Annotated in this window: 55 protein-coding genes (1 of these 55 running past the window's edge); 33 read left to right on the top strand and 22 right to left on the bottom strand. The window is 55.3% G+C overall.

The genetic code is table 11. The features are described 5' to 3' along the window. The 3 genes from brnQ to EKM85_RS06435 all read left to right on the top strand — a co-directional run. On the top strand, positions 1-386 hold the 3' end of the coding sequence (gene brnQ, locus EKM85_RS06445) for a branched-chain amino acid transport system II carrier protein (RefSeq protein WP_125585449.1). 1,006 nt of this gene lie to the left of the window's left edge; the window shows 386 of its 1,392 coding nt (coding positions 1,007-1,392); the start codon falls outside the window, past its left edge; it ends in the stop codon at positions 384-386. Between the two features lie 153 nt (positions 387-539). Beyond that, positions 540-722 carry a YvrJ family protein gene (locus EKM85_RS06440; RefSeq protein WP_125585448.1) on the top strand — a complete coding sequence of 61 codons (183 nt, stop codon included), beginning with the start codon at positions 540-542 and terminating at the stop codon, positions 720-722. Then, positions 703-1,284 (top strand): GH25 family lysozyme, encoded by a 582-nt coding sequence (locus tag EKM85_RS06435; protein WP_125585447.1) that lies wholly within the window; start codon positions 703-705, stop codon positions 1,282-1,284. Before EKM85_RS06440 ends, EKM85_RS06435 begins: the two co-directional genes overlap by 20 nt. A gap of 159 nt (positions 1,285-1,443) precedes the next feature. Here the strand turns inward: EKM85_RS06435 and EKM85_RS06430 are convergent, their stop codons facing one another. Beyond that, positions 1,444-2,286 (bottom strand): metallophosphoesterase family protein, encoded by an 843-nt coding sequence (locus tag EKM85_RS06430; protein WP_125585446.1) that lies wholly within the window; start codon positions 2,284-2,286, stop codon positions 1,444-1,446. A gap of 123 nt (positions 2,287-2,409) precedes the next feature. On the opposite strand from EKM85_RS06430, the gene EKM85_RS06425 reads away from it, so the two are divergent. Next, positions 2,410-3,183, top strand: a complete 774-nt coding sequence (locus EKM85_RS06425) for an alpha/beta hydrolase fold domain-containing protein (RefSeq protein ID WP_125585445.1) — start codon at positions 2,410-2,412, stop codon at positions 3,181-3,183. 187 nt (positions 3,184-3,370) lie between these two features. Beyond that, positions 3,371-4,483, top strand: a complete 1,113-nt coding sequence (locus EKM85_RS06420) for a peptidoglycan-binding protein (RefSeq protein WP_125585444.1) — start codon at positions 3,371-3,373, stop codon at positions 4,481-4,483. 84 nt (positions 4,484-4,567) lie between these two features. Here the strand turns inward: EKM85_RS06420 and EKM85_RS06415 are convergent, their stop codons facing one another. The 6 genes from EKM85_RS06415 to EKM85_RS06390 form a co-directional block, all read right to left on the bottom strand. Then, the gene (locus EKM85_RS06415; RefSeq protein WP_125585443.1) at positions 4,568-6,199 is read right to left on the bottom strand and encodes a PH domain-containing protein; all 1,632 of its coding nucleotides are present in this window, start codon (positions 6,197-6,199) and stop codon (positions 4,568-4,570) included. Next, complete coding sequence (locus EKM85_RS06410; protein ID WP_125585442.1) at positions 6,189-6,665, bottom strand: PH domain-containing protein; 477 nt, start codon at positions 6,663-6,665, stop codon at positions 6,189-6,191. Before EKM85_RS06410 ends, EKM85_RS06415 begins: the two co-directional genes overlap by 11 nt. A 138-nt stretch (positions 6,666-6,803) precedes the next feature. Next, on the bottom strand, positions 6,804-7,721 hold the full coding sequence (gene cysK, locus EKM85_RS06405; protein ID WP_125585441.1) for a cysteine synthase A: 918 nt from the start codon (positions 7,719-7,721) through the stop codon (positions 6,804-6,806). Next, entirely contained in the window at positions 7,718-8,533 is an 816-nt protein-coding gene (locus EKM85_RS06400; protein ID WP_125585440.1) for a homoserine O-acetyltransferase/O-succinyltransferase family protein, read from the bottom strand. Before EKM85_RS06400 ends, cysK begins: the two co-directional genes overlap by 4 nt. Before the next feature lie 185 nt (positions 8,534-8,718). After that, positions 8,719-10,938 (bottom strand): copper-translocating P-type ATPase, encoded by a 2,220-nt coding sequence (locus tag EKM85_RS06395; protein WP_379882219.1) that lies wholly within the window; start codon positions 10,936-10,938, stop codon positions 8,719-8,721. Positions 10,939-10,950: 12 nt separating this feature from the next. Beyond that, positions 10,951-11,409 (bottom strand): CopY/TcrY family copper transport repressor, encoded by a 459-nt coding sequence (locus EKM85_RS06390; RefSeq protein ID WP_125585439.1) that lies wholly within the window; start codon positions 11,407-11,409, stop codon positions 10,951-10,953. 333 nt (positions 11,410-11,742) lie between these two features. Here EKM85_RS06390 and fba point away from each other — a divergent pair, with 333 nt between their 5' ends. Continuing rightward, entirely contained in the window at positions 11,743-12,627 is an 885-nt protein-coding gene (gene fba, locus EKM85_RS06385; protein WP_125585438.1) for a class II fructose-1,6-bisphosphate aldolase, read from the top strand. 157 nt (positions 12,628-12,784) lie between these two features. Here the strand turns inward: fba and EKM85_RS06380 are convergent, their stop codons facing one another. The 3 genes from EKM85_RS06380 to EKM85_RS06370 form a co-directional block, all read right to left on the bottom strand. After that, positions 12,785-13,009: a hypothetical protein gene (locus EKM85_RS06380; protein WP_125585437.1), complete on the bottom strand. Its 225-nt coding sequence runs from the start codon at positions 13,007-13,009 to the stop codon at positions 12,785-12,787. Between the two features lie 36 nt (positions 13,010-13,045). Then, positions 13,046-13,264, bottom strand: coding sequence for a hypothetical protein (locus tag EKM85_RS06375; protein WP_125585436.1), 219 nt, complete (start codon positions 13,262-13,264; stop codon positions 13,046-13,048). A gap of 89 nt (positions 13,265-13,353) precedes the next feature. Further along, the gene (locus tag EKM85_RS06370) at positions 13,354-13,905 is read right to left on the bottom strand and encodes a sigma-70 RNA polymerase sigma factor region 4 domain-containing protein (RefSeq protein WP_125585435.1); all 552 of its coding nucleotides are present in this window, start codon (positions 13,903-13,905) and stop codon (positions 13,354-13,356) included. Positions 13,906-14,267: 362 nt separating this feature from the next. Between EKM85_RS06370 and EKM85_RS06365 the strand changes: the two genes are divergently transcribed. Then, positions 14,268-15,077 carry a hypothetical protein gene (locus EKM85_RS06365; protein WP_125585434.1) on the top strand — a complete coding sequence of 270 codons (810 nt, stop codon included), beginning with the start codon at positions 14,268-14,270 and terminating at the stop codon, positions 15,075-15,077. A gap of 162 nt (positions 15,078-15,239) precedes the next feature. Here EKM85_RS06365 and glf read toward each other — a convergent pair whose 3' ends face one another. Then, complete coding sequence (glf, locus tag EKM85_RS06360) at positions 15,240-16,367, bottom strand: UDP-galactopyranose mutase (protein WP_125585433.1); 1,128 nt, start codon at positions 16,365-16,367, stop codon at positions 15,240-15,242. A 303-nt stretch (positions 16,368-16,670) separates the two neighbouring features. Between glf and EKM85_RS06355 the strand changes: the two genes are divergently transcribed. Continuing rightward, positions 16,671-18,182 carry a hypothetical protein gene (locus tag EKM85_RS06355; RefSeq protein ID WP_125585432.1) on the top strand — a complete coding sequence of 504 codons (1,512 nt, stop codon included), beginning with the start codon at positions 16,671-16,673 and terminating at the stop codon, positions 18,180-18,182. Between the two features lie 337 nt (positions 18,183-18,519). Here EKM85_RS06355 and EKM85_RS11645 read toward each other — a convergent pair whose 3' ends face one another. Both EKM85_RS11645 and EKM85_RS06350 read right to left on the bottom strand, forming a co-directional pair. Continuing rightward, positions 18,520-18,648: a hypothetical protein gene (locus EKM85_RS11645; RefSeq protein WP_263853297.1), complete on the bottom strand. Its 129-nt coding sequence runs from the start codon at positions 18,646-18,648 to the stop codon at positions 18,520-18,522. 95 nt (positions 18,649-18,743) lie between these two features. Next, positions 18,744-19,256 carry a hypothetical protein gene (locus EKM85_RS06350; RefSeq protein WP_164510695.1) on the bottom strand — a complete coding sequence of 171 codons (513 nt, stop codon included), beginning with the start codon at positions 19,254-19,256 and terminating at the stop codon, positions 18,744-18,746. A 1,393-nt stretch (positions 19,257-20,649) separates the two neighbouring features. On the opposite strand from EKM85_RS06350, the gene EKM85_RS06340 reads away from it, so the two are divergent. Further along, positions 20,650-21,237 carry a mucin-binding protein gene (locus tag EKM85_RS06340; RefSeq protein WP_125585429.1) on the top strand — a complete coding sequence of 196 codons (588 nt, stop codon included), beginning with the start codon at positions 20,650-20,652 and terminating at the stop codon, positions 21,235-21,237. Between the two features lie 907 nt (positions 21,238-22,144). On the opposite strand, the gene EKM85_RS06330 is transcribed toward EKM85_RS06340, so the two are convergent. Together EKM85_RS06330 and EKM85_RS06325 are read right to left on the bottom strand one after the other, a co-directional pair. Continuing rightward, a complete protein-coding gene (locus EKM85_RS06330; protein ID WP_125585427.1) occupies positions 22,145-27,808 on the bottom strand; it encodes a mucin-binding protein in 5,664 nt (1,887 codons plus the stop codon). 364 nt (positions 27,809-28,172) lie between these two features. Next, positions 28,173-29,543, bottom strand: a complete 1,371-nt coding sequence (locus EKM85_RS06325) for a TPM domain-containing protein (protein WP_125585426.1) — start codon at positions 29,541-29,543, stop codon at positions 28,173-28,175. A 286-nt stretch (positions 29,544-29,829) separates the two neighbouring features. On the opposite strand from EKM85_RS06325, the gene EKM85_RS11465 reads away from it, so the two are divergent. Next, positions 29,830-30,255: a MarR family winged helix-turn-helix transcriptional regulator gene (locus EKM85_RS11465; RefSeq protein WP_164510693.1), complete on the top strand. Its 426-nt coding sequence runs from the start codon at positions 29,830-29,832 to the stop codon at positions 30,253-30,255. 28 nt (positions 30,256-30,283) lie between these two features. After that, on the top strand, positions 30,284-30,868 hold the full coding sequence (locus EKM85_RS06315; RefSeq protein WP_125585424.1) for a hypothetical protein: 585 nt from the start codon (positions 30,284-30,286) through the stop codon (positions 30,866-30,868). 92 nt (positions 30,869-30,960) lie between these two features. Here the strand turns inward: EKM85_RS06315 and nagA are convergent, their stop codons facing one another. Both nagA and EKM85_RS06305 read right to left on the bottom strand, forming a co-directional pair. After that, on the bottom strand, positions 30,961-32,124 hold the full coding sequence (nagA, locus tag EKM85_RS06310) for an N-acetylglucosamine-6-phosphate deacetylase (RefSeq protein WP_125585423.1): 1,164 nt from the start codon (positions 32,122-32,124) through the stop codon (positions 30,961-30,963). A gap of 405 nt (positions 32,125-32,529) precedes the next feature. Further along, positions 32,530-33,354 (bottom strand): Cof-type HAD-IIB family hydrolase, encoded by an 825-nt coding sequence (locus EKM85_RS06305; RefSeq protein ID WP_125585422.1) that lies wholly within the window; start codon positions 33,352-33,354, stop codon positions 32,530-32,532. A 676-nt stretch (positions 33,355-34,030) separates the two neighbouring features. Here EKM85_RS06305 and EKM85_RS06300 point away from each other — a divergent pair. From EKM85_RS06300 to EKM85_RS06200, 21 genes are all read left to right on the top strand, one after another. Beyond that, the gene (locus tag EKM85_RS06300; RefSeq protein WP_191987293.1) at positions 34,031-37,846 is read left to right on the top strand and encodes a SpaA isopeptide-forming pilin-related protein; all 3,816 of its coding nucleotides are present in this window, start codon (positions 34,031-34,033) and stop codon (positions 37,844-37,846) included. A gap of 1 nt (position 37,847) precedes the next feature. Continuing rightward, the gene (locus EKM85_RS06295) at positions 37,848-38,090 is read left to right on the top strand and encodes a hypothetical protein (RefSeq protein WP_125585465.1); all 243 of its coding nucleotides are present in this window, start codon (positions 37,848-37,850) and stop codon (positions 38,088-38,090) included. A gap of 42 nt (positions 38,091-38,132) precedes the next feature. Next, on the top strand, positions 38,133-38,456 hold the full coding sequence (locus EKM85_RS06290) for a DUF961 family protein (RefSeq protein WP_125585420.1): 324 nt from the start codon (positions 38,133-38,135) through the stop codon (positions 38,454-38,456). Positions 38,457-38,473: 17 nt separating this feature from the next. Then, positions 38,474-38,845 (top strand): YdcP family protein, encoded by a 372-nt coding sequence (locus EKM85_RS06285; RefSeq protein ID WP_056969484.1) that lies wholly within the window; start codon positions 38,474-38,476, stop codon positions 38,843-38,845. 74 nt (positions 38,846-38,919) lie between these two features. Further along, a complete protein-coding gene (locus EKM85_RS06280; RefSeq protein ID WP_125585419.1) occupies positions 38,920-39,183 on the top strand; it encodes a hypothetical protein in 264 nt (87 codons plus the stop codon). Positions 39,184-39,197: 14 nt separating this feature from the next. Further along, positions 39,198-39,449 carry a hypothetical protein gene (locus EKM85_RS06275; RefSeq protein ID WP_125585418.1) on the top strand — a complete coding sequence of 84 codons (252 nt, stop codon included), beginning with the start codon at positions 39,198-39,200 and terminating at the stop codon, positions 39,447-39,449. After that, a complete protein-coding gene (locus EKM85_RS06270; RefSeq protein WP_125585417.1) occupies positions 39,450-39,779 on the top strand; it encodes a hypothetical protein in 330 nt (109 codons plus the stop codon). It begins immediately after the preceding gene. A 12-nt stretch (positions 39,780-39,791) separates the two neighbouring features. Then, positions 39,792-40,334 (top strand): hypothetical protein, encoded by a 543-nt coding sequence (locus EKM85_RS06265; RefSeq protein ID WP_054714523.1) that lies wholly within the window; start codon positions 39,792-39,794, stop codon positions 40,332-40,334. Next, on the top strand, positions 40,327-41,724 hold the full coding sequence (locus EKM85_RS06260; RefSeq protein ID WP_125585416.1) for an FtsK/SpoIIIE domain-containing protein: 1,398 nt from the start codon (positions 40,327-40,329) through the stop codon (positions 41,722-41,724). The genes EKM85_RS06265 and EKM85_RS06260 overlap by 8 nt, the downstream gene beginning before the upstream one ends. Next, entirely contained in the window at positions 41,714-41,989 is a 276-nt protein-coding gene (locus EKM85_RS06255) for a hypothetical protein (protein WP_054714520.1), read from the top strand. The genes EKM85_RS06260 and EKM85_RS06255 overlap by 11 nt, the downstream gene beginning before the upstream one ends. Next, positions 41,986-42,246: a hypothetical protein gene (locus tag EKM85_RS06250; protein WP_056962980.1), complete on the top strand. Its 261-nt coding sequence runs from the start codon at positions 41,986-41,988 to the stop codon at positions 42,244-42,246. The genes EKM85_RS06255 and EKM85_RS06250 overlap by 4 nt, the downstream gene beginning before the upstream one ends. A 301-nt stretch (positions 42,247-42,547) precedes the next feature. After that, positions 42,548-43,738 carry an XRE family transcriptional regulator gene (locus EKM85_RS06245; RefSeq protein WP_054714513.1) on the top strand — a complete coding sequence of 397 codons (1,191 nt, stop codon included), beginning with the start codon at positions 42,548-42,550 and terminating at the stop codon, positions 43,736-43,738. Beyond that, positions 43,728-44,054 carry a hypothetical protein gene (locus tag EKM85_RS06240; RefSeq protein ID WP_054714510.1) on the top strand — a complete coding sequence of 109 codons (327 nt, stop codon included), beginning with the start codon at positions 43,728-43,730 and terminating at the stop codon, positions 44,052-44,054. Before EKM85_RS06245 ends, EKM85_RS06240 begins: the two co-directional genes overlap by 11 nt. Positions 44,055-44,141: 87 nt before the next feature. Next, a complete protein-coding gene (locus EKM85_RS06235) occupies positions 44,142-44,363 on the top strand; it encodes a hypothetical protein (RefSeq protein ID WP_003606383.1) in 222 nt (73 codons plus the stop codon). Between the two features lies 1 nt (position 44,364). Continuing rightward, entirely contained in the window at positions 44,365-44,868 is a 504-nt protein-coding gene (locus tag EKM85_RS06230) for an antirestriction protein ArdA (protein ID WP_125585415.1), read from the top strand. Positions 44,869-44,929: 61 nt separating this feature from the next. Further along, positions 44,930-45,322, top strand: coding sequence for a conjugal transfer protein (locus tag EKM85_RS06225; protein WP_056962982.1), 393 nt, complete (start codon positions 44,930-44,932; stop codon positions 45,320-45,322). Continuing rightward, complete coding sequence (gene tcpF / locus EKM85_RS06220) at positions 45,306-47,771, top strand: conjugal transfer ATPase TcpF (protein WP_125585414.1); 2,466 nt, start codon at positions 45,306-45,308, stop codon at positions 47,769-47,771. Before EKM85_RS06225 ends, tcpF begins: the two co-directional genes overlap by 17 nt. Then, on the top strand, positions 47,758-49,860 hold the full coding sequence (locus EKM85_RS06215) for a CD3337/EF1877 family mobilome membrane protein (protein WP_125585413.1): 2,103 nt from the start codon (positions 47,758-47,760) through the stop codon (positions 49,858-49,860). Before tcpF ends, EKM85_RS06215 begins: the two co-directional genes overlap by 14 nt. Then, positions 49,857-50,852, top strand: coding sequence for a bifunctional lytic transglycosylase/C40 family peptidase (locus EKM85_RS06210; RefSeq protein WP_056962985.1), 996 nt, complete (start codon positions 49,857-49,859; stop codon positions 50,850-50,852). Before EKM85_RS06215 ends, EKM85_RS06210 begins: the two co-directional genes overlap by 4 nt. Positions 50,853-50,861: 9 nt before the next feature. Then, entirely contained in the window at positions 50,862-51,395 is a 534-nt protein-coding gene (locus EKM85_RS06205) for a hypothetical protein (protein ID WP_054714498.1), read from the top strand. Further along, on the top strand, positions 51,392-52,315 hold the full coding sequence (locus EKM85_RS06200; RefSeq protein WP_125585412.1) for a conjugal transfer protein: 924 nt from the start codon (positions 51,392-51,394) through the stop codon (positions 52,313-52,315). Before EKM85_RS06205 ends, EKM85_RS06200 begins: the two co-directional genes overlap by 4 nt. Before the next feature lie 345 nt (positions 52,316-52,660). On the opposite strand, the gene EKM85_RS06195 is transcribed toward EKM85_RS06200, so the two are convergent. The 5 genes from EKM85_RS06195 to EKM85_RS06175 are packed head-to-tail and all read right to left on the bottom strand — an operon-like array spanning position 52,661 to position 55,933. After that, complete coding sequence (locus EKM85_RS06195) at positions 52,661-53,119, bottom strand: hypothetical protein (RefSeq protein ID WP_125585411.1); 459 nt, start codon at positions 53,117-53,119, stop codon at positions 52,661-52,663. Then, positions 53,109-53,768 (bottom strand): ABC transporter ATP-binding protein, encoded by a 660-nt coding sequence (locus EKM85_RS06190; RefSeq protein WP_056962989.1) that lies wholly within the window; start codon positions 53,766-53,768, stop codon positions 53,109-53,111. Before EKM85_RS06190 ends, EKM85_RS06195 begins: the two co-directional genes overlap by 11 nt. Before the next feature lie 8 nt (positions 53,769-53,776). Next, positions 53,777-54,433, bottom strand: coding sequence for a hypothetical protein (locus tag EKM85_RS06185; protein ID WP_056962990.1), 657 nt, complete (start codon positions 54,431-54,433; stop codon positions 53,777-53,779). Next, positions 54,430-55,128: a hypothetical protein gene (locus EKM85_RS06180; protein ID WP_056962992.1), complete on the bottom strand. Its 699-nt coding sequence runs from the start codon at positions 55,126-55,128 to the stop codon at positions 54,430-54,432. Before EKM85_RS06180 ends, EKM85_RS06185 begins: the two co-directional genes overlap by 4 nt. Next, positions 55,121-55,933, bottom strand: a complete 813-nt coding sequence (locus EKM85_RS06175) for a hypothetical protein (RefSeq protein WP_125585409.1) — start codon at positions 55,931-55,933, stop codon at positions 55,121-55,123. The genes EKM85_RS06180 and EKM85_RS06175 overlap by 8 nt, the downstream gene beginning before the upstream one ends. Before the next feature lie 1,215 nt (positions 55,934-57,148). On the opposite strand from EKM85_RS06175, the gene EKM85_RS06170 reads away from it, so the two are divergent. Continuing rightward, a complete protein-coding gene (locus tag EKM85_RS06170; protein ID WP_125585408.1) occupies positions 57,149-57,547 on the top strand; it encodes an RNA polymerase sigma factor in 399 nt (132 codons plus the stop codon). Positions 57,548-57,671: the final 124 nt, after the last annotated feature.

The raw sequence follows: 57,671 nt of genomic DNA, 5'->3' as shown, positions 1-57,671 counted from the left end.
TTCTGACGGCGAACTTCGGCCTGGACACGATCATCCAGTGGTCGACCCCGATGCTGATGTTCCTTTACCCGCTGGCCATGGTCCTGATTGGGCTGTCCGTCAGCTCCCACCTGTTTCGGCGCAGCCCGATCGTCTACGGCTTCGTGGTCGCCTTCACCGTCGTGCCGGCCCTGCTGGACATGGTGGCGTCTCTGCCGGCGGTCGTGGCCAAAAGCGGCTTTGGCCTAGCGCTCACCCACGTTCGTGACGCCTACCTGCCGTTTGCCAGCTGGGGGCTGGGCTGGGTCGTGCCGGCCCTGATCGGCCTGGCGCTTGGCCTGACGATTTACCTGGTCCGGCAGCGGCAGGCCGCCGGTGCCCCAGACGCCGAATCCGAAATTGACTGATGCGCGGCGCCCCGGAGATTTTCCCAAAAGCGCGGGGCGGCGGCCTTGCTCAATCAAATTTATGACAATGGCATAAAAGCCAGCCCAAGTGGTTGGCTTTTTTGGTCAAAGCGCGGACAATGGCCCCAAGTCAGTGCCACCAAAAGGAGCACGATGGATACGCAAACTCTGACCTACCTGCTGGACCAGGCGGTGGGCGTGGCGATCGCCATTCTGCTGATCACCCGCATTGAGCGCCGCCTGGACACCCTGATTGAGGAAATCAATACCCTGAGTAAGGAAATCGAGGCCTTCGAGGAGAAAGGAGGCTTACCGCATGGCGAACCTAGTCGCTGACGTTTCCTCCTGGAATCCGGACACCCCGGCGTTCTTCCAAACGCTGCGCAAGGCCGGTACGAAGGCGGTGATCGTCAAACTGTCGGAAGGCACAGGCTACCGCAACCCGAAGGCCGTCGCCCAAATCAAGAACGCGTGGGCCAATGGCATGCACGCGCACGGTTACCACTACGCGCAGTTTCAAACGGTGGCGCAAGCCGAGGTGGAGGCGCGCTACTTTGCCAGCACCGCCAAGCTGCGCGGACTCAACCAGACCAGCGTCATGGCCCTGGACCTGGAGGACGCCAGCCTGAAGGGCGCGCTCACTGGGCGCGTTGCCGCCTTCCTTTCTGCACTGAAAAAGGCCGGCTACCCCAAGGTGGACCTATACACCAGCGCCAGCTGGATCTGGTATCACCGCGTCGACCTCGCCAAGCTGCCGAAGTTGAACCTGTGGATCGCGCGCTACCAGGCATCCCAGCCCGGAGTGGCCAACGTTGGCACCTGGCAGTTCACCTCGAACTTCCAGGGCTTGAAAGTCGACATGAGCTACGATTTCTTCGGTTACTATAGTCAGATTTAAACCGCAGAGGCTGAGACCCAAGCGGTTTTAGCCCAAAAGCAGGCACCCCGCCATCACGATTCGTTCTTCAAAAATCGCGGTGGCGGGGTGTTGGCGTGTCTGGGCGTTGCTGAGACACGACGAGGGCAATTACGCGCCGCGCTTGTTTGCTTAGCCGACTCAATCGTGCTTAGGGTAGAAGCGGTCCACGTCGGCTGCGTAGCCGTGCGCGGCGTTCACGCGTGCCAGCGTCGGCAGATCATGGGTCGACGTCTCCCCGGTTTCGCGCAGGTGGCGGTACAGCTCTAAGTACGGCACCCCTTGCCGGGCGGCGCGCTGGAGCTCCTTTTGAATATCGTAGGCAACCTTGCGGAACTCGACGTCCACGCGGCCGAGCCGGTCGATGTGCAGGAGCGCGTAATGCGCCCGCTGGTCCGCAAAGAAGCGGTGCCACGGCGAGTACGGCTGACCGACCGCACCAGGGTTGATCACCAGCTGACCGCTAGTAGTCGGCCGCATCAGCTGCTGGTGGGTGTGACCGTACACGGCAAGGTCCTGACTGGCCGGCACGAACTGGTCAAAATTGGCTTGCGGCTGGGCCGGGTAGAGGTTACGCCCACCGGCGCGCGTGCGCTCGTTGTGCGCCGCCCCGATGGTCAGACCGTTGACCTCACGTTCGGCGGCGATCGGATGGGCCTTCAGGGTCGCCCACTGCGCCGCGCTCACGTGCTGGCAGGCGTACTCGGTCAGCCGCGCCACGTAGACATCACCGGGATGCGCGAGGCGAAAATGGCCGGCCATGATTCCGTACATGTCCAGCTCCCAGTTGCCGTTCAGCCACACCTCGGGATGAACCGCGGTCAGCAACCGGATCAGTGCCACGTCAGCCGGGCCGGGCAAGAACAGATCACCCAAAAACCAGTGCTGCGTTGCGCCGTGCGCGTGGGCGTCGGCCAGCACCGCCTCCAGTGCGGTCTGATTGCCGTGCACGTCCGCCATCACTGCGATTGTTTCGTCTTTCATGCCCCCGCCTCCTTGCTCCTATCATACAAAATGACGCAACCCGGTCAAGCAGCGGCGGTCGGCAAAGTCAAATCCGTTGCCAGCCCCGCCGAATCCGACTAAGCTGATCCTGGAGGTGGGAGTATGCAAATTCAGACAGATGTGGTCTACGACAGCGAACACGCCCTGAAGCTGGACATTTACGGCCCGGACGGCGTTGCTCGCGGCGGCATCATTCAGATCCACGGCGGCGGGTGGTTTCGCGGCGATAAGGCCAAGGACGCCGACTGGGCGCAGCGCTGGGCCGCCCGGCAGTACGAGGTGATTGTCCCCAACTACCGCATCGCGCCCGCGTTTCACTACCCGGCGGCGCAGGCCGACATGGACACCCTAATGGCCTGGGTCAAAAAGACCCGCCTGCCTTTTGACAAGGCGCACCTGGCGGCGGTTGGCAGCTCGGCCGGCGGCAACATGGCCGTCGAGCTGGCCATCAAGTATGGCATCCCCGCAATTTCCCTGTCCGGCATTCTGGACATCGGCGACTGGCTCGCCCACCACGAAGCCGTTCAGGCGGAGGAAGGCGACACCAGCGATTTCAACCAGCGGGCCAGCGCGACCATCAACCAGGACGGTCCCAACGACCCCTTCTATAAATGGTTCATCACCAACTACATTGCCCCGGCCGACTACGCCAAAGCGACCCCCGCACCGCGCGTGACCGCCCAGACGGGGCCCTTGTACCTGGCCAACTCGCTGAATGAATTCGTTCCGACCAGTGGTCTTTTCCAAATGGGTGAGGCAATGAGTGCCGCGCAGGTGCCATTCGTTTTGCGCACCGTGGTTGGCAGCCGGCACGCGAAGGGCTACCTCGATGACGTTTTTGACGAATTAAATGTGTTTTTGAACAAAGTCCTGTGAGCCCGGACCGGCTTTCCCCGCAGCCCCATCGCTGCGGGGTTTTTCCTGTGAAAAGCGATTGAATGTTCTTGAAAGCGAACGGTTTCATTAGGGCGTGGCCTGTTTTGAAACCGATTTTAGTTATTTAGCAAACGCGTGTTGTGATATAATTCACGTGTGCAATAAAATTGTTTCAGGGAGGATTCGCATGAAGAAGTTCACTTTAATTGGCGCAACCCTGCTGGTCTCATTGGGGCTGGCTGCTTGCGGCAATAGTAATAATTCATCCAGCAGCAGCAAAAGTTCATCCAGCACCAAGACGACCAAGGTCGCCAAGGTCAAGATCAACACCGGCGCCGACGCTTCGGCCGAGGTGCCTGGCAAGGGCACTTTGGTGATGCGCCAGCTCTACGCTGCCCCTCACGGCAAGCAGTCCTTTGCCGCAGTCAACGTGACCCTGAACGGCGACACGATCGTCGGGGCCCGCATCGACGAGTTCCAGTACGTGCCAAAGAGCCCGGACTGGAAGGGCGTGCCTAACGCCGACTCCGACTTTGGCAAGGGGTCCCCTAAGGGCCAGATGCTGATCGCCAAGTTCCAAAACAGCAAGCCTTACTCCGCTTTGATGAAGAAGGAAGCCAAGGCGACCCACACCTGGCAGGAGAACCAAGACGCGATCGAGAACTTCGTCAAGGGCAAGACCATTGCTCAGGTGAAGACCGCGATCAGCGATGTGGCTTCTGCTAAGAAGGTCAGCGACGTCGTGTCCGGTGCCACTTTTGTCGACACCAAGGGCTACCTGCAAGCCATCTATGACGCTGCCACCAAGGGCATGGTCTCCACTGGGATCCAGACCACGAACAACGATGTGACTGAAGGCCAGACGCTTGCGGCGCCTCACGGCAAGCAGTCCTTCGCGATTGTGACCGTCGCCATGCAAGGCGGCAAGGTCGCAAACAGCTTCGTTGACGAGTTCCAGTACACCCCAAGCAGCAGCTTCGGCGGCGTGCCTAACTCCAACAGCGACTTCGGTAAGACCACGAAGGCCGGCACGGTGCTCGCGTCCAAGCGTGCCAACTCCGATGCCTACTCCGCGATCATGAAGAAGGAAGCCAAGGCCACTCACACCTGGGAAGAAAACTCCACGGCGATCAACGAATTTGCCAAGGGTAAGACGATCGCGCAGCTCGAAGCTGCCACCAAGCAGCTGGACGGCAAGACCAAGAAGAGTGACATCACCGATGTTGTCTCCGGGGCCACGTTTGCCGATACTGATGGTTACCTCAAGGCCATCATCGCTGCGGCAAAGCTCGCAAATTAAACCAGCATGCTAGCCTAAATAAACAGGCATCCCGCCGTGGCGAGGTGCCTGTTTTTGCGTGCATCAAGCGTTGCGCCTGCGGCCTTAGAGGGCCCAGTCGCCGGCGCCAAAATCGGCCGGCCGGTACCAGGCGCGCACCGCGTCGGCCACAGGCTGCTCAAGGTAGCTGACCTCAATGTTCTCATTGCTGTCCCCCTGGCGCACGTTGATCACGAGGTGACAAACGCGGCGCTTGGCCAGCCAAACGCTGGTGTTGACCTCCAGCGACTGGACGTTAGCGCGGCGCACGAAGTACCGCTGGCGCCGCCACCAGCCCCCTTTTTGCAGCACCAGCAGGTCAGGCGACAGGATCTTCACGCCGGCACTGCGGGCGGAGTACGTGCCTTGCAGCGCCGCAAGCAGCACCCAGGCTGCCCCGATCAGGGCCGCCGGCAGCAGCCAGGCCGGCCGCCCGAAGTAAATGCCAACGAGCCCGGCTAGCACCGCGACTAGATTGCCCAGCGCGGCGTTGCGAATGTAATACCAGTAACGACTGCGCTGCACCGTCTGCAAGGCGGGCACCTGCGCGGGGAGCCACGTGACGAACCGCCGCATCGCAGTCAGGGCTTGGTCAGCCTTCACCACCGGCATCAGGACCATGGCATCGCTTTGCTCGTCGTCCGAGGCGTTCGAGGCGATCAGTGCCTGCACCGTGGTCAGGTGAAACCATTGCCGAATGACGGTCTGCGAAAACCGGACCGCCTGCAGCTGGTGCAGCCGCGTGCTGACCTGAGTCCGCTTCAGCAGCCCGCGCGCCGCCGTCAGCGTATCGCCGCTTTGGGTCAGCGTGAACTGGTAGTATTTCTGCACTAAGCGCAGATAAGAAATGACGATCCCGATGACCAGCGCAACGATGATCACCGCCACCAGTGCCGCGACTGCCAGCTGCGCCATGTAGCGATTCACGTTCTGCTCCCAGTCTTTGGGCACGATGTCGTCAAACTTGTCCCACAGCCACAAGGCCCCGGTCAGGATCGGGATAAAGCCCAGCGACGTCAACGCGTAGAGGTTCAAATCGTGTGCGGAGATGGTGTAGCTCAGCTCGGCAGGCAGCGGCTCGGCGCCCGAGGTTACCGGCGCACTTGGCTGGGCCGAAGCGGTCGGGTCAAGCACTGCGGCCGGCTCACTTGGTTGGCCGGCAGCACCAAGCGCCCCTAGCTGGGCAGCGGCAGCGGCTTGGTCCCGAGCGGCCAGTGCCGGCGCCGGCACAGCTTGGGCCGGCACTGCCTTGGCCTGCGCCGTTTTCCGACGGGCATCGATGGCCACGCCAACGCTCGGGGCCACGGCGTACAGCTGGGCCTCCCCCTCGCTGCCGTTTTTCCCTGAGGTTTCGATGGTCAGGCTCTCCAGGTTGAACGGCTTAAGGAAAAACCACTGCTGGCGGCGCAGCGTCTGAATCTTGGCGTAGGGAATGTGCCGCGTCTTACGCACGAAGAGGCCGGACTTAATGACGACCTGCGCGTCCGCGAGCCGGTAAGTGAAGCGCAGGTAGCGCACCAGCGTCATGCCAAAGACCAGCAGCACGCCGACCGCGACCAGGACCCAGACGATCCAGCCGCCGTCGCGCCGGTCGCGAAACCCAATGACGATCAACCCGATCACGTAGACCAGCGACTTATACCCGCTCTCGGCGAACATCAGGATCAGGGCGGCTAACGGCAGACGTTCATCCTTCATCGCGCGCCTCCTGGGCCAGCTGCATGATCCGGTCGCGCAGCTGGGCCGCGACTTCCTTGGTCACCCCGGCGATCGTATCCGTGGTGGAGGCGGTCTGCACCTGGACTTCCTGCAGGCCCTGCCACTGCATCAGCGGCCCAGACTCCAGCGTCACGTTTTGGATGCGGCTGATCGGCACCGCTTTTTCCGAACGAAAAATGTAGCCGCTGCGCGAATACACGGCAGTCGGCGTGATCAGGTAGCGCCAGAAGCGGTACCGATACGGGATCAGCACCAGGTGAATGCCCGGGTGCAGGATCGTCGCGGCGCCGGCCACCGCGGCCAGCCACCATGGCCAGCCCCACAACCGCCAGGCGCTCACCAAAAAAATGGTGATCACTAGCCAAATGACGCCATCGATCAGTGCTTTGGTGCGCCAGACCGTCTTGATCTGCGCGGGTAGTTGTTCGCCTTTCATCTCGTCCATCACTCCTCTTTGCCGGTAGTATAACCCGAATTTGTTTTTAGTGGTGAGCGGGGTGACAGTTTTGTTCGTCGCCCCTGCCGGCAGCCGCAAAAAGCGGTCGCTCCCGCCCGGGGACGACCGCTTTGACATTGCTGACAGTTAAAATTCAAACAGCTCTGTTGACAGATACCGTTCGCCGTTATCCGGGGCGATGGTGACCACGTGCTTGCCTGCCCCGAGCCTTTTGGCCAGCTCAATGGCCCCGAAGATGTTCGCGCCGGCGGAGATTCCAGGCAAAAAGCCCTCTTCACGGCCGACCCGCTTGGCCATGGCGAAGGCCTGCGCCGAGGTGACCGCGATCACGTCCTGATACAAATCGGTGTCCAGGACTGCTGGCACAAACCCGGCCGAGATGCCCTGGATCTTGTGCTTACCACTGTGGCCTTCCTTGAGCACCGGACTTTCGGCAGCCTCCAGCGCGTAGATTTGCACAGCCGGATCGACCTTTCTTAGCGCCCGGGCGACGCCGGTCAGCGTGCCCCCAGTACCAACGCCGGCCACAAAGGCATCCGGTGTTTTGCCACCGAAATCGGCAATGATCTCCTGGCCGGTGGTCTGCTCATGAACGTCAGGGTTCGCCGGGTTGGTGAACTGACTCGGCATGAAGTAGCCGTGGGCCTTGGCCAGCGCCTGCGCCTGTTTGATCGCGCCAGGCATCCCCTCGGCGCCAGGGGTCAGGATGAGCGCGGTGCCGTAGCCTTGAATCAGCGCGCGGCGTTCCACGCTCATGGTCTCGGGCATCAGCACGATCATATGATAGCCCTTGGCCGCCGCGACCAGCGACAGGCCGATGCCGGTGTTACCCGAGGTGGCCTCGATAATGGTGCCGCCGGGCATAAGGGCGCCGCTCTGCTCGGCCGCCTCGATCATGGACAGGCCGATGCGGTCCTTGACGGAGCCACCGGGATTGAAGAACTCCAACTTAACGTAGACGGTCGCGGCGCCAGCCGGCACCACGTGATTCAACTTGACCATCGGCGTGCGGCCGATCAATTCCGTAATGTTGTTTGCAATCATGCGCTAACCTCCTTCGCTTCTCGCTTCGCCCAGACCCGGTCAACCCACCGGTCGAAAAAGACGTGCTGGGTCTCTTCCCACCTGAACTGCGGGCCACTCATCGTCTGCGGATCAGTAAAATAATGCGCCGGCCGAAGGTATTGCCGCTCCGGATGAGCCGTGACCTCGCGCTGGTACTCGTGCAGCAGGCCCTCCCTGCCGTACTCCAGATGCGCGAACATGAACGTCTGATTGGCTTCCGGGCGGTCGACCAGCAGCAGCTCACCGCTTGCGGTCGTCGCCTCCAGGTGCAGGCGCGCGTCCGCCTCGATCTGGCCCCGGTCCATCTCCGCGTACCGGGCGTGGGCGGCGTAGAATTCGTCGGGCAGGCCGGCCAGCAGCGGCGCAGGCGCGAGGCGCCGCTCGCGGTAGACCCCGAACAGTTTGTGCGGCAGCAGGTGCTTTTCGATCCCGTAAAAGTAGTCAAGCGCCGCCATCCCGCCCCAGCACAGGTACAGCTGAGGCACCGCACGGCCGGCCAGCGCGGCCATCAGCGCCTGCACCTCGGCGATGTAGGTCACATCGGCAAAAGCCAGCTGCTCGATGGGCGCGCCGGTGATCACAAAGCCATCCATGCGCTCGGCTGCGGCAAGGTCCAGCGGCGCCAGGATGGCGGCCACTTCGGCCGGTGCGCCGCTTGGGTAGTGCGTCTTCGGATAGTAGAAATGCAGCGCGACGGGCCGGCCCGCATGCGTGAGCACTTTGGTGAAGCGCGCATTCGTCGCGGCCTTGTCGTGCATGACGTTAAGAATCCCAATTTGTAGTGGTCTCATCGTGTCCTCCTTTCCGTAGCCCTACATTCTAACTATTTGTAAGTAAAATGCAAGTTTTGCGTGATGCCGGTGCGAGCACAGTACCGCGACCTGCCAGCGGCCAAGGCGGCAACGCTCACCGCCTCAGCATTGGGTGGCCTTAAGATAGAAAAAGCCGACGCACCCACGGGATGCGTCGACTCCGGCTAGTTTAGCTTCAGGCTCATGGCGTTCAGCGCGACGATCACGGTAGAAGCGGACATCACCAGCGCCCCCACCGCGGGGCTGAGGATAATGCCGATACCGGCCAGCACCCCGGCCGCCAGCGGGATGGCCAGAATGTTGTAGCCGGCCCCCCACCAGAGATTCTGGATCATCTTCCGCGTCGTCGCCCGGCCCAGGTTCAGGAAGGTCAGGATGTCCTGCGGCTCGCTTTTGACCAGCACGACGTCGGCCGAATCGATCGCGACGTCCGTGCCGGCCCCAATCGCGATGCCGATCTCGGCGCGCGCCAGGGCCGGGGCGTCGTTGACCCCGTCGCCGACCATCGCAACGCGGTGGCCCGCCGCTTGGTACTGCCGCACCAGCTTGGCCTTATCCGCGGGCTTCAGCTCGGCGTGCACCTTGATGTCGCCAAGTTGGTGCGCGACCACCGCAGCGGCCGCCTGGTTGTCCCCCGTCAGCATGACCGGGGTGATGCCGCGTGCCCGCAAACCGGCGATCAGCGCCTTGGCATCGGGCTTCAGCTCGTCCCCCTGTGCAATCAGCCCCAGCACCGTCTGGCCTGCGATTAAAAAGGAAAGGGAGTTGCCAGCCGCGGCCAGCTGGTCAAACACTGCCCGGTCAAAGGCAATGCCGTGTTCACTGAGGTAGTTGGCCGTCACGATGGCGTAATCCTTGCCCGCAATTTGGCCGGTCAAGCCGACGCCCTGCAGGGTCTGCACCGCAGTCGCGGTCGGGGCCGCTACCCCGCGCGCCTTGGCCGCCGCCAGGATCCCGGTCGCCAGCGGGTGGCTGGAGCTCGCCTCCAGCGCCGCAAACTGGCCAAGGACCGTCTGCTCATCCGCACCGGCAAAAACCTTCACCGCGTTGACCTTAAATATTCCCTGGGTCAGGGTGCCGGTTTTGTCCATCATCAGCGTATCGATCTTGCCGGCCGTTTCTAGCGCCTGCCGGTTGCGCACCAAGAGGCCCCGGCCCGCCGCCAGACTCGTCGAGCGGGCGACCACCAGCGGGATCGCGAGGCCCAGCGCGTGCGGGCAGGCGATGACCAGCACCGTCACCAGCCGGGTCAGGCCGGTGCTCAGCCCGGCGATCGCAGTCCACGCGAAGAACGCGATCAGCCCGACCAGCAGCGCCGCAAAAAACAGGTACCGCGACACCACGTCGGCCATCGTCTCGGCGCGCGACTTATCCGCCTGCGCGTCGGCGACCAGCTTGGCCACCTGCGCCAGGTAGCCGGATTCGCCGGTGCCGGTGACTTTGACCGTCAGCGAGCCGTTCCCGTTGACGGCGCCGCCGATGACCTGATCGCCCACCGTTTTTTCCATCGCCTTGGCCTCGCCGGTGACCAGCGCCTCGTTGACCGCGCTTGCGCCGGCGGTGATCACGCCATCAGCCGGAATCTTTTCGCCGGCCTGCACGACCACGCTGGCGCCTTCCTGCAGCTTCGCCAGCGCCACGTCAGCCGTGCTGCCGTCTGCTTGCACCACGTGCGCGGCGCCAGGCAGCAGCGCCGCCATCTTCGACATCACGTCGCCGGCGTTCATGACCGCGTTCATTTCGATCCAGTGGCCCAGCAGCATGATCACGATCAGGCTGGCCAGCTCCCAGAAGAAGTCCATGGTCATGCCAGTCGGGTCGACGAAGTGGTTCATAACGAACGCGTAGACGCTGTACAGGTAGGCAACCGAGATCCCCATGGCGATCAGCGTCATCATCGCCGGCGCCTTATCCTGCAACTCGCCTTTGGCCCCGCTCAGGAACGGCTGGCCGCCGTAGAAGAATAGGAACGTCGCCAGCGCCAGCACCAGCCAGTCTGAGCCAGGAAAAGTGAACTGGAACGGCAGGTGCAGCCCCATGAACGGCGACAGGATGAACACCGGAATCGCGGCGACCAGCGAGAGCCAGAACTTCCGCTTGAAGGCGCCCATATTCATGTGCCCCATGCCGGGCATGTCCATGTCCATGTCATCCATGTTCATGTCACTCATATCCATGCCGCTCATGCCGGCCATATCGCTCGCGCCGTTCATTGCGCCCTGCTCCTCGGTGGCGGGCATGGCGCTCATATGCATCGCATGCTTTTCTGCCATGTTGGCCATTGCCTCATGGTGCACGCCGGCTTGGTGGCGCGGCTCATGGTCCATTTTCATCTGGTGGTCATGATGCATCGGCCGCATTGCTTCTTTTGATTCGTCGCTCAAAGTCAATTCCTCCTAACACTCACAGTCGGCAGCCGGTGCAACCCCTGCCGCCGGTTCCGGCGGTAAGCAGTCGCACGGCACTGTCGTCGGCGCCGTTTTCGCCTTCTCGGTCAGCACCCGCTGCAAGGCCGCAATGTCGGCCTGAGTCAGCGGGGTCCGCTCGATCAAGTCCACCAGCGTGGCGCCTTTTTTCATCGCGCACAGGTGGTTGAACAGCTCGGCCACCGTCTCGTCCATCGCGTCGGCCTCCGCGACTGTGGCGTGATAGACAAACTTGCGCCCATCCTTGGTCGTCGCCAGCAGCCCCTTCTTGACCAGCCGGCCGAGCAGCGTCTTGATGGTCGAGTCCGACCAATCCCGCTTCCGCTGCAGCAGCGTGATCAGCTCGCCGGTTTGCACCTCGCCCTTGGTCCAGACGATCCGCATCAGGTCCCATTCGCTCGGGGTGATTTCGTCAATTTTGGCATCCATTCGGCATTCTCCTTACGTCTACGTTTGTAAACTACAATGTCAGTATAGCACGTCGTTTACATCTGTCAACGATAAATGCAGCCCTCACCTTGAGTAAATCTGAAGCTGACTCGACTCGGCCCGCCAACTGCCGATGGGAGACGTGCTCCCCATAGCTCAGCACCGGGCGTGAAAACGCCTGCAACCGGCTAATCCCTGTCAGCCGTGAAGTCCGGCCTACTCACCTCGGCCGTGCTGAAAGCTCCAATAAAACACAATCGTCATGCGTGAAAATCTATGTTACACTAGAGGCGTTAAAAATCTTGTTTTTCAAAAATAGGAGGAATTACACTTATGCCATTTGTACGCGGCACAGAATTGTTCCAAGCTGCTCGGAAGGGTCACTACGCTATCGGTGCGTTCAACACCAACAACCTCGAATGGACCCGCGCTCTGCTTCAGGGTGCCCAGGACCTCAACGTCCCGATCCTGATCCAGACCTCCATGGGGGCTGCCAAGTACATGGGCGGCTACAAGCTTTGCAAGGCTCTGATCGAGCTCGAAGCTGAGTCCATGAACATCACCGTTCCTATCGTTATCCACCTTGACCACGGTAACTACGAAGCTGCTAAGGAAGCGATTGCTGCCGGCTACAACTCCGTTATGTTCGACGGCCACGATCTGCCTTTCGAAGAGAACGTTGAGAAGACCAAGGAAATCGTCAAGTTGGCACACGCCAAGGGCATTTCCGTTGAAGCCGAAGTTGGCTCAATTGGCGGTGAAGAAGACGGTGTGATCGGTGAAGGCGAACTTGCTTCTGTTGAAGAAGCAAAGACCCTTGCCGCAACTGGCATCGACTTCCTGGCTGCCGGCATTGGTAACATTCACGGCCAATACCCAGCTAACTGGAAGGGCCTGCACTTCGATCGTCTGCAGGAAATTGCTGACGCCGTTGACCTGCCATTGGTTCTTCACGGTGGCTCAGGCATTCCTCAGGACCAAGTTGAAAAGGCGATCTCCATGGGGATCTCCAAGCTCAACATCAACACTGAATGCCAGTTGGCCTTTGCGAAGGCTACTCGCGAATACATCCTTGCTAACAAGGACCAGGAAGGCAAGGGTTACGACCCTCGCAAGCTTCTGGCCCCTGGTACCAAGGCGATCACTGACACCTTCAAAGAAATCTCCGGCTGGATGGGTACCCGTTCAGTTAAGATGGTCCCAGAAGAAGTTAAGTAATCCCTGCTCTTTGAGCAAACCGAAAGCCCCTTGCCGCGATGGCAAGGGGCTTTTTGTGTTGGCCCGCGAAGTGCGAACGACCGCAATCGTCAGTGTCACGGTTGTTAGATTTTGCGGATTCATTCGCTTACTGGGGGAAGTGATGAAAATGCGGGGCCTACTCGGTTACCGGGAACAGTTCCTCTTCAACAGTGTACAGGGTCTTGGCGCTGGCCAACTTGACGAAATATAGCTGGCCGTTGGCGCCGAACGCCTTGCTGTCAATCAGGACGCCGCTTAACTCCCGGGCGTAGTCTTCCGCCGGGCGCTCGCTCAAGCCGCCAATCTGGAAGGGGTGCTCGCGCCCGTCTTGGCCCTGAAATACCAGGTTCAGTTGATACATGCTCATTCCTCCTTTCTTATGGGATCCATGGGGTCACTACTCGTCGTCTGGAACCAGGTCCGCGGTGATCGTCAGCTGGATCCCGCCGAGCTGGTCGCCGGGAATCGCCTTGACGACCTCCTGGGCAACGCTCATCAACGCGGCATCGGTGGCACTCGGCAAGATATCGCCAAGGCCGCGCCGCAGCGCGTAATCCGGGTTGCTCGGATTCACGATCGTGAGCGTCGCACGGCGCCGTACAATTTTCTGTGCCATGAGGGTTCCTCCTTTCTGCATGATCTGCAGGGCCAACCTCGGCCCTACACATGAATAAAGCGGCGGCGGGGAAAAAGTTCACAGTGCCGTCAGCCCGCCGCGTTCGGCGCCGTCTCAAGCGCCTGGTACTTGGCGTAGATGCGCCGCAGCACGTTCGTCATGTTGGCCTGCGACAGCCCAAGCACGGCCCGGGCCGCGGCGCGCGGCCACGCTTCGTCGACCATCAGCGTAAACACCGCCGCCTCGCGTGGGCTCAGCTGCGCCCGCAGCCGCGGCAGTCTGGCCGCCCACAGCGCATCGTCCAGCCGCATGGCAATCTGTGCGGCTGGGTCGAGCTCCCCTGGCGGCTCGGCCAGCACGCTGCGTTCGTGCAGCATGGGCCGCTTGGCCTCCCGCTGTTTGATTTTCAGCAGGCCGTAGTACACGAACAGGCCGGCCAGCTTGTTGAACTTCGCCGCCGCGGCTGCCGGCTTCACCGGGTCGCGGTAGTGCTGGTAATAATGCACGTAGATCAGCATGCCCTCTTCCACCAAATCGTCGTAGTCGGGATCAAAAGGCCGCACGGACAGGCGGCGCACCGCCGCGTGCACCACGCCTTGATTGGCCAAGTACAGCTTGAATCCCGCATGACTAGTCTTCATCACCATCAGCCTCCTGCGCCTGGCGCGGAGAATTTCATTAGCGCTAATGATGAAGCGAGTATAGGGCCAGCTGCGGGCCTTGCCGAGGTCCACTGCCGCAGCTGCTGCACCGCGGCAAGACGCGAACGGGAGCGGTCAGCGGCGGCAGCGCAAGCCCGGTACACCGGGCCGCACACCGCGAAGTAGTGTTCCGGAAAATAGTTTGGCGACGCCCTCCTCAACCAGCGGGCGCCGCCTCATTTTTTTAATGTTCTGGTAAGAAAAAGGCTTTGACAAAAAATAAGTACACTTGTTATGATGCATCGCGTTTGGGGAACGAGGGTTCGAAGCGCTGAGCCAAATCACATCTGGGAGGGGTTCTAATGATCAAAATCACCAGCGCCGATGGTCCGCTACTGCAAGTGCCAGGCTTCACCCCGCGCGACTTAGAACTGATGGCCGCGCAGCTGCCTGTGTGCAATGAACTTGTCTATCGACCCACGTTGGCCTTACTCATGCCGTTCAACCACGGCCAGGGCCGCACGATCGCGGTTGATACGCAGTTCGGCCCTTACGTCTCCACTGAGCGGACGCCGGCCATCGTCCACACGCTTGCCGGCAGCTTGGCTCCTTACCGCAAGCAGTTGAACAATGCGCGCCATGCGGCCTCGACGCAGCTCGGCCTGCACGGCCAGCCGCCGCGAGTCGTCTCGTTTTTTCGCCTGTTCTACTTCTCTTTGGGCCGCGGAGAGGGCCCCGACTTCATCTGGGTCGCCGGCCACTACCTCCAGGATCTCACCATCCAAGGCCCCGGCGTGGTGGCCGCACGGTTCATTACCGCCGACCGCGGCAGCTTCACGGTAGCGCTGCGCAGCGCCACGCTGCCGGACGCGCGGCGGCTCAGCCAGCGCATGGCATTTGCGGCCGCGGTCACCCGGGCGATGCAAACCGTGCTGCGGGAAGCGCTTGGCCTGCTCCTTTACGGGGCGCAGTACACCATTCCGCTGCCGCAAAGTTATGCGACCTTGGCCGCCATCGCCGATCCGCTGACCGGACCGCCGCCGAATCCCTGGCGCGCCCAGTTCGAGTTGCTCTGGCCGCTGGTGAAGGCGCAGCTTCAGGCCGATGGCACCTACCACGACCTCGCAGAGCTGCGGGCGGCGCTCATCGAACGGCTGCGGCACTTCGACTAATCTGGGCAATGCAAAAAAGCCTAGCGTGCCGAAAACAGCTCGGGGCACGCTAAGCCCTTAAAGGCGGAGCTTCTTGAGGAACGCGACTTTGTTGGCCACTGCAGCTTCGCCAAGCACGCGCCGCTTCTGCGGGCCCTATGAGTCACCCGCACACGCGTCAGGCTAGCGCTGGCGCGGCGTGAACAGCGGGCTGTTGTTCACGAACTGCAGCGCCGCCGCGATGACTTGGTCCATGTTGTAGTACCGGTACATCCCCAGCCGGCCGCCAAACGCGACCTGCGGCACCGTGGTCTGCGCGTAATCTTGGTACTGGGCGAAAAGGGAGTCGTTCTCCTGATCGTTGAGCGGGTAGTACGGCTCGCCGCCCGGACGCCACGCCTGCGGATACTCGCGGGTGATCACGGTGTGGTCCGTGCTGCCCGCGCCGAACTCGAACCACTTGTGTTCGATGATGCGCGTAAACGGGGTTTGGGCGTCGGTGTAGTTGATCACGGCGTTGCCCTGGAAGTTCGGCGTGGCCAAAGTTTTGGTTTCAAAGCGCAGGGAGCGGTACGCCAGCGGGCCGAAGCGGTAATCGAAAAACTGATCGATCATCCCCGTGTAGACGATGGCGTCATAATCGCGCAGGTACGCCTCACGCGCGGCGAGAAAATCGCGGTTCAACGTCACCGTCACGTTCGGGTGCGCCAGCATTTTCGCCACCACCTGGGTGTAGCCGCCAATCGGGATGCCCTGGTACGGATCGTTGAAGTAGTTGTTGTCGAAGGTGAAGCGCACCGGCAGCCGGCGAATGATGAACGCGGGCAGGCGCCGCGGATCCTGGCCCCACTGCTTGGCCGTGTAGTCGCGCACCAGCTTGCGGTAGATGTCGGTGCCGACCAGCGAGATAGCCTGCTCCTCCAGATTTGTCGGCGTTTTGTCGCCCAGTGCGGCGCGCTGCGCTGCGATCTTGGCCTGGGCCTGCGCCGGTGTCGTCACGCCCCACATCTGGTAGAACGTGTTCATGTTGAACGGCAGGTTGTACAGCTCGCCGTGATAGTTCGCCACGACCTCGTTGGTGTAGCGGTTGAAGTCAGCGAACTGATGCACATAGTCCCACACCGCGCGGCTGCTCGTGTGAAAAATGTGCGCGCCGTACGCGTGCACCTGAATGCCCGCCACCTCCTTGGTGTAGACGTTGCCCGCAATGTGCGCGCGCTTGTCGATCACGGTGATGGCGTGGCCCTGCTTGGCCAGCTCGTGGGCGCTGACGGCCCCAAACAGGCCGGCCCCGACAATTAAGATTCGCATGTTCTCCTCCTCAAGCCAAAAATCCGCTACCGCTACCTTACCACGCCCACCCGCGCCGCGGCGATCAACCTGAAGTCACCCCCGCCACATTTTCACCTGCCGAGCGGCCAAGTCCATCGGACCACGCTCAATTGATCGCCAATGATAACAAAATGGTAGCCAAATTAGCCCAATCCATACGCTTAAAACCGGCATCCTGACTTGTTTTCGTGCGGTGAGACGGGTCAATTAGATAATTCTATCTTAGCCCAAGAATATGCCGTATAATGAGGGTAAGATTGGGGAATTTTGGGAGGTGACTGGATGAACGCGTCTGCGATTTTTAATGCTGAGGATCAAGCCAGCTATCAGGTGCTCCAAATGATCAGTAACGCGGCCAGCCAGACTGTCGCTGAATCCGCGTTGCAAGAGCAGTTCGGGCTGACCAAGTACAAGCTCAACAAGCTGTTCGACACCTTGAACGCGGATCTTGTCGCCGTGTCGACCACCACGCCCAGCTACCTCGACGACCTCGAGAAGGGCTTCTGGCGGGCCCACCACCTCACCAAGGTCATCCTCCAAAAGCTGCGCCTGATGTACCTTCAGCGCGGTTACCTCTTCACGGTTTTCGAGTACCAGTTCTTCTTCTCGAACCGGACCCCGAAAAACAAGTACATGCAGGAACACTTCATTTCCAACGCCAAGTTCTACGAGGCCTCCGCGCAGCTAAAAGGCGCCTTGGCCGACGATTTTCTCACCCCGCACGCCGAGGCGGACACCGAGTTTGCCACCCGGCTGGCGCTGTTTCAGTTCTACTTCGTCGCCTACAACGGGATCGCCAGCCCCTTCAAGGAACTCGATCCCACCGTGGCGGCGCTGATCAGGACGCTTGAGGCCCAGCTTGAAGTCGCACTGCTGCCAACGCAGGTCACCAAGTTGCGCTTTTTCCTTAAAATCTGGCTGCTGCGGATGATGAACGGCCAGCACATTCAAAACGTGCTGCCGGGCGACATCACCCTGCCTGGCGCGGACGGGTGCTTGGACGGCGTGCACAAGATCCTGCCCAAGCAGTTCGGCGTCACCACCGCCGAGCTCGATTACCTCTACGCGTTCCTAGGCATCTGGCATTACCTGCCGGACACGCAGGGCGCGGCATTGATTTCCGCGGCCCACCTGCCCCAGGCGGCCAAGATGACGACGGACTTTATTCACCTGGTTCAGACGCACCACATCCTTGAAGACGGCGCTAAGCCTGACCTGTCCGCCTTGCACGACGCGCTCTTTGGTCTGCACGTGCAGATGGTCACCTTTTACCTGGCGCCGACGACCTTCATCGACGATCAGCAGATCAGCTTTTTTGCCAACCTGTACCCGGCCTTCGACGCGCTGATCCTCACCTTCATCAGCCAGCTGGTCAAGGCGGGCGACCCGGTGCTCAACCGCACCATGGCCGTCAACTTGTACTTCTCCTACATGTTCACGCTGATCAACTACCTGCCGCCAGAAGCGCTGCGCGACAAAGTTTACGTCTGCGTTGATTTTGCGCAGGGCCCGATTTACACTGACTACATCTCGCGGACCCTGTCGAGTTTCGACAACGCCTTTATCGTGATCGAGCACCGGCTGTCCAAGCACACCGACGTCTACCTGTCCGACTTTTCCGACCCGCAGCTGACCATGCCGCAGGTCACTTGGGCCAACCCGCCCTCGCCGGCAGACTGGCGAGAACTGGCGGACTTGACGGTACGCGTCAAACAGACGAAAATGCAGGCGGTAGTTCCTCAAACAGTCAGTGATCCATTCTCATTGAAAGGAAAGGAGGCAAGTGATGACTAACCCAACTCATATTACCAACTGGCGCCATGCGCTGCTGGCGGCTGCGGCCGCAACCGGGGTGGGCCTTGCCGCAGAAACGGTAAGCGCACCCCAAACCGTTGCCCAGGCGGACGCCAAGGTCGACGTTGAACTGAGTACCTCGTGGACCATCCCGGCCAGCACCGCGGACGGGACGCTTGCCTCTGCGCGGTTTCTCGGCAGCACCGTCGTGGCGACGGACGACAGCGGGAATACCCTCGGCACGATTACCTTACGGGCAGACGATTTTCGCGTCGTGGATGACGACGATACCGCCGGCAATTACAGCGCCATTTTGACCAAAAAAGGCCGCAGGCGCCTACTGGCTGCCATCACGGAACGGCGGAAGCACGTGACGTACCACCTGCCAGCACTCATCCAGGGCGATCTTGAGGTTGATCCAGCCAACCAGCGCCAGGCGGTCGTGACCTTTAACTATGTCGACCACGGCGAAGTCATTGCCAGCACCCGCATGTCGGTCTCCGCGTTCTACGCCGGCACCCTGAACGACGAGCTGCCGGCTGGCTACGAACTGGCCCCCGGTCAAAGTGCCAGCATCTCCTTCACAATGTCCGGACCGGCGACCGTGGTGCCGATCAACGTTGTGAAGATAGTCAACCAAGGGAGTAGTGCGGACTCAGGGGCAACATCAAGCGCCGACTCTGGGGCGCAGTCCAGTGCGGATTCCAGTGCCACTTCAAGTGCGGACTCCAGCGCTGCATCAAGCGCTACGTCAAGTTCGGACTCCAGCGCACAGTCCAGTGCTACGTCGAGCGCAGACTCCAGTGCTGCATCAAGTTCGGATTCTAGTGCCGCATCAAGCGCTGATTCGAGCGCACAATCCAGTGCGGATTCTAGTGCCGCATCAAGCGCTGACTCCAGTGCCACTTCAAGTTCGGACTCCAGTGCTGTATCAAGCGCTGACTCGAGCGCACAGTCCAATGCAGACTCCAGCGCTACATCAAGTGCTGACTCCAGTGCACAGTCCAGTGCAGATTCTAGTTCCGCATCAAGCGCTGATTCGAGTGCACAGTCCAGTGCAGATTCTAGTGCCACTTCAAGTTCGGACTCCAGCACGGCATCAAGCGCTAACTCTAGCGCTCAGTCCAGTGCGGATTCTAGTACTGCATCAAGCGCTGACTCTAGTTCTACATCAAGCGCTGATTCGAGTGCACAGTCCAGTACGGATTCCAGTGCCGCATCAAGTGTTGACTCCAGTGCACAGTCCAGTGCAGATTCTAGTGCCACATCAAGTGCTGACTCTAGTGCCGAATCAGGCGCCAACTCTAGTGCTCAATCCAGCGCTGACTCTAGTGCTGCATCAAGTGCTGACTCCAGCACGGCATCAAGCGCTAACTCTAGCGTTCAGTCCAACGCAGACTCCAGTGCTGCATCAAGTGCTGACTCTAGCGCTCAGTCCAGCGCAGACTCCAGTGCTACATCAAGTGCTGACTCCAGTGCACAGTCCAGTGCAGATTCTAGTGCCGCATCAAGCGCGGACTTCAGCACGGCATCAAGCGCTAACTCTAGCGCTCAGTCCAGTGCAGACTCCAGTTCAACATCAAGCGCTGACTCGAGTGCACAGTCCAGTGCAGACTCAAGTGCCGCATCAAGTGCTGACTCGAGCGCACAGTCCGGTGCAGATTCTAGTGCCGCATCAAGCACTGACTCGAGCGCGCAGTCCAGTGCAGATTCTAGTACCACTTCGAGTGCGGACTCCAGTTCCACATCAAGCGCAGGTTCTAGTGCTCAATCCAGTGCTGACTCAAGCGCACAGTCCAGTGCAGATTCCAGCGCTACGTCAAGCGCTGATTCGAGCGCACAGTCCAGTGCAGACTCAAGTGCCGCATCAAGCGCTGACTCGAGCGCTCAGTCCAGTGCAGATTCCACTGCCACATCGAACTCTAACTCTAGTGCCCAGTCCAGTGCGGATTCCAGTGCTGCATCAAGCGCTAACTCTAGCGCTCAATCCAGTGCGGATTCTAGTGCTGCATCAAGCGCTAACTCTAGCGCTCAGTCCAGTGCTGACTCTAGTGCTACATCAAGTGCAGACTCCAGTGCTGCATCAAGTGCTGACTCTAGCGTTCAGTCCAGCGCAGACTCCAGTGCTACATCAAGTGCTGACTCGAGCGCGCAGTCCGGTGCAGATTCTAGTGCCGCATCAGGCACTGACTCTAGCGCGCAGTCCGGTGCAGATTCTAGTGCCACTTCGAGTGCGGACTCCAGTGCACAGTCCAGTGCAGATTCTAGTGCCGCATCAAGTGCGGACTCCAGCACAGCATCAAGCGCTAACTCTAGCGCTCAGTCCAGCGCAGACTCCAGCGCCACATCAAGCACCAACTCTAGCGCCCAGACCAGTGTCGGGTCTAGTACCACATCGACCAATAGGATTTCCGCATCCGTAGTTTCTTCAGCAAACAGCCAGCACCTGACGACGAGTGAGGCAGCTGTGGCTCAAACCGCCACGCACCCATCCGCGCAACCCGGTCGGCCAAGCACCACGCACCAGACGCACATTACTGTTTTGGTCGTCGATGCTGATTCTGGTGAGCCTTTGCAGACATTGCTCTTGGCTGGCAATCCCGGTGATCCTGTCAGCTATAACTTCCACGAATTGACGCTGCCATTCGTCAAAGCTGGGTACTCCGTCGTAGTCGATCCAGCGACCGCACTCACCGCTTTTCCTGCGGCAGACCGGACACTGGAAATTCACGTCGCCCACCAGATTCCGGCTGACTTCGTTTCGGCATTACCGAGCGAGTACCAGAAGTTGGTCCCTGCGCTCTCCGGTTACCACGCCAAAACGCAGCCAGGCAGCAAGCGGCGCACTGCAGGTGAGACTAACCAGGACAAAGCCAACCAGGTGCTTACCACGCAGCGCATCGAGCGGCCGATGGTCTTCGCACCGTTTGGTATGAGCCTGTCGCAGCACCACGGCAATGGCGGCGGCGCACCGAACCCCGAGGCTGGTGCCGCAATGCTTTCTGCTTACTGGGAAAGCCTCTCGGGTGTAATCAATTTCGGTATTCAAGGCTAACGCAGACAGCAACACGCCGAGTCGCCACTTCGCGACCCGGCGTGTTTTTTTGCCTTGAATTGGCGAATCATTTGCTCAGCTGGCGCGGCACGTGGATGACCCCGCCAACTAAAAAAAGCGGCCAGTGCCGCATCCCCTCCCCGAGATGCATCACTGAACGCTTTGTGCCAACTCCTCAGTCGGCTTACCCAAGTAACGACTCTCTGCAGCCTTACGCAAGGCAACGGCCTCGTCAAACGTTTCGCAAGACTTAAGGAGCACATACTTGCCCTGATAACGCAACCGGGCGAACCACCGATTGTTGGTCGGATTGTAAGAGACACCCACTACACCAGACTTGTTGCGCTTACTCCTGACCAATGAGTTGAGTGAGATTCCCTCGTCATTCGTCAAATCTCGCCCATGCGCATGCTGGTGAGCCCTAAAAGCCGGATTCGATGCGGCACGCTCCCGTGCCACCTCGCGACGCAAGCATCCGCAGCTGCGGACTTGAGCTGACCGAAGCCGATACCCGTCGACTGCCACAGTGCGACCGCATGAGCAGCGGCATTCCCAAACCGCATTCCCATTTTTCGCTGTTCCGACCCGTTTGAGGACGGTCAGCCGGCCAAACTGTTCACCTGTCAGATCTTTAACTCGCATCGTCCATACCTCCTTGCTCCTATGCTTATATTGTAAAGGCGGTGATGAGGGGATAGTCTCCGCGGTTTTTACTGATTTAGCAAAAATCGCGGAGACTCCAGCTTTGTACACCGGCCGATTCCCGGTAAAACGAGGCCTTCGCGGCAGCACTGCCATCCCGTCAGGCAGCAATTCGGCGAAGCCCAAGCCCTTTCCCTGGTCAAAAAAAGGGACCGTCCTTCACGTGTTGGCGTGAAGAGCGGTCCCTTGAAATACGATCACTCGACTAGTGTTCAATTTTGCGTTTGCGTTCAGCCAGTCCTAGCAGTGACAGCAGGGAAATGCCCAGAACTGCAAGGCCCGTGCCAACCGCATTGCCAGTCTCTGGCAACGTCCTCCTTGCGCTCGTCTTGGTGAGCGCCTTTGCTGGCACTGTTGTCGGCGTCTTGGTAGGTGTCTTATCCGCCGTCTGTTGCAACGACGATTCAGGCTGAGTGGGCTCGGTTACCGTGCCGGTTGCCTGGCCGCCGTCCACCGTTGTTCCGGTTTCTGGCTTGCCAACAAGATCGGTATCACCGCCGATTGCCGACTCAGGGGTCCCGGTATCTGAACCGTCATCTCCTGTAGGCGTAATTGGATTGCCAGGCGTGGTCTCGTCGCCGTCGGTCGGGGTACCTGGGTTGCCAGGTGTGGTGCTACCGCCATCAGTTGGTGTGCCTGGGTTGCCAGGTGTAGTGCCACCGCCGTTGGTCGGCGTGCCTGGGTTGCCAGGTGTAGTGCCACCGCCATTGGTCGGTGTGCCTGGGTTGCCAGGCGTGGTGCCGCCACCGTTGGTCGGTGTACCTGGGTTGCCAGGCGTCGTGCCACCGCCATTGGTTGGTGTGCCTGGGTTGCCAGGCGTAGTGCCGACAACCCGGTGGAGGTAGATGACGATGCCGTCAGCTGACGAGGTCAACCGATAAGGAATCTTGGTTCCCGGAGCGAGCTCGAGGGATTCATACTCACCAGTGAGATCGGCAGGAACATGGACAATGTAGTCGCCGTTATCGCCAATTTTGCCAGTGATCATTTCGGTCTCAAGCAGCTTATCAGGAGTGCCTTGCGCTCCACGTTCCACGTAGGTAACTTGGAGCTCATCGGCGACTGGCGCCGGTGTGTAGGTCACAATTACGTTCTCGTCCTTCAGGTCATCAGCGGTCTTGATCACTTTTGCGCCCAGTCCCTCTTGCGGTACGACCGCCTGGTCAGGCGTATAACCAACGAGCCTTGGCGAGGCCACTTCGGTGTAGACGTTCTGCGGCACCGCAAGCGTCGCGCCTGTGGCCTTGTCTGTGGTGATTGTCCACTTAACCGTCTGTTTAACGGTTGTCGGTGCCGGCATGCTACCGTAGACCACATAAGTGATTGTCCGGGTCGTCGACTTCTCCGTCTGCGAAAGAATGTGGGACAAGTGGATAACGATGCCCTTCGCACCATCAGTCAGCTGATACGGGATCTTAGACGGTTGCCCTTTAGCTAACTCATAGTTCTCTGGAACTTTCACCTCGTATGTCCCCTTATCGCCCGTTTGACCGGTGATAAAGGTCGGCGTGCCAACAATGGCCTTCTCTTGTGCATCATCGACGTAGGTGACCTGAAGTTCTTGAGCCACCGGAACCGGGGTATAGGTGACCGTCACGTTCTCGTCCTTCAGTTCATCGGTGCTCTTGATCACCTTGGCGGCCAGCCCCTCTTGTGGGACCTTCGCTTGGTCAGGCTTATAGCCTTCTAGGCTAGGCGATGCCACCTCGGTGTAGCCATTTTCCGGTGTCGCGACCGATTCTCCTGTGACCTTATCCGTGACAATCTGCCACTTGACCGTCTGAGTCACTTTTTCCGGTGCCGGCATACTGCCATAGACCACATAAGTAATCGTCCGGGTGGTGGTTGACTCACCTTGAGTCGTCTCATGCGTCAAGTGCACAATCAGATTATCCGTGTCATCCGTCGTCAAAGTATAGCGCAAACGATCCGCCTGATTCTTTGCTAGTACATAACCAGTAGGAACCTTAACTGAGTATTCGCCAGTTTTACCCGTCACGCCATTGACTAGGTCAGATGTCACCTTCTCGCCAGTCGTGTCGTCAACGTAAGTCACTGTCAAAGCAGCATCAACAGGGTGATAGGTGACTGTTGTAACTAAACTGGTTGGGGCAGTCGTCATCGAAGTCAACGTGATGGGATTCGTTGCCTCAATATCCGGTGCATAGCCAGGAATTGAAGGCGAAGTTACGCTTTCAACAGAACCGGTATTTGGTACGTAAATCGTCTTATTCGTCTTCTCATCGGTGGTTGCTGTCCACTCGACTGCCCGAGTAACAGGCACTGGCGTCAAAGTGTCTGGTAACCCCGCGTAGTTCACAGTGTAAGACGTCGTAACGGTTGTCGCCTTTGGGGGGGTCACGACTGGATTATCAGAAACCAACTCGTATTGGACAACGTCACCATCGAAATAATACTGAGCTATTTCACCAAATTTTGCAGGCTTGTTCAGGTGGTTCTCGTCGTAAGCATTTCCACCATTTCCAAGGTTCTTAACGACAGGGTTACCCGGAGCTAGATGATAGCCGGCGGGAATGAGTGCCTTATCGCTCTCACTTAACGCTGGCGTCTGAGCTGGATCGGAGACCTGTGGGAAATCAGTCTCCTTCATCTCGTCTGACCCATCCTTATACACTTTAGTTAGATCGGGCAACTCAATATACTGATCTGTTCCTTGTTGGTCTTTGTAGTGTAAACGCGCAGTAACAGTATCCGTTCCTTGGACTGCAATTGATGTGGCTGAAGTTTTCTCGTCCTTACCTCCCAGAATCTGCACGGGATTGTCATTGATATAAAAGCCCGTTTGTAAATAACCTGTCTTACCGCTGTCCGTTAACAGACTCTCGTCAAGGCCAGGAATAGTAATTCGTTCATTTGTGTCAGGATCGGCGGTATTGGCATGACTTGGAATCGTACCGATATCAACTAGAACGGACTTGATTGTAGACCATCCGCCTTTTGCCGCAACCCCAGCAGCGTCAACATAACCTGAACGATCAAAAGTAGTACTCCCTGTGGTCAAAACAGCAGGCTTGTCTGAATAAAGGACGGCCCTCGTCGTCAACGAATCTCCGTTGCTAAACTTACTCGGCAATGTCACCGGACCCGTCATAGTAAAGTTAAGGGTCGACCCCTGGGCGTCACCAGCGTACGGGAGGTTAATCACCTCATAAGCATTCGTGGCATCAATATCAGTATTATTCTGCATATCGATGGCAAAATTCATCTTATTCGCCGGCCAATCTGACGTACTGCCGCGGTGAATGTCAGATTTTCCTTGAGCCGCTGGCGAGGAATCCAGGTTACCCTGAGCCAATGCGGCTGTACCCTGGGTGGAGGCAACTTCGATTTTCCAGTCGGTTGAAAAGTACTGAACCGTGCCTTGGTGAACCTTGGCAAGCAAAATAGGATCAGTGATGGCCTTGATGTTTTCCGACTTCATAATGGTCGTCGTTGGCGAATAAATCAGCATCTCGATTGGCTCGGTTGTCGGCATGGCATCCGGCTGGTTGTCCCAAAACAGGGTCGAGTAAGTCATTGTCGGCTTCGACGTATCGACCGAGGTACCAGTATAATCAAACGTAACCAGGGTCCGGCCATCCGGCAGTGACTCAGTTTTAAACTTTGCCCCTTGGATTCTTGGTTGATGTTCTTCGTCGGTAGCAAGGTGAACCGTCTTAGGCAAAACCACGTACAGGATTGGATCCTTGATGAGATCAGCCGTTTGGCCCCAGTTGCCCCCACCATACATTGATATCTCCCCTGCAGGAGCGGTTCCTGGCCAAGTGTGATAGTGCCCGTCAAAATCGAGCCCGCTGCTATAGCCAATAGCTGGGGCCTCCGCAGGAGCGGGTGCGACCACGGTCTGAGTAAACTCACCATTGTATGTTTTGTCAATCTCGGTACCAACTACTTTCATACTCATTCTAGTGGTGAGCCTGTCGCCAACCTTGACCGGTGAAAGGTCATGATGCCTTTCAGCAACCTTCCCAAAAAGATACATCCCGTCCTTGCCATCATCCGCAGACTGGGATATTGCGCCAGGAGCCAGGTAATTGGGAGTTAGTTCAATCGAGCTGATGTACTGACCGTCGGGAGCATCATAGCGACCACCCGCTTCAATCGTCTTTGAATCGGATGAACCACCCACAAAGGTCACCTTCGCGGAATAGGACGTGGTGCCGGGCAAATATTCAGATTTGGTCGGGTCACTATCCGTTCTAATTTGCTCAGTTGGTACTTGAAAGCCAGTTGCATCTAAACCGTCGGGCACTGAGATGGTAAACGTTGCCGTAGAGTCCGCCTGGTCCGCTGCGCCCTCATAGGTAAAGGTAAAGGAATTCAAATATTTAATTGGTTTACCCTTTTCGCCAGTGGAAGCCAGAGTTATCTTGCTTCGATCATCATACGGATTACTGTAATTTCCGTTGACAAACGGTTGACTCTTAACTGGTAGGCTGGTATTATCGCCGTCACCTGCAGCCTCCATGATTGCAGTCCAAGGGTCAGCGTCGTATGTCAAAGTCCGAGCATCCGGACCGTCTCCCAGCTTTTGCACAAGCGAAATCCGACCCGGTGCAGTTAGATTATGAGGATTATCTGTCGGCGGAACATCGTACTTGCCTGCAATCTGGTAAACTTGGCTCCAACTGTTGTTGCCACTACCCTTGGGAACAGTAATAATGATGTCTTTACTCGACCCGTCTTGAGTGATAGTGGTCTCATCACTAAACTGATTAAGTTTCTTGGTTAACTCCTCATCCAAGGTAAAACCGGTAGGAACCGGGATGGTTATTGTCGTTCCATAATTAACGGCTGAGTTGATCCGCGAAGATGCACTGCTCGTCTGATTTTGGACCCCATTTTCCTCGGGCGTCGTAAACTGATAGACATAAGTGGTGGTCGGAAGAAGCCTCTTGATCACGCCTGTTGGGTTCACTCGGGTGATTGGATTGATTTTAATGGCGGGGTCAACCGTCTGGGTAATGGTAATGGGTGCCTGTTCTTGGCCATTCACCGCATACGTAATCTGACTGTTGGTGACACCAATGTCGTCAATTGGTGACTTGGGTGTTGGCCTGTCGTTCCCGTAAATGTAAAGAGTCAGATCCTGTTGAATGGTCTTAGTTGTTACTAGCTTATTCGTGATAGTCCAAGTGTGATGAGCCTCATCGTGCGTCCTGGTTGTTGTTCCATCAGCCAGTGGTACCGGTTCTGCTTTTGAACCGTCAAAGCCCCATGAACTGTTGGCATTTTCATCAGGAATGGTAATGCTGAAGCTGTCTCCAGCTTTAGCAGCAGTCATGTGAAATACAATGTGCACATCTTTCGTCACACCAGACCCGACCCCAACCTTAGCAGGTACCCCTGTAACGGTGGCACTAGACGTTGAAGGCAATTGGTCTTGGCTGCCTTGGACGGTTGAGGTTGCGTCCACTAGCGTCCGAGTAACCGAAGATCCTCGGGAATTCGTGGATGGGGTACTAGACGCGTTGGTCGAGTTACCCTTTAGATTTGAGTTTGCTTGATTTGCTTTCTGACTGTCCGCAGATGAAGATGTTTGAGCCTTTGTTTGTGCGGCTATCCGTGAGACATCAGAATCATTCGAGTCCGTCGTCGTTTTCTTAACGGCACCCAGTGCAGTCGTTGATGTACTCGAATGTAAGCTCAAGTTGCTCTCGGCAGTGACACTAGCATTATCGCTAGTGTCAGCGTGCGTTATGATGGGCTGCTGCAGCGACAGCGCCCCCGCAAAAATCAACGAAATGCCAGCAAGAAGCCACGTCTTGCCGGACTTATACATCTTATAATGGCGCTTTTCATCAGTCATAGCTGATGATAGCTCTTGAAAAAGATGCCGATTTGCCATAATTGATTCCTCCCTATCAACTGAAGCATACCCAACTATTTCATCCTTATACCCATCATCATAATAACGCAGTTTCGTTTGGATGTCGCTTTTTGAATCTAATATTCCCTAAATTTTATATAGTAAATGTTTTTAAAGGCAGTGATCCGTTCCGAACGAACACAATTCGGAAAAATTACTCGTTATATTTGGTGGGTAAAAATATTCTTGAGGCCATTAAACAGTAAAATTCACCTTAATTGGAGCTTTGTACAATCATCTATCGCCGTCATTACTGACCCGGCATGAACCATCACTCAACCGAACCGGGGCCGCTTAACCAAGAAAAAAAGACCGTCCCCCGTCCAGGGAACGATCCACTTGCCTACCAACTACCGCCGAAGCCGCCGCCACCGGAAGCACCACCGCCCCCGCCGGCGCCAAAGCCGCCGCCACTGCCGGAGCTTGGGGCGCTGGCGTGGACGTAGTTGCTGACGACCCAAACGGGCATTCCCGCGATGCCGGACTGCTCGGTCATCGGATTGCGCTGGTGCGTGAGCATGACAGTCCAGAGCTGGGCCAGCTTCTCATCCGAAAGGTTCGCGTCTTCTGGCTTGGCGTGAATGAAGAAGTCCTGCCAGACCTGGCTGGCCTCCTTGGGCTTGACGTCCTTGGTCTGCCGCAGCCACTGGTCAAAGCGGTCCTGGTACTGGCCCACGGCCGCCACCTCGACGTCGGTGTGACCCTTAATCGAGGTCATCACCCTGAGCTTGCCGGGACGCGGCGTTTCGTCGGTTAAAATGGCGGCCAGACTCGGTTCTGTCGCCATCTCCGCAGCCGGCCACTTGTCAGGGGTCATGCGATCATCAGCCACTTTGTAGTAGTAAAACGGCAACGGCCCGAGCTGCGGGGCTTTGGCCAGCCACTTGATGTAGTCGCGGCGGATCAGCTTGGCAAAAGAGTACGCCAGCGCCTGCTGCCGGTTGAACAACGCCCAGCCGCCCCCCGGGACGTTCATCGGGTCGATCACGATGCCGGCGTCATGCAGCTGCTGCAGGATGGGAAAGGTCCCCGGCTGGGTGGCGAAGATTCGGCCGGCCCAGTTGCGCAGCGCAAAGAACCGGGCCGCCATGAAGGCCATCAGCAGCAGCATGCCAATAATCATGCCAACGCCGATATTTTGAACCATCTGGTCGTGCGCACGGCGGGCCGCAATTCCCGCGGGCGTCGAGATGGCATCTTGATGCTTTTGCACCCGGCACACGGTGTTGGTGACGATGGCCGCAATGGCCTGGTCGTACTGACTCGCACGCAGCTGCTTTTTCACCGCTGAACTGACGATCTCGTCCATTGACCCGTCTGGCACCACGGGCTCCAGGCCGTAACCGACCTCCATCCAGTAGTGGTGCTCCTTGGGCTCGATCGTCAGCAGCAGCCCGTTATCCCACCGGGCGTGGCCGAAGCCGTACTTCTTGAACTGCTCATTGGCGTAGTCCTGCAGCTCGTCCTCGTCCTTGCCGCTGGTGACGATGACCGCGATCTGCGGCTTGCCCTTGATCTTCGCAAACGCGCGATAGTTCGCGGTGTACAGCGCCTGCTGGGTGCGGGGGCCCACCACGCCCTGCGGATCGCGGTACCACTGCTTGGTCTGCTGCACCTGCGACTGGGTGAGCGGCGCCGCCTGCACCAGTTGGCCCCCGCCTAAAAGCAGGAACAGCCCAATGGCAAAAGCGAGCCAGAATGCCTGTTTTTTCATACTTATCCCTCCACTGATGCTCTCAGTGTACCGCGCGAAAGCGGTCGCAACCACCCCCACGCTGGGCAAACTCCTCCGCCGAGCACAGCGCCGGTCAGCCGCCTTGCGCCGACTAACCACGCGGTTCACCGGTCGGCGCGTCGGTCGCTACTCGTTCGCTGTGTCGAGCGGTCCGCTGGTCAGAACGCCAGACGAGTATGGTTGTTTGCGCAAGCAAGTACTAGGTGCTAGACTGCTGGTAAATGATTTTGTGATGCGGACCACCTGCCTTGAAAGGAGTACCAGTATGCCGGAAGTCATCGACCCGTTGACCGCGGCCGTCACCGTTGCCGCCAAGCAGCTCACCGCTTTTCTGGACGACGCCCTCAGCCCCCTTGGCCTCACCGCCAGCAACTACTACTTCATCTTGCAGATTGCGCAGCACGAAACGGTCTCACAGGAGGCGCTCTTTCGCCTCACCCACCTGACGTCCAGCAACGTCACGCGCCGGCTGGCCCAGCTGACCGCAGCGGGGCTGATCACCAAGCAGCGCGCTCCCGAGGACGGGCGGGCGTTCGTGACGGCGCTGACGCCAGCTGGCCGCGCCTTGGTGCCTCAACTGACGGCCACCCTGGCCGCAGCCCAGGCGGAGGCGTTCGCCGGCCTGGATGAGGGGCAGCGGCAGGCGCTGCTCGCCATGCTGCAGCACGTGAGCCGCAACCTTGAGGCATAAGCCATCTGGCAAGGAGGAACATGTCATTATGCCGAAGACCATCGAAGTGTTGGGCGTCACGCAGCCCAACTTGGTGATTCCCGATAATTTTCAGCTGATTGCCGCCGACACCCGCCTGCGCAACGGGGAGACGGTGCGCGTGGAGCGGTACCAACCATACGCCCCGCTCGTGTGGCTGGGCCCCCACCTGACTTTGGTCTGGGGGGAAAAAGGGCGCCTAATCAGCTTCAACGACTTCTCGGTCGTCAGCCGCGCGCCGATGACGGACCAGGAGACGGCGCGGCGGATCGCCCGCGAAACCATGCAGCGGCTTGACTCCCAGTACGCGCGCGGCCTGAAGTACCTGCGCACCGACTACATCGTTCGCAGCTTCATCGATAACGTCCACCAGCGCAACGACACGCCGACGTGGTGGATCAAATACGGCCACCGCAACGGCAGTTACAACTGGGTGGCGGTCGGCCCCGGCGGCCGCGTCGTCGAATTCGAGCGCGAGGCCCTGTGGGACGACGCGCACAACCGCCGCGCCACTGAGGAGTGGAACTTCGACAACTGGGTCCTCGCCCGGCTGGGCAAGGGCCCCCAGCCCGACCCGCCGGAAGCACTGGCCTGACAATTCGTCAGGCAAAAAAGCCCCACCGCAGACGTTCAGCCAGCTAGTTTCACTGGCGAGCGCCCTGCGGTGGGGCAATTGTTTATTTTCGCTTAGGCCTGGTATCGGGACTCGCCGTTCAGGTAGGTCTCGGCAAGGCTCATGTCAGGGTTCAGGACTAGGAAGTCGGCGTCGCGGCCAGGCAGGATGCTGCCGCAGGTCGCGTCGATCTTCGCGGACTTGGCCGGTACGTAAGCCCCCATGTTGATGGCTTCTTCAGGGGTGGCGGCGTTCCAGTCAACCACGTTCTTGATGGCGTCCTTGAGCTGCAGGATCGAACCCGCCAGGTTGTGGGTCGCGTCCTTCAGGCGGGCGGTACCATTGGCCACGACCACTGGGAATTCACCCAGCATGTAGTCGCCGTCGGGCTGCAGGCCAGCGGACATGCAGTCGGTGACCAGCGCAATGTGCTCGGCAGTCTTCTCGCGCACCAGCACGGAGATCACTTCCGGCCGCACGTGGTGACCGTCGGCGATCAGTTCGTCGTCAACGTTCTTCAGGTACATCGCGGCGCCCACCATGCCTGGCGCGCGGTGGTTCAGCCCACTCATCGCGTTGAAGGTGTGGCAGAACATGCTTGCCCCGGCCTCGATGCAGGCCTTAGCCTGTTCGAAGGTCGCGCTGGAGTGGCCCAGGGCAACGACTTTACCGTCGTCGCCGGCCATGTGGCGAATGAACGGCACAGCATTGTCGCGCTCAGCGGCCAGGGACATCTTTTGCAGTAAGCCCTTGGCGCTCTTTTGCCACTCGTCGTATTCCTCAATCGATGGGTCACGGAAGTACTTCGGGTTCTGGGCCCCCTTGTGCTCTTCGGTGAAGAATGGACCTTCGAAGTGGATGCCCTTGATCTTGGCGCCCTTTTCCTCGCCGGCGTGGTCGCCGATGGTTTTGCAGACCTCGTTCAGCTGTTCAAAAGAGCCGGTCAACGTCGTCGGCAGCCAGGAGGTGACCCCGGTGCGCAGCAGGCCTTCGGACATTTCCTCAAGGCCGGCCCAGTCGTTGTCCATGACGTCGTGGCCCAACAGGCCGTGAATGTGGGTGTCGACCAGGCCCGGCGCGATCCACTGCTCGCCGTAATCCTTGATCTCACCGGCTGGCTTCTCGCCGTAGCTCGGGATGTACTCCCCGAACTTGCCGTCAGCGGTGACTTCGAGCCAGCCGCCGATCTCGGTATTATTCTTCAGGAAAAACTTTGCAGCATGAATGTAGTAACTCATTGCGTGATCTCCTTAGGTTTGATGTAGAGGTTTACTTCCATTCACCAGTGTAGCACGGTTGGCGGTAGTGGTCTAGGCCAAAAAACACCGAACTGCCCGTCTCTTCCATCAGCTTATCACCGCCAGCCGCCGCTGTCCGGTAAGGACTTTCGAAACAGCGGTGGGCGCGAGCGTAATCCTGTCGCTCATCCGGCTTCCCCGCGCAGCGAAGAAGCTGAGACAGACTTTCGGCCGCGGCCGGAAAAAAGCGTAAACTAATAGCCGCGTTGACTTTTAGCTAGGTTTCACGCGGCTATTGGTTAACATTAGGCCACCAAAGATTGGTGTTTTGCAGGGGCGCCCTTGCCGGCGTCCTTTTTGCAGGCTTCTTTGTATCACGGTAAAACAGCAGACAACAATTGCTTTCTAGTCCTGCTTAAAGACTTTCTCGTACAGTTCCGTAACCGGGTCGTCGTTGTTCGTGGCGTCCAGCACCAAGCCAGCCGCATGTTTGACGGCCGGGATGCCGTTGGCCACGGCGACGCCCAGTCCGACCTGCTGAAGCATGCTGAGGTCGTTGGAATTATCGCCGAGCGCAATGATCTCGTCTTTGCTAATGCCAATCTGCTCGCCCAGGGCAATCGCGGCCTTGCCCTTGTCGATGGCGTCGGGGTTGAATTCAACGTAGCGGTTCGAGGAGTAGGTCACCGTCAGCGGCGCCTTCACGGTCGCTTCCACCTTTTCGTAGAAGCGGCGCCGCACGCCAAAGTCGAGATGCTGGAAGATCACCTTGGCAATGTTGCGGTCCTTGAACTGGCTAAGGTCCTGGCCGTCGAATTCGATGTAGTCGACCCCGCGATTCTCCAGGTAATCGCGCTCAGGCTCGTTGATGTTGGCCACATAGACGTGATGGAAAGTGTAGATGTGCGCGCACAAGTCACCCTCCGCCATGGCGAGACGGTAAATCTGATCCGCCACCGCCAAGGGCAAGGTGTGCTGCACGATGATCCGGTTGTCTTTATTCTCGACGATCGCCCCGCCGTTGTATGAAATCACGTACTGACCGGCCAAGTCCTTGGTGCCGATGGTGGCCAGCAGCGGCTGCACGGACGCGAACCCGCGGCCGGTATTCGGCACGAACTTCACGCCCTCGTCGCGCAGCTTGTGAATCGTCGCAATGTCCCTTGGCGACACCGAACCGTCGTCGCGCAGCAGGCTTTCGTCCAAATCACTCACGATCATCTTATACATGAAAGCAACTCCTCATCTCGATAGGATAATTCTATTGTACCGCACCGGCGCGGCAAAAAAGGCCTCAGCTTGGACATGACGTTTTCACATTTTTCAGGTATGGTATTACATGTGGAAACAGCCTCCAACCTGTTTCGCTGCGGGTCCTGCGATCCGCCGCCACAACGGCCGCTGGTGCCTCTAACACCGGCGGCTTTTTGAGATGACTGCTCGCTCATCAGATTGCGCCGGTCTGCCGCGGCCGAGCCGGGCTTTCAGAAAGTTAAGAAAACCGCCGGGAAAACGTCATATTTTCTTCACATTCGGCCGCTACTATAAGTTACATAGAAATAAGCCAATTACTTATTCCTATCCAAACCCTACTTTTTCATTTTTACTCCTCCAAAGTGATAGTCCTTAAACGTTTGGAGCAGGAAACGCCCTACCCTGGGCTTTCCGGCTTCATGAAAAAGCGTTGAAGGACGAAATAGTCAGTCAGATGTGCCGCTTATGTGCCACGTCTGGCTCAACCCTTACTCCTTGCCCGCCGCCACCCCAAGCGACGGGCATTTTATTGGTCTAGTTGTGAAGTACGCACTCGCTGACCGATGCAAGGGGAAATTTCATATTTCTGAAAAGGCAATTGTTTAACTACGATTGTCTTTTTTTGTCGGAAAAATTGGAGGACACAATATTGATGAAAACAGCCCGGCGAACCTCAATCTTCGCCGCACTAATTGTAATACTCGTCCAGCTTCTCGTTCCTGCCTCGATGGCTCTTGCTGCTAGCATGACCAACGTATTAGCAACAAATTGGGTTACAGGCTGGAAACTTAAAGCGTTCAACAATTCCTCATGGACGGACAATGGCATTTGGATGAAACAGATTGACGGCGGCAAACAGATCGCCTTTTGTGTAGAGCATGGTATTGACCTCGACATGAGTGGATCTGACTATACGCCAAGTAGTTACTCCAACGCTAAGAAAGAGCGCTTAGCCGAGATTGCCTACTATGGGTACTACTCGCAACCTAGCGCCAAGAATTATGCCGTCACGCAGATGATGGTTTGGGAAGAACTGGGTGACACACTGGTCTCGAATCCATACAGCGCCTACGCCGCCGAGAAGAAGGCGATTCTCGCTAAGGTTTCGGCTCACGACAAGAAGCCATCCTTCAATGGCCAACAGATCACACTTGCCATTGGTGATTCAATCACGTTGACTGACACCAACGGACGGCTAGCGGCCTTTGCCCAACAAACTGCAAACACCGCGAACCTCAAGATTACTAAGTCCGGCAACAAGCTCACACTGACGGCTACCACCCAGTCGAAGGCTTCCGGTAAGGTGGCTTATGCAATTGCCAAGGCCGCTGACGTTGGTACCTCTTTCGTTTATACAAAAGGTTCCCAACAAAAGCTGGTCAACTTCAAGCTTTCCAGCAACGGCGAATTCAGTCTGCCGATCAAGGTCAACCTGAACGGGAATCTGAAAGCCAAGAAGGTCGATGCCGACACCAACAAGGCCTTGCCCGGGGCAAAGCTCAAGTTCGCATACAACGGAACTACCAAAGAAGTCACAACTGGCGCTGACGGCTATGCCGCCTTGAATGACTTGAAAGCTGGCACCAAAGTCACCGTCTCCGAAGTGACTGCGCCGAACGGCTATGTGAATAAGGGCGAACTCAAGGAAGTCACCGTTGAACCCAACAAGACCATCGAAGTCGTTCTCGGCAACAAGGAACAACTCGGTAACGTGACCCTTGCCAAGATTGGTAAAGAGTTCGGTAGCGATATGTTCAACGCCTACTACTCCCTGAATGGTGCGGTGTATGGGATCTACACCAGCACCGGCACACGGGTTGGCGCGATCACCACAGATGGCAACGGTAAGGGCACCTTGCAGAACCTCAAGCTCGGTAGCTACTACGCGCTTGAAGAAAAAGCCCCTGCTGGCTACGTTTTAAACTCGGCCAAGTTGCCATTTGAATTGAAGTATGCTGGTCAGACTGTCGCGGTCACCACCGCTCACGTCAATACGATCGATCAAGAACAACGCGGCACTGCCACAATTATCAAGGAAGACGCCGTTACCGGTAAGCAACCACAAGGTGCTGCCAGTCTCAACGGCGCTGTCTATGAACTTCACCGTGCAGCTGACGACAAGCTCGTGAAATCAGTGACGATTGCCAATAATACCGCGTCTGTTTCCGGCTTGGAACTGGACGATTACTACTGGCAAGAAGTGAAGGCCCCAACCGGCTACGTTCTTGATCCGCAAAAGCACGCCTTCAAGCTGGCATACGCTGGTCAGAACGTGACGACCGCAACTGCCACCACGACGGTTAAGGAACAAGTCATCACCGGCGACCTCGACCTGCTCAAGTACGGTAACTACGACTGGGCAACTCAAGGCAAAGGCACTAAGCCGGTCATGCTCAAGGACACTCAATTCACTGTGACCAGCAAGATCACCGGCAAGGTTGTCCGCACCGGTTCGACTGATGCTCAAGGCTACGTGAAGTTCACGGATCTGCCCTACGACACCTACACCGTGACCGAAACCAAGACGCCTACCGGTTACAACGGCATCAAACCGTTCACGGTCACTGTTGATGGTACCCAGAAGTCCCAGCATTATAGCATCGAAAACAAGGTTATCGAAGAAAAGCTCCAGGTAGTCAAGGTTGATACCGAGACCGACAAAACCGTACTGCGCGCTGGTGCGATCTTCCGCATCAAGAACCTGCAAACCAACAAGTACGAAGTCCAGCCGACTGCTGATAAGTCTGGCACGACTGATAAGTTCGCTACCGACAACTCCGGTGAGTTGATCACCGCCGAAGCGCTTGGTTACGGCAAGTATCAGCTCGAAGAAGTGCAAGCCCCAGACGGCTATGTACTGGCAAAGGAACCAGCTAAGTTCACTATTGACGGCAGCCATAAGGACGGCATCGTGGTCATCAAGTTCGCTGACCTCTCCCAAAAGGGTGTCGCTACGCTGACCAAGACCGGGGCCACCACAGTCGCCGTCGAAAAGGTTGAAACTAAATACGGCAATCAGTACAAGTATCGTTACGACTACACCGCTCTCGCTGGTGCGAAGTTCGAGTTCAAAGCAACCGAAGACATCACGACCGCTGATGGCACCGTTCGTGCCCAAAAAGGTGACGTGGTTGCCACTGGTACCACTGACGCTCAAGGCCAAATTCAAACACCAGAGCTGTATCTTGGCAAGTACACTGCAACCGAAGTGTCTGCACCAAACGGGTTCATTCTGAACACCGATCCAATTGCCTTTGAACTCAAGTATGCTGGGCAAGAAGTGACGGTGACCTCTACCTCACTTGAAGCCAAGAACGACTTCCAGCAGCTCGACATCACGCTCAACAAGCAAGAAGAAAGCATCACCGGCTGGACGAACAACCTCCCAGAAATCAAGAACGTCGCCGGTAATGGACAGGTCTTTGGCCTTTTCTCCATGGCCGCCACTAAGATCGGTGACACCGAGGTTCCAGCACAATCACTGCTCGCAACAACCACGGTCAAGGATGGGAAAGCTGCATTCGATGCGATTCAGCTACCAGTCGGCTACTACTACGTCAAAGAACTTGACGCGGGCAATAGCCATGACTTGAGCACGACTATGTACGGCTTCCACTTCAACACCACCGACAACGAGAAGATCAAGCATATCAAGATCAACGACGGTAGGCAGATTGAGAACAAGCTCCATGAAAACGAACTGACCTTCAAGAAGATCAACGAAGTTGCCACGCTGGTTTCGGGCAAGGGTTACACCTATGCCATGACCGGTACCGCTGCTGGCGCGACCTTTGAACTGCTTGACGTTGACAAGAAGGTCATTCAGACGATCACCATTGGCAAGGATTCCACTGGCTCCATCAAGCACCTGCCCGTGGGCACTTTCTATCTCCGTGAATCCAAGCCTTCTGCCACCAACCTTGTACTGTCCAAGGAAACCCTCAAGCTCGTGTCCACCAAGGACGGCGTGACGGTCTTTGATAGCAAGGACGAGCAGATTGGCGAGACCAAAGCTGACGCCAAGGAACCACCCATCGCCTTTGAACTGACCAACGACTTGATCAAAGGCACTGGCGAACTGACTAAGACCGACGTTTCCACTGGCAAACGGCTACCAAACACTGGTATTCGTATTCTGGATAAAAACGGCAAGACGGTCGTATCTGGTCGCACCAACAAGAACGGGGTCTTCTCCTTTAGTAACCTGCCTGCTGGTAAGTATAGCTTCCAAGAATACGACGCACCGAAGGGGTACGAAATCAGCGAAGCCCTTGTTCCATTCGAGATCACTAAGGATGGTGAAATCGTGAAGGCAGTCATGAAAGACAAGCAAACGCCGAAGCCTGGTCTGCCACAAACGGGTAACGCCAAGGCTGGTTGGCTCATGGTTATCGGTGTGGTACTACTGCTCGGCGTCCTCGCTGCGATGGTTGTGATCGGTGGCGCCAAGAAGAAAGATGGCAAGTAACATGCGCATTTCTTCTATTAACATGTACCCCGATCCCGGCGGCGACGTGCTGCTCCAAGGCGACATCGTACTGGATCATGTGCTCATCTTGAAAAACGTGAAGCTCATCGAAGGTCAGTATCGCTGGTATATCCAGTTTCCAAGATACGTTGATGGGCGCGCGGTTCACCCAATCTCTAAATCATTTTACGACTACCTGCTTCAACAACTAACCGAATACTATCAACAAGCCACAGCCGAGTAGCCCAACTACCCGGCTTTTTGAATACGAAAGGAAGGCTACAACATGGAACTCAAATTTGTTGCACCAAACATTGAAAAGACGTTCGGCCACCTGTACTTCGGATCGCTCAAGCGGGAGCTGTCAGAGGGTGATCGTGACAATCGCAAAGTTGTCTCCCGCACTTACGAGTTGTTCTCCGACTTGCAACGCACCGACAATATCGAGATCACCATTCCGGCGAAGCAAGGCGACAAGGCCGAAAGCATCGAAGTTGATGCGCCAGTCACCATCATCAAGCCACGCATTGCGACTGTCGGTTACCGGATCGGTGAGCAAGCCTTTGTTCGCTACATCTGCAACGCCGACGATATTGTCCCAGTCAAATAAAGAAAAGAGGAACTCACATGAGATTAGCAGAAGGCATCGTTATCGACTTAGAAGAAACCTTTGGCGTCTTGAAATTCTCCGGCCAACGCCGTGAACGCTTCGTACAAGACGAAGACGGCAACCGTACCGACGACGTAAAGGAGCGCACCTACGATTTGAAGTCCATGAAACAAGGGATGATGATCCAAGTTTCAATTCCAGCAGAGGCTGGGGTCAAAGACTTCAAGTACAACCAGATTGTAACCTTGGTTGATCCCGTGATCGACACCGTGGCGAACGCAAACTTCAACCGAGTTGAAACCTCGTGGTACATGAAAGCGAAGGATCTCGTGATTGCCACCGCACCGGTCAAGCCACAGGAGAAGCCAAACACCAATGACAAGAAATAGCTCACTGTCCCACTCCTCTCGCGCACCGCCCGCTGCGGCGGTTGCTTACCACTAACGAAAGGAGTTGATCACAGATGATGACTTCCACCCTGACCGTAGTTGGTCGTGAAGTGTTCATCGACGACTATAACGAAGAAATCGACAACGACTACCGCCTTGACCCAGACGAGATTCTGCAAGACATGGTGGAACTCATGGAAGAAAGCCCTGAATCCTACCAGCACCTGCATATCGCTAGCGAACAGACCAACGACGGCATGAATAAGCTGTTCTCGTTCACCTCATACGAGGGTGAAGATGGCTTGCGGCTCTCGTATCTGGGTGTCAGCGATGAATAGAAAGGACTGATGACATGGCACTAACACTTAGAATTGAAGGCTTCTTTGAAGATTATCCAGCTTTGGTTGATCCTGATTATCACGACCCCAGCCCGGACGCTTTGATCGACATGGTACTGATGGCCGCCGAACAGGCCAATCCCGATGAGCCGTTCTCCATCTGGGTAGACGGTGAGTGTACCCGCGATCACGAATCCAAAGAGTTCAGTTTCAACATCGACACCGAAGATCGACAACCCGCTATCAAATATTTAGGAGTGAAATAGATGAAAGACCCAGATTACGAGCTTTTACGCGACATCCGATTGGTCAACATGAAGCAGTATTACAAGGATTACTTCGGGCTACTAGCCTTACCCGAGCACGAGGAAACTCTCGGCAGTTTGCTTGAGCCTGTTATTGAAGGCGCCGCGGAAGCATTAGAACATGATTTTGACACTTACAACGTTGGAGTGGGCTTCAATATTGATATGTATGGCGTTCAAACGCCACCGCATTGTTTTAACTTTGAAATCTATGCTGACAATGCACACAACCTAACCGTCATTTATGCTGGTTGCCAAACCGAATTTCCTGACGACGCAGATGACGAATAAAAGGAGAGTACGATGCAACAATTAGAGATTATTGGTCTTTATGAATTTCTGAACCAATACTACGGCACTTCCACTCGTTACACTCCACAAGCAGACTATCTTATTACGGGCCTTTTCTGTCGCGCCAAGCGTGCACGACGTACAGGGCAGCCATTTATCAAACAAACTCGCGGCACAGAGTTCACAACTCACGGCAATGATGAAGTCTTCATATTTTCACTACATGAAGACCGGCATCGAGTAACGGTCAAATACGAACCGTGGGTTGCTCCAAGGCGTCCGTTACAAGGGATTCGCTTTGAAAATGTAGACGTCTTCTTGAATGCCTACAACTCTGTTATTCTCCAAAAAGCTTGCACTAAGCTTACAAAGGGCGGGCCATTGGGGTATCTGCTACATGAAATCGCCGAGTGTCAGCTATATCGTGAAGATGGATTCGTTCTCACAATGTCTGCCGAAGATGTCCGTCATCACCGAGATGACGCCCGCTTTTACTTTTCGCTTGAGCCGATAATCAACGGCGTAGCTTTTCAGTTTGTAAATGTTTATGTTTAAGAACATTTGGACCTATCGCGGTACGCGGGTCTATCCGCGTCAACGCAACCTGCTCTACAACACCGCTATGACGGCCGTGATTTTCCTGTGGGTAACTGGCGCAGCTATCGCCTATTGGCCGCTGCTAAAACAAATCAACTGGAAATTCTTTAGTTGGCCGGACGTGGTGGCGCTGCCTTGGTCGTGGTTGCCGCTGATTATCAACAGTTTATGCACAGCACTACTCTTTAGTGCTGGCCTGTGGGTTTACCGAACTTGGTTTGCGGATTCCTACAAGCAGATGGAACACCGCCAGAAGCTTGCCCGCATGATCATCGAGAATAAGTGGTACCAGACTGACCAGTCCAACAGTGAGAGTTTCTTCAAGGACTTAGGCTCAACGCGCACCAAAGAGAGGATCTCGCACTTCCCCAAAATCTACTACCGGCTCAAGGACGGACTGATCCACGTCTCTGTTGAAATCGTCATGTCTTCTTATCAAGACCAGCTCCTGCACTTGGAAAAGAAGCTAGAGGCTGGTCTTTACTGTGAGCTGGTCGATAAGATTCTACACGATTCCTATGTCGAGTACACGTTGCTTTACGACACCATCGGCAAGCGTATTACCATCGCTGACGTGACCTGTGAACACGGCTCTATGCAGCTAATGGAAACTGTCGCTTGGCGCTATGATGCGCTACCGCACATGTTGATCGCTGGTGGGACTGGCGGTGGGAAGACCTACTTCATTTTGACGTTGATCGAAGCGTTGCTGAAAGACGGTGCCCAGCTCACAATTCTTGACCCGAAAAACGCTGACCTCGCCGATCTGGCCGACGTGATGCCAGGGGTCTACTCGAAGAAGGAGGCTATGCTTGGTGCGCTTGAAACTTTCTATCAGGACATGATGGCGCGAAACGACAAGATGAAACAAATGGACGGTTACAAGACCGGCGAGAACTACGCCTATCTTGGACTACCCGCCCATTTTCTGATTTTTGATGAATACGTGGCCTTCATGGATATGCTTGGCCGCGATGCCATGCAGGTGATGTCCAAACTCAAGCAGATCGTTATGCTAGGGCGTCAAGCTGGCTTCTTTCTCGTGTTGGCTTGCCAACGGCCTGACGCTAAGTATCTCGGTGACGGGATTCGCGACCAGTTCATGTTCCGGGTTGCTCTTGGGCGCATGAGTGAGCTCGGCTATTCCATGATGTTCGGCGAAACCAATAAAGACTTTTTCCAGAAACCAATCAAGGGACGGGGCTATGTGGACACCGGCGGTAGCGTCATCTCTGAATTTTACACGCCGCTAGTACCGCGCGGCTATGACTTCCTTACCGAAATCGGCGCCGCAGCCAATACCGTTCCCGCAACCACAACAGAAAAGGAGGTGCCGCATGAGCACTGATGTCAAAATCGAAAACCGTACGCAATTCCTCAACGACTTTCACGAGAACGTGCCCTTCCAGTCTGACGAAGACGCAGATGACCAGCTGCAATGGATGGCAATGCATGCTCACGAGTACCCAGATTCACGAATCTGGATGGGTGCTCCCGGCGGACTGACCGCCGATCGTTTTCCGAAGCGCTTTTGGTTCAACGTCACCACTGGCGACGACGGTGGCTTAACCATGACTTACACCAACGTCGCAGATGAAGGTGATGAAGAATGACCACACCAAAATTCCAAAACAAAATGCAATTTGCGGAGGACTACGCCGCCCAGATCAAAAATGCCACCTTTGATGACGCTGAAGACGCCTTGATGGAGCTTTGCGACTACATCGAGCCGTGGGAAGACGGCAATCACTGGCTCGAACTGGTCGGCGACCGCACCATCTCAGGTAAGCCCGTCTACTTCTGGTTCACGGCTACCATGATGCAAACTGGCATGCAGCTCACTTACCATAGCTGGGCCCACCATTACTAATCAGATTCACGCCGTCATCAAGACAAACCCGTTGAAAGGAGCAAGACTATGACTACCCAATCTGTTCAGCAAGGCTGCACCCTGCCGCCACGCGCGGCGTGCAACGCGAAAGCCGCAAGCGTGAGTGGCAGCGGTCGGCGCCAGCCGACCGCTTACCCCCAGTACTCTAACAGGGGGGTATTAAATACAAAGTCTGTGCCTGAACACGGGGTGGAAAGATTGATATGACGGCGTTTGAATAGCAAAAAGCAAAATGATGGATGGCACCCCCAATCCATCATTTTTTGAAAGGAGCGTTGCCATGTACTCATGGCATGAAAAGATTAAAACCAAACGCAAGCAGCTCAAGCTAACTCAAGCTCAAGTCGCCCGGCGCTTAGGTGTCACGCGGATGCATTACGTCCAAGTGGAGAACGGCAAGACAAACCCAAGCCCCGCGCTTCAAGCCGAAATCGACCGGTTGCTCAAGAACTGGAACGATGAACCGGAACTGACGCTGATGTTTGACTACATGCGCGTGCGGTTCCCGACAACTGACGCCAAGGCCGTAATCACCAAAATTCTCGGTCTGACCCCAGAACACCTGATATTTGAGGAACACGGCTTCTACGGTTATTCGGCCATGTATATCTTCTCCAACATTCAAGTCATGGTCGCGCCGATTGGCTCCAACCTCGGCACGCTGGTCGAAATGAAGGGCCAAGGTTGCCGCGAGTTTGAAGGCATTCTGTTAAGCCACGGCGAAACTTGGTATGACTACTTCCTCTGCGTCGATGAAGCAGGCGGCATCTTCAAACGAGTTGATATTGCAATCAACGACATGATTGGCCTGCTGAATATCCCCGAACTGGTCGATAAGTGTCTGAACAACGAGTGCATCTCCGTCATGCGGTCATTTCAAGGGTTGCAATCAGGCAAGCTCGTGGATCTCGACGAGGCTGGCCGGGGCAACACGCTATACGTCGGCACGATGAAAAGCGATGTGTATTTCTGCATCTACGAAAAGGCCGCCGAACAAGCTGCCAAGCGCGGCATCGCCATTGCCGACACATCGATCATCAACCGTTTTGAGATTCGATTAAAGAACGAACGGGCAGTCAAGGCGATTGAGAACATGCTGATTACCCGTGACGCCGAAAAAGTCGCGTTCGGTATCATCACGCGCTACATGCGGTTCGTTGATGAAGTCCCGGACAAAAGCCGCTTGAAGTGGCCGCTCAACGACCGCTGGGCATACTTCCTCGGTAAAGGTCGTCAACCGATACGCCTGACCACCGCACCCCAGCCCTTTGACCTGAACAAGACCAAGGCATGGCTCCAAAAACAAGTCATGCCCACGCTCAAGGTCATCAAGGAAATCGACAACTACTTCGGCACTACTGACTTACAGCTCATGATCAAGGACGCCGAGCTGAACGACAAGCACCTCAAGCTGATTGAGCAACAGACGATCGGTAGCGAGGAACTAGGGGGTGACATGTTTGATCAATGACGTGCTTGCTTCTCACCCGCTGCGAGGCAAGACATTCAAAGACTGCGTGCTGAACGTTTACGTCTACGAGGCCGCGCTAGTCGGCGTGGTCGAACACACGCAGTACCGGCGCATCTGCGATATGAACAGTTTCGGCTTCACAGCTCAAGACTACATCGCTTGGCGACACCAGCAACAAGAACACCCGGCGGCTCTGATAGGCCGCGATGGTCGCGCCCTCAATTACAGTGAACTGCGCCGACTGCTTTACCAAACTGCCGAAGAATCTGGGTGGCCGGTTTTCAGGTCACCGGTAGAAGCATCGTTTCTTGATTAGTCATAGGTCGCCGCTGACCACGACAAAATAGCGGCATTCATGAAAGGAGCATTGGTCACAAAACTTAAAAACAAAAGGATGATTATTATGAATTTCGGACAAAACTTGTTTAACTGGTTCACTTCCAATGCCCAGAGCTTGGTGCTGATGGCGATTGCCATTATCGGGGTCTACCTTGGCTTCAAGCGTGAGTTCTCCAAGCTGATCGGCTTCTTGGTCATCGCGATCATCGCAGTGGGGCTGGTGTTCAATACCGCTGGGGTCAAAGACGTACTGCTGAATCTGTTCAACCGCGTCATGGGGGCTTAATATGGCCGCTAAATTTCGCGTTTGGATTGCCAATCTTGGTAAGTACAACGAAGGCGAATCTGTCGGCGCATGGTTTGAACCGCCGATCAACTGGGACGACATGGCCGAACAAATCAGCCTGAACGAACAGTACGAAGAATACGCGATCCACGATTACGATGCACCATTCCCAATTTCCGAATACGACAGCATCGACCATATCAATGCGCTGGGTGACGCCTTGGACCAACTCAACAATTCCGAACTGGGCGATGTTGTAGAGGAACTGCTGGATGCACGCTTTGATGACGTGATCGAGTTGGCCGAGCATATCGATGATTTCGTACACTATGATGCTGATTCGATGGAAGATCTCGCTATCATGTTGGTACAAAACGGCGACTTCTGCGGCGAAGTACCTGAACAGATTCAGTCGTACATCGACTACGAAAAGCTGGCTAACGACCTCGAAGCCGATGGTATCTATGTCACCACTCACGACGGCATTTACGAATATCTGAACTAGTCACTGGGGCTGGCGCTACAAAAGGCGTCAGTCCTTTTATCTTACTACGAAAGGAGATCACATGAAGAAAGTCAGATCCTACACCAGTATTTGGTCAGTGGAAAAGGTGCTGTATGCCATCAATGACCTGCAACTGCCGTTTCCAATTACGTTTACGCAAATGACGTGGTTCATCGTCAGTTTGTTTGCGGTCATGCTGCTGGGCGACTTGCCGCCACTGTCATTCATTGACGGCGCGTTTCTCAAATATGTCGGCATTCCTGCCGGGCTAACGTGGTTCATGAGCCAGAAGACCTTCGACAACAAGAAGCCGATGGGATTCTTGCGGTCGGTGATCAACTACGCCATCACCCCGAAGCTCACCTATGCTGGTAAGCCTGTGAAGTCGCAGAAAGAGAAACAATCCGCTGCTGTGACCTACGTCTGGAGGTGCCACAATGAAATTTCCAATTAAGTATATCGAAGACAACCTCGTCTGGAACACTGACGGCGAGTGCTTTGCCTATTTTGAATTGATTCCGTACAACTACTCGTTTCTAAGCCCTGAACAGAAACAACAAGTCCATGAGAACTTTCGGCAGTTGATCTCCCAAAATCGCGACGGCAAACTTCATTTATTGCAGCTCGCCACCGAAGCCAGTGTTCGGGACACTCTCGACCGCTCGAAGAAGTTGGTCAAGGGGTCGCTGAAAGACATCGCCTTTCAGCACATCGACGGCCAAGCCGAAGCATTGACCGAAAACGTCGGGGACAACCAAGTGGACTATCGCTTCTTCATCGGCTTTAAGCTGTTGCTGAACGACGCAGAGGTCACCGCCAAGTCTATCTTCAAGGATATGTCGTTAGGCATCCGGGACTTCTTCGCCGAGTTCAACACAACGTTCGCTGGTGACTTCTTCACCATGAACAACGCCGAAGTGGAACGCTACGCCAAGTCCGCAAAGTTTCTCGCCGAGAAAATCGGTCGGCGCTTCAAAGTGCGGCCGCTCGACAAAAACGACTTCGGCTACCTGCTCGAACACCTCTACGGCATGACTGGGCAAGATTACGATGATTACGAGTATCACTTGCCCCGCAAAAAGTCTAAGCGCGACACAATCATCAAGCGCTACGACTTAATCAAGCCAACCCGCTCACTGATTGAGCAGCACCAACGCTCGATCAAGATCACCCACGGGCTGGATAGCAGTTACGTGACGTACCTGACCCTTTCCGATATTGTCGGTGAATTGGAGTTTCCCGGCAGTGAAATCTTTTATTTCCAACAAAGCCAGTTCGATTTTCCAATCGACACCAGCTTGAACGTAGAGATTGTGACGAACAAAAAGGCTCTGACCAAGGTACGCAACAAGAAGAAGGAATTGAAAGACCTCGACGAACACGCTTATCAATCCGGCAACGAGACGACCCGTGGGGTTAGCGACGCTTTAGATTCGGTCGATGAACTTGAAAGCAACCTCGACCAGACTAAGGACGCCATGTACAAAGTCAGCTACGTCATTCGCGTGGCTGGGCGATCCGAAGACGAAATGAAGCGCCGCGCTGATCAGCTACTCGACTTCTACGACAGCCTCAATATCAAGCTCGTGCGACCGTTTGGCGATATGCTGGGGCTGCACAGTGAGTTTATCCCAGCTTCCAAGCGTTACATCAACGACTATATCCAGTATGTGACCAGCGACTTTATTGCCAGCCTCGGATTCGGTGCCACCCAGTCCTTGGGGGAAAAAGAAGGAATCTACATTGGCTATAACGTGGACACCGGGCGCAACGTGTACCTCCAACCGGATATTGCCGCGCAAGGTATCAAGGGGACTGTCACCAATGCCTTATCCGCAGCCTTTCTTGGCTCACTAGGCGGTGGGAAGTCCTTCTCCAACAACTTGCTTGTCTACTACGCTGTTCTTTACGGGGCGCAGGCATTGATTCTTGACCCGAAGTCAGAACGTACCGGCTGGGCGGAGAACCTCGACTTTATGGAAGATCAAATCAACATCGTCAACCTGACCAGTGAAGAACAAAACCGCGGGCTACTTGACCCTTATATCATCTTGTCCAACTTGAAAGATTCGGAATCGCTGGCCGTTGATACCCTGACTTTCCTCACGGGGATCTCAAGCCGTGATGCCGACCGCTTCCCGACGCTGCGCAAAGCGATTCGCGCGGTAACACAAGCGCCCGAACCGGGACTGTTGAAAGTCATTGATGAACTACGCCGCGAAGACACGCCAATCGCACGCAACATCGCCGATCATATCGAATCCTTTACGGACTACGACTTTGCGGCATTGCTGTTCTCTGATGGAACGGCGCGTCGGACAATCGCGCTTGACCGCAAGATCAACATCGTGCAAATCGCAGACTTAGTGCTGCCGGACGCCGACAAGACGCAGGAAGAATACATCACTGCGGAAATGCTGTCCGTCGCCATGCTCATGATTATCAGTACCTTTGCCATCGACTTCATTCACCAAGACCGCGCCCAGTTCAAGATCGTGGACTTGGACGAAGCCTGGGCATTTCTCAACGTGGCACAAGGCAAAGCCCTGTCGATGAAGCTGATTCGTGAAGGTCGCTCGATGAATGCCGGGGTTTACCTCGTCACTCAAAATGCGGACGACTTGCTCGATGAAAAGATGAAGAACAACATCGCCCAGAAATTCGCGTTCCGCAGCACCGACATCACGGAAATCAAGAACACCCTGAACTTCTTTGGCCTTGATGCCGAAGACGAAGGTAATCAGAACCGGCTCCGTTCACTAGACAACGGGGAGTGTTTGTTCCAAGACATCTGGGGACACGTCGGCGTGCTGCACTTCGACTATATCTTTGAGCACCTACACCACGCCTTCGACACTCGGCCACCGAAACCCGTGGAGGTGATTGCTGATGACGAAAGCTAACCGTCGGCGGCTACTGCTGTTCCTCGGTGTTGTCGCGGCATTCATGTTGGTGTTGGTACTTGCTGGCGGTCAGCCGGTACACGCAGCGGGACTGGTAGACGATCAGTCTGGCGGCTCTAACGAGTATTCCAAGTACCCGTTGTCGCACTACCAGCTCGACTACTTTGTAGATACGAGTTGGGACTGGTTGCCTTGGAATTGGGGAGACGGTATCGGCAAATCCGTGAGCTATGGGTTGTATGCCATCACCAACTTCTTGTGGACACTTTCTGTCTACCTCTCAAACGCTGCGGGCTATCTGATTCAGCAAGCCTACTCGCTGGACTTCATCAAAGATACGTCTGACGCGATTGGGAAGAACATGCAGCTCTTGGCCGGGGTGTCAAAAGATGGCTTCACCACTGACGGTTTTTATCCCGGATTGCTCCTGATGATTACGCTGGTCGTCGGTATCTACGTGGCCTACACCGGCATCATCAAGCGCGAAACCTCGAAAGCCATTTCGGCGATCGTCAACTTCGTGGTGATCTTCATCACGTCAGCCAGCTTTATCGCCTACGCACCAGATTACGTCAGCAAAATCAACGAGTTCAGTAGCGACATCAGCACCAGCGCACTCAACACTGGCTCCAAGATGATTATGGGGACTGATACAGCCACCGATAAATCAGGCGTCGACGCGATCCGTGACACCCTTTTTGAAATTCAGGTGAAGCAGCCGTGGACACTTTTGCAGTTTGGCGACAGCGATGCTAATACCGTTGGCAAAGACCGTGTGAACACGTTGATGAAGACCGACCCGTTTGGCGACAAAGGCAAAACCCGTACCGACGTGGTGAAGGCTGAAATTGAAGACAACGACAACGAGAACCTCTCACCGACTATGACCATCAATCGGCTGGGTACTTCCACATTCGTTGTCCTGTTCAACGTAGCAATCACCTTGTTTGTCTTCTTCCTGACCGCGATGATGCTGTTCAGCCAGATACTCTTTATCATCTACGCGACGTTCCTGCCGGTGTCATTCTTGCTTGCGATGCTGCCCTCATTTAACGGCCTGATGAAGCAAAACATCATGAAACTTTTCAACACGATCATGACGCGAGTTGGCGTGACGCTGGTGATCACGATGGCGTTCTCACTATCGGCAATGGTCTACGGATTATCGGCCACCTCACCGTTCTTCCTCGTGGCCTTCCTACAAGTCACTATCTTCGCAGGTATATGGATGAAGCTCGGCGACCTGATGGGCATGATGCAGCTCCACAGCTCTGACGCCCAGCAAGGCGCACAACGCTTCTCACGTCGTGGTAACCGAATGCTTCGGCAGTTCGTCGGTAGTGCAATGGGTGGCGCGATGGCAGGGCGCTTCTTGTCGCGGGGCTATGGTAAAGGTCGCGGAATACCGCAAACACCACAACTTCCCGCTGGCACGCAACGCGAACAAACCACGGATGCTACCAAGCCGAAACAACCGAATAAGCCACGCAGCCAACGTCTGGGTGAAAAGCTCGCTGATGTGTCTGATATCGGCAATAAGCTCAAAGCCAAGACCAAGCGTGGCCTTGATCAGGTGAAGGATGCACCGACCAACGTTTTGTACGGCTTGCATCGTGGTAAGCAACTGACTAAGGACGCCGCCGAAACTGCGAAGGATAGCTTCAAGGGACGGCGTGAGGCTAATCAGCAAGAACGTGACAAACAGCTTGAACAGCGGCGTAAGCAAATGCAAGAACGCAAGCTCGCAATCAAGCCTAAAGCTGATCCTGAAAAGCCAAAACCAACGGCTACCAAGCCGCCGGTTGAACCAACTCGTAAGCCAACAACTGCCACACCAACCAAGCCAAAGCCCGAACAAACTGATACCAGTGGGCAACCTAAGCTTGCTGCCACGAAGCCAACATCAGCTCGGCCTCCACGTCCAGTCACGAAGCCGCAAGCAGAACCCACAATCACACCGCACCAAGAACCCACTCCGCCAACGGATAAAACCAAGAAACCACTGACCCTCGTTTCCGAAAAGCCAGCCAACCCACGCAACCCAAAGCCACAGCGGATCAAAAAGGCTAAGGGGCATAAGAAGCGATGAAACTATGGCGCTGGTTAGCTCTTGCCGCACTCCCTATACTGTTGATCGGCGGTCTGTTTTTTGCGGTCATTGCCTCTGATGACGACGAAGACCAGCCTGCCTCTGCGATCACAGCCGACGCGATGAACTTATCCGCTGAAGTTTACAAGCATAAGCTGACGGTCGAAAAGTATTGTAAAGAGTTCGGCATTTCAGACCAAATGATGGTGATACTCGCCATCATGCAGGTCGAATCTGGCGGCAAGGGTGGCGACGTGATGCAAGCTAGTGAATCGCTGGGACTGCCGGTCAATACGCTAGATACCGAAGCATCCATCAAGCAAGGCGTGAAATATTTCGCTTCGCTGTTAAAAAGCATGAAAGCTGCGGGCGTGGATCTCAACACTGCAATTCAAAGCTACAACTATGGTGGCAGCTTTATTGACTACGTTGCTAAGCACGGCAAAAAGTACACGCTTGAGCTGGCAACATCTTTTGCTAAAGAAAAATCTGGTGGTAAGAAAGTCACCTACACCAACGCGGTTGCTAAGGATGGTTGGCGCTATGCCTATGGGAACATGTACTACGTGTCGGTCATCTCGCAATACCTTGTCACAGGTGGTGCGAAATTCGACGACAAAACGGTGCAAGCGATCATGGATGAGGCGCTCAAATATCAAGGCACTCGCTATGTCTTCGGTGGCTCAACGCCAACAACGGGCTTTGACTGTTCCGGGCTGACCAGTTGGTGCTACGGCAAAGCTGGGATCAAACTCCCCCGCACCGCACAAGCACAATACGACGCCACGGCACACCTGAATATCAAAGACGCCAAGCCCGGCGACCTCGTGTTCTTCCACTCAACCTACGATACCGCCGACTATGTGACCCACGTTGGAATCTATGTCGGCGGCATGAAAATGTACAATGCGGGCGACCCGCTTGGCTATGCCGACTTGAACTCAAGTTACTGGCAAGCCCACCTGATCGGCGCCGGGCGTGTGAAGAAGTAGGTGAAGATAATGGATCAAAACGGTATCGGTTATTTTGACTGGATGGATCTCATCACCAACACCTATGACGATGCACTACAAAAAGCGCACGTCGATCTCAAATTCGGTGACAACCGTGCATTACGCAATAAGGAACTAGACTTTGCGTCAGGCGAATGGGAACGCATCAAGTTCTTCAAACAACGCCTACCCAATACTGACGACCTGTGCCACGTTCTCGACCGCTTCGTTGACCGGATGCCGGAAATGAAGTACGGGCACCGGCGCGAGTATCGCCTCGCTGTCGCGCATGAAGTAGCCGTTGATCAATGGCTCAAAGGCAAAGTGTTCGCCCCAGAAGACCGCAAGTATATCCTCGACCGCGAACGCTACTTGGCCGAAGAATATTTCAACAACGACCGTGAACTCGGTCAGTATATCGAAACCGACTATGAAGGCTACAAGCGAATCTCGCTGCAACGCCTGTTCGTGCGTTTTCTCGATATTTACGATGACTTTTATCGCTGCTACGAAATTAGAAAGGACAAGGTGAACGAACCTTGAGTAAAGACAAAACCCAAAAGAACGGCTGGTTCAAAAAGAAGCCAGCCGCGCCAAAGCCACCTAAAATTAAGCACCGTGGCTTGCGCCGTCCGGTCACACTGCTTTGCTGGGCAGTCTTGATCGGTAGCACCAGCTTCGGCGTCTACAAGAACATGACCGCCATCGACACCCACACGGTGCATGAAGTCCAAGTAATTAAGACCAAGGTGATCGACACGCATGCCTTGGCGACATTCACCACCGACTTCGCTAAGCTCTACTATTCGTGGCAACCCAGCCATGAAGCACTAGACCAGCGGCAGAAAGCTTTGCAGCCGTACCTCGTGGAGCAACTGCAATCCCTGAATGCAGACACTGTGCGTAGCGACATTCCCACCACGGCCAAGGTTAGTGAAGTTAAGGTCTGGGACGTGAGCAAGACAGCCAAAGACACATTCTGCGTGCTATTCACGGTGACGCAAGATCTCACCAAGGGCAAAGCCAAGAAGTCCGTGACCAGCACCTACACCATCAACGTCATGCAAAATGGCAACGGCGATATGGTGGTCACCAAGAACCCCACGATTGCGGCTGAACCGGCGACAGCACGAATCAAACTGCCAGATACGCAGTCGGACAACTCGGTAGCCAGCAGCACCGCAGACGACGTAACTAAGTTCCTCAAAACTTTCTTCGCTTTGTACCCGAAAAGTGATCGCAACGAACTCAAATATTACGTCAAGGACGGGACGCACCCAATCGAACGGAACCTCAAGTTCGTGAAACTCCTCGATCCTGTCTTCAAGCAGACTAAGAGTAGCCTGACCGTTACCTTGTCTGTGAAGTACCTCGACACTGACAACGATATGAGCCAAGTCTCGCAATACACTCTGATTCTTTCCAAGCAAAGCAACAACTGGATTATTACCAAAGGTATATAGACAAAAATAAGCTGAAAATTCAATCCCGATTGTTTGCGGATTGAATTTTCAGCTTTTTGCGTTGCGTCTAGGTGTTTGTTGTTTGTTATCAATCAATGCAAATATTAACAGAATTCACAACAGCGAGGCCCGAAGACTTTATCACCATAAATTCGGACCTTTTATTGATGAAACTTTTCATGACGATGGCTACGAGGTTGATCAAGGGTGGTTTGGATCAACGAATTCCATCAGCTCACCTCTCATAGACTGCTGCGCGATGTGACCCAGACGCTTCGTCGATAATTTTGATGTTCTAATCATCGATGTCGGTATGCATCATGTTTTGGCTTTGGTTAAAGTCGATCACTCTTGAAAGTATAAGATTCGATATCGGCCGTGCTTAACATTTATGGCAATCGCCAGCTGATAGGTTGGCCGATGCGGGGCGATATTGGTGGCGACGGTAATCCGGTTGGTGCCTGGGGTTAAGTCATGCGTGACTTTCCCGTTGATTGTCGGATCCAGAAATTGATTGGGCTGATTGTTCGGGCCTTCATACAGATACCAATGCGCCAGCGATAAGCGGCTGGCAGCGCGAGTGTGAAGCGTTAAAGTTGCCCGAAAGTGGCCGTGGGTGAGGCCTTGGTGGTGGAGGGTGAGGGTCTGTTGGTCGTTCAAGGCAATCGATTGGTGCAACGGCACGTTGCGGGTGTGGATAGCAAAGCCTTGATACAACACCGTGACTTGATGCTGATGCCAACACAATGCGGCGCTTACACCGATGATTGCGCAGATTATTACCAGCGAACGTTTAGTCGGCATGACACGCCTCCGTGCGGACGATTTGCCCGTCGCTGAAGTAGAAGATCTCATCACTGACGGCTTTGAGGAAGGCGGCATCGTGGCTAGACACCAAGACGGTCTTGCCGCGCGCTTGCAAGTCTTTGATCAAGGTGATCATGAACTGTTGTCCGTCCTCATCTAAGGCGTTGGTGGGTTCATCGAAGATCACTATCGGATGGTCACCGATGAGTGCAACGGCGACAAGCAGGCGTTGGCGCATGCCCAGTGAATAGTCTTTGACTTTACGCGGATCAGTGGGCGACAGACCAACCAGCGTCAGCAATTCATCGATGCTGGTCGCCTGATCATTGCCAGCAAGCAGTGCTAACAGCGCGAGATTTTCGCGACCATTTTTGTTGGGCAATACATTGTACTCAGACAATGCGAAACCGATGCCTGGAGCGAACAGTGTATCTTTGCGAATAATCGCGCCGTTGACTTGAACTTGACCACTGGAAGCCTTGGCAAATCCCAGAATCGTTTTGAAGGTCAGGGTCTTCCCAGAACCGTTAGGCCCGCTGAAACCGTAGATGCGGTGGGCGTAGATGGTCAAGTTGATGTCGTGTAAGACGACGCGGTGATGAAATTGCTTGGAAACATGACGTAATTCGATCAATGGATTGGACATAAGACACCTCATCGCGCATCAGTGCGCATGAAATCGAGTTGATACAACTGTGTCGTGGAGAAGAAAGCCGCCACGGCTACCAGCACGAGTGCCAGCAGGGTCTGTGGCCACGAAACTTGAGGATAGCGGCTGGCCATCAACGCCGATAAAAGTGGGAAGTGGTTGCAGGCGACGGTGATGATCAACAGGCCCAAACTGCCTAAGAGTGCGGCAATCGGACCGGCGAAAAGTTGGGCGAGGCTGTATGCCTCGGTGATGACAATAGTGAGCAACAAGACCGTAAGGCTAAAGCCGAGAGCCTGCCAGCCGGAAGCCAAGACGAACCAAACTCCCCAAAAAGCCAAGTCGCTTGCAGCCACGAGGACTTGGATGGTTGCCAAGTAGACACGCAAGGAGACGTGGCTAACCAAGGGGTACTCGACTTTGAAGAGGCGCGTGGCGGCATCACCGACCACCATAAGTGGTGACATGACCAGAAACAGCCAAGTCAACGGCATCGTGAAGGCCCCACACTGAATCACTCCGGAGAACAAATCAGTGAAGGATTGCCGTCGAGCCAAGAGGAAGACAACAGTGGTCGTCAAGAGCATGGTGCCTCGGATTTTGACCGCATCACTGTACAGCCTGACGTTGCGCCTAAATAGTGGCCACAAGCGCGCGATCATGATAACCACGCTTTCATCAAACGGGGTTGTAATTGATAAAGCAACAGCAGATAGCCGAGATAGAGACAACTATCTAAGACCAGATCGAATCCGTAATGTGGACTGGCCAAGGCAATGCCATGGGTCAAAAAAATTGAATTGCCGCACCACTGCCACAGGCTGTAATCGATTCCGACCATCACGGTAAACACAGCCGCGGCAATGAGTTTATTAAACATGATGGTGAGGTAGGCGAGGACGCTCCAAATCCACAACAGGCCGAGCAAATGGCGAATGAGCAACAACCCACCAAGCACTATATTAGATCCGTCAAAGACGAAAAATCGTGGGTTGGTGAGTAGTACGAGGGTGCTGGCAGCGACGAAGACGAGCATAAATCCAATCAAGGGTTCGAAGAGGCCTGCGAAAACGAAGCGATTCAAGCGGTGGGTGTTGGCTAACCGATATAACTCTTGGGCGGTCGGCTGCTGGAATAAGATCAAGACGAAAATCGTGAGCGCAGGCAAGAAGAAATACAGTTGATTGTGCGGACTCTGCAAGGCCATGAGCGCCATTTGAATGATGCCCGCGGCGGGTCGATCTGGTGCCCGCATTTGCACCACTGTCGCATAGACAATACTGCCGATCAACAAGACGAACAGGACCTGTAAGCCGTGGTAATTGCGTTGTCGGCGTAGCCGAACGAAATTATACATACACCCGCCGCCTTCCTGCAATCGACCCGAGCGCTGATAAACCGCCAATTGCTATCACAAAGCCTGTGATTGTTGCCGAAAAAGTAGGGATATAGGCGGGACTGCACCCGATGCAAAGCAACACAGGAGAAAAAGCAACATGTGGCATTGCGTTGGACAACACGTTGAGCATCATCGTTAAGGTGAACCCAAGGCCCAATGCGATGAAGCGATTGTCGACAAACAACGACACCACCGCACTGAGGAGGCCGAACATGCCTGCGACCGCACCGGCTAGCAAAATGTAGAAGCCTACCAAGGCCAAAGGGTTGGTGTAATACAGTGAGGCGAAGTAAGTCGTGTCCGGTAGCAGCGGCATGTTAGCATTGAGGATCGGATTCGGCGTGATATGAGGAAGGAAACACCACACCCCGATGAAGTCGATCAACAGCGGAACGACGATGGTCAACGCCCCACCAATGAAACTGACGCCTAAGTTGGTCAGTAGGTAATGCTTCAAGCACCGGTATTGCACGATATGGGCGATAAAGCCACTGCGTGCGTCTTCACCGATGATCTGAGCGACAGACAACGTGCTCAACAACGGTAAACTGAGAAACAATGCGATCGTCCAAGGATTGGTGTTGAAGCTGATCCATTGTGTGTAGGGCGTGAATAGGTATTGATTACCGTCCAGATGTGCGACCAGTCGTGGGAGGATCGTTGCCAAATGCGCCAACACTAAACTGACCCCGATTAACATGCCCCAAAAGTAATGTAATTGTTTGATTCTTGCATACCAATATTGATGCATATCAATGTACAAAAGCCTTTGCCAACGATATAGACCAGTTTTATGACCGGCACGGTATATACATATGGCACAGCCGTCTCCCTTCATAAGCTTAATTTAACAAATTTTTGCGAAAAGTCAAAACACATTTGTATTATATCATTGTTGGGAAGGTCGTTGACGATAGGCTTGATAATAATTTTCGGGCCGAAATAGGAGGACGATGTTAATGCTAACGGGGCAAAGATTTTCGAAGGGTTTGACGGCAATATTGCTTGCGCTTGGATTGATGGGATGGGTTGGAACGCAGACTGTCTTTGCAGAGGATGTTACACGTGTACACTTCGAATTCCGATGGAACAATCCAACTGATTGGAGTTGGAATCAAGTTAAGAATACGAAGAGTGGCTATGCTCTCAAGTCGAATACAGTAACAGTTCCATGGTATTCAGCGAATGCATGGGGACACTCCTATTTAGCCGGGGGCACTGGAAACACTGACGTTTCTGATGGTCACACGTATCAGGTACATGCGAATACAACGTATAACATGTACAACATGTTAGTCGAATGGTATGGTACTGGAAACAATGCATTCATTCATGCGTGGTCATATTCGAACGGGGCGGGATGGGGATACTGGCATGCCGATCACTAAACTGACTTGTCAGTGAGCACTTAGATAATTGATTGAATTGAGATTGAAAAGAACTGTCAAGGATCTGAATTGCAGTACGTCATTTGGCTTTGTGCTTACGTTGTTCCCTGTTCATACTCCAGAATCCTGCCATACTAAGTCGCTATAAAAATAGCCTTCGATATACTTTATGCACACGTTTACTACGTGCATACTAAGAGTATATTGAAGGCTATTTTATTTCAGGACGTGAATATTCATGCAATTTGCGAGTGAAAAAGAGAAAGGTACACGTCAACAGTAAGTGGGGAATGACCAATCGCGCCTAAAACTTGAAAACTCAAGTTTCGGTTTGTTCTCGTTATTCAGGCAGCATTCTGCATAACGCCTTTTCACATATACCAATTATAGTACAATGCTCCTACCGATAAAAAATTTCGAAAGGAACTAAAAAATAACGAATCGACGAGTATGCATAATACCGTCGATTTTTTTGTCTCCTTTTCACCCAATGTAGCTTCAACAAATAAAGCTGGGAATCGCTTTCATTTCGGCACTCAAAAGTTGTCTGTATATGTGTAATCAATTACAAATTTACAGGAGGGCAACCCATGAGTAGTGAACAAGAAGTGACGCGCATGTTTATCAATTATGTACGACAATCACTGAAGAACGAACGGATCAATCGTCACAAGGTCAAGAGCCATCGAATCAAAGAAACACTGCTGGAAGATTGGCTGATTGAAGAAATTGAAGACCCACAACCTCTTGAAGAGCCCAATCTAACTCCAAAAGAAGTCAGTAAGCTGGAAAATTTCATTGAAAACGAACGTCTTGCCATGTCGGTTGCAACGCTTTCTATGCCAGATAAGATTGTGCTGTATCAATATTACTATAATGAGCTGACAGATGCTGAAATAGGCGGGCGTTGCAACAGAACCAGCCAGGGAGTGAATTATCGTCGGCAACGAGCACTGAACCGACTTCGAACGGTATACAAAAATTTATAATGGATGCGGAGGAGTATTCAATGCATTATACAGAGATCGATACTCTTCCCCAGTTTACAATTCAAGTGCAACACCCTGACGACTAGACCAAAAAGGCCATGAAGACCTATTCTTGTTAGTGCTA

Origin of the sequence: Lacticaseibacillus jixianensis (assembly GCF_003946485.1) — a bacterium.
Classification (GTDB): domain Bacteria; phylum Bacillota; class Bacilli; order Lactobacillales; family Lactobacillaceae; genus Lacticaseibacillus; species Lacticaseibacillus jixianensis.
This window is presented reverse-complemented; position numbering and strand designations above follow the sequence as displayed.

Bases quoted from the DNA above. Each gene is read 5' to 3' on its own strand.
- EKM85_RS06440 (WP_125585448.1), top strand. From the start codon at position 540: ATGGATACGCAAACTCTGACCTACCTGCTGGACCAGGCGGTGGGCGTG.
- EKM85_RS06435 (WP_125585447.1), top strand. From the start codon at position 703: ATGGCGAACCTAGTCGCTGACGTTTCCTCCTGGAATCCGGACACCCCG.
- EKM85_RS06430 (WP_125585446.1), bottom strand. From the start codon at position 2,286: ATGAAAGACGAAACAATCGCAGTGATGGCGGACGTGCACGGCAATCAG.
- EKM85_RS06425 (WP_125585445.1), top strand. From the start codon at position 2,410: ATGCAAATTCAGACAGATGTGGTCTACGACAGCGAACACGCCCTGAAG.
- EKM85_RS06420 (WP_125585444.1), top strand. From the start codon at position 3,371: ATGAAGAAGTTCACTTTAATTGGCGCAACCCTGCTGGTCTCATTGGGG.
- EKM85_RS06415 (WP_125585443.1), bottom strand. From the start codon at position 6,199: ATGAAGGATGAACGTCTGCCGTTAGCCGCCCTGATCCTGATGTTCGCC.
- EKM85_RS06410 (WP_125585442.1), bottom strand. From the start codon at position 6,665: ATGGACGAGATGAAAGGCGAACAACTACCCGCGCAGATCAAGACGGTC.
- cysK (WP_125585441.1), bottom strand. From the start codon at position 7,721: ATGATTGCAAACAACATTACGGAATTGATCGGCCGCACGCCGATGGTC.
- EKM85_RS06400 (WP_125585440.1), bottom strand. From the start codon at position 8,533: ATGAGACCACTACAAATTGGGATTCTTAACGTCATGCACGACAAGGCC.
- EKM85_RS06390 (WP_125585439.1), bottom strand. From the start codon at position 11,409: ATGGATGCCAAAATTGACGAAATCACCCCGAGCGAATGGGACCTGATG.
- fba (WP_125585438.1), top strand. From the start codon at position 11,743: ATGCCATTTGTACGCGGCACAGAATTGTTCCAAGCTGCTCGGAAGGGT.
- EKM85_RS06380 (WP_125585437.1), bottom strand. From the start codon at position 13,009: ATGTATCAACTGAACCTGGTATTTCAGGGCCAAGACGGGCGCGAGCAC.
- EKM85_RS06375 (WP_125585436.1), bottom strand. From the start codon at position 13,264: ATGGCACAGAAAATTGTACGGCGCCGTGCGACGCTCACGATCGTGAAT.
- EKM85_RS06370 (WP_125585435.1), bottom strand. From the start codon at position 13,905: ATGAAGACTAGTCATGCGGGATTCAAGCTGTACTTGGCCAATCAAGGC.
- EKM85_RS06365 (WP_125585434.1), top strand. From the start codon at position 14,268: ATGATCAAAATCACCAGCGCCGATGGTCCGCTACTGCAAGTGCCAGGC.
- glf (WP_125585433.1), bottom strand. From the start codon at position 16,367: ATGCGAATCTTAATTGTCGGGGCCGGCCTGTTTGGGGCCGTCAGCGCC.
- EKM85_RS06355 (WP_125585432.1), top strand. From the start codon at position 16,671: ATGAACGCGTCTGCGATTTTTAATGCTGAGGATCAAGCCAGCTATCAG.
- EKM85_RS06330 (WP_125585427.1), bottom strand. From the start codon at position 27,808: ATGGCAAATCGGCATCTTTTTCAAGAGCTATCATCAGCTATGACTGAT.
- EKM85_RS06325 (WP_125585426.1), bottom strand. From the start codon at position 29,543: ATGAAAAAACAGGCATTCTGGCTCGCTTTTGCCATTGGGCTGTTCCTG.
- EKM85_RS11465 (WP_164510693.1), top strand. From the start codon at position 29,830: ATGCCGGAAGTCATCGACCCGTTGACCGCGGCCGTCACCGTTGCCGCC.
- EKM85_RS06315 (WP_125585424.1), top strand. From the start codon at position 30,284: ATGCCGAAGACCATCGAAGTGTTGGGCGTCACGCAGCCCAACTTGGTG.
- nagA (WP_125585423.1), bottom strand. From the start codon at position 32,124: ATGAGTTACTACATTCATGCTGCAAAGTTTTTCCTGAAGAATAATACC.
- EKM85_RS06305 (WP_125585422.1), bottom strand. From the start codon at position 33,354: ATGTATAAGATGATCGTGAGTGATTTGGACGAAAGCCTGCTGCGCGAC.
- EKM85_RS06300 (WP_191987293.1), top strand. From the start codon at position 34,031: ATGAAAACAGCCCGGCGAACCTCAATCTTCGCCGCACTAATTGTAATA.
- EKM85_RS06295 (WP_125585465.1), top strand. From the start codon at position 37,848: ATGCGCATTTCTTCTATTAACATGTACCCCGATCCCGGCGGCGACGTG.
- EKM85_RS06290 (WP_125585420.1), top strand. From the start codon at position 38,133: ATGGAACTCAAATTTGTTGCACCAAACATTGAAAAGACGTTCGGCCAC.
- EKM85_RS06285 (WP_056969484.1), top strand. From the start codon at position 38,474: ATGAGATTAGCAGAAGGCATCGTTATCGACTTAGAAGAAACCTTTGGC.
- EKM85_RS06280 (WP_125585419.1), top strand. From the start codon at position 38,920: ATGATGACTTCCACCCTGACCGTAGTTGGTCGTGAAGTGTTCATCGAC.
- EKM85_RS06275 (WP_125585418.1), top strand. From the start codon at position 39,198: ATGGCACTAACACTTAGAATTGAAGGCTTCTTTGAAGATTATCCAGCT.
- EKM85_RS06270 (WP_125585417.1), top strand. From the start codon at position 39,450: ATGAAAGACCCAGATTACGAGCTTTTACGCGACATCCGATTGGTCAAC.
- EKM85_RS06265 (WP_054714523.1), top strand. From the start codon at position 39,792: ATGCAACAATTAGAGATTATTGGTCTTTATGAATTTCTGAACCAATAC.
- EKM85_RS06260 (WP_125585416.1), top strand. From the start codon at position 40,327: ATGTTTAAGAACATTTGGACCTATCGCGGTACGCGGGTCTATCCGCGT.
- EKM85_RS06255 (WP_054714520.1), top strand. From the start codon at position 41,714: ATGAGCACTGATGTCAAAATCGAAAACCGTACGCAATTCCTCAACGAC.
- EKM85_RS06250 (WP_056962980.1), top strand. From the start codon at position 41,986: ATGACCACACCAAAATTCCAAAACAAAATGCAATTTGCGGAGGACTAC.
- EKM85_RS06245 (WP_054714513.1), top strand. From the start codon at position 42,548: ATGTACTCATGGCATGAAAAGATTAAAACCAAACGCAAGCAGCTCAAG.
- EKM85_RS06235 (WP_003606383.1), top strand. From the start codon at position 44,142: ATGAATTTCGGACAAAACTTGTTTAACTGGTTCACTTCCAATGCCCAG.
- EKM85_RS06230 (WP_125585415.1), top strand. From the start codon at position 44,365: ATGGCCGCTAAATTTCGCGTTTGGATTGCCAATCTTGGTAAGTACAAC.
- EKM85_RS06225 (WP_056962982.1), top strand. From the start codon at position 44,930: ATGAAGAAAGTCAGATCCTACACCAGTATTTGGTCAGTGGAAAAGGTG.
- tcpF (WP_125585414.1), top strand. From the start codon at position 45,306: ATGAAATTTCCAATTAAGTATATCGAAGACAACCTCGTCTGGAACACT.
- EKM85_RS06215 (WP_125585413.1), top strand. From the start codon at position 47,758: ATGACGAAAGCTAACCGTCGGCGGCTACTGCTGTTCCTCGGTGTTGTC.
- EKM85_RS06210 (WP_056962985.1), top strand. From the start codon at position 49,857: ATGAAACTATGGCGCTGGTTAGCTCTTGCCGCACTCCCTATACTGTTG.
- EKM85_RS06205 (WP_054714498.1), top strand. From the start codon at position 50,862: ATGGATCAAAACGGTATCGGTTATTTTGACTGGATGGATCTCATCACC.
- EKM85_RS06195 (WP_125585411.1), bottom strand. From the start codon at position 53,119: ATGCCGACTAAACGTTCGCTGGTAATAATCTGCGCAATCATCGGTGTA.
- EKM85_RS06190 (WP_056962989.1), bottom strand. From the start codon at position 53,768: ATGTCCAATCCATTGATCGAATTACGTCATGTTTCCAAGCAATTTCAT.
- EKM85_RS06185 (WP_056962990.1), bottom strand. From the start codon at position 54,433: ATGATCGCGCGCTTGTGGCCACTATTTAGGCGCAACGTCAGGCTGTAC.
- EKM85_RS06180 (WP_056962992.1), bottom strand. From the start codon at position 55,128: ATGTATAATTTCGTTCGGCTACGCCGACAACGCAATTACCACGGCTTA.
- EKM85_RS06170 (WP_125585408.1), top strand. From the start codon at position 57,149: ATGAGTAGTGAACAAGAAGTGACGCGCATGTTTATCAATTATGTACGA.